Source organism: Bradyrhizobium sp. LTSP849 (assembly GCF_000938255.1).
Lineage (GTDB): Bacteria > Pseudomonadota > Alphaproteobacteria > Rhizobiales > Xanthobacteraceae > Bradyrhizobium.
Map to the genome: position 1 here is coordinate 57,672 of NZ_JYMR01000016.1, position 57,671 is coordinate 115,342.

The 57,671-nt window shown below is 58.5% G+C and carries 52 protein-coding genes and 2 pseudogenes (1 of these 54 only partly in view); 20 read left to right on the plus strand and 34 right to left on the minus strand.

Annotation, left to right across the window (positions count from 1 at the left end):
* Positions 1-127: 127 nt before the first annotated feature.
* Complete coding sequence (locus UB31_RS12100) at positions 128-1,072, plus strand: MBL fold metallo-hydrolase (protein WP_050031519.1); 945 nt, start codon at positions 128-130, stop codon at positions 1,070-1,072.
* 572 nt (positions 1,073-1,644) lie between these two features.
* Here the strand turns inward: UB31_RS12100 and UB31_RS40410 are convergent.
* The 5 genes from UB31_RS40410 to UB31_RS12120 all read right to left on the minus strand — a co-directional run bounded on the left by UB31_RS40410 (position 1,645) and on the right by UB31_RS12120 (position 6,639).
* Complete coding sequence (locus UB31_RS40410; protein ID WP_082078500.1) at positions 1,645-2,118, minus strand: nuclear transport factor 2 family protein; 474 nt, start codon at positions 2,116-2,118, stop codon at positions 1,645-1,647.
* 214 nt (positions 2,119-2,332) lie between these two features.
* Positions 2,333-3,112, minus strand: coding sequence for an MOSC domain-containing protein (locus UB31_RS12105; protein WP_044999842.1), 780 nt, complete (start codon positions 3,110-3,112; stop codon positions 2,333-2,335).
* Between the two features lie 24 nt (positions 3,113-3,136).
* Positions 3,137-3,925, minus strand: a complete 789-nt coding sequence (locus UB31_RS12110; RefSeq protein WP_050031521.1) for a haloacid dehalogenase type II — start codon at positions 3,923-3,925, stop codon at positions 3,137-3,139.
* 380 nt (positions 3,926-4,305) lie between these two features.
* Positions 4,306-5,505, minus strand: a complete 1,200-nt coding sequence (locus tag UB31_RS12115) for an adenylate/guanylate cyclase domain-containing protein (protein ID WP_044999844.1) — start codon at positions 5,503-5,505, stop codon at positions 4,306-4,308.
* Between the two features lie 132 nt (positions 5,506-5,637).
* The gene (locus UB31_RS12120) at positions 5,638-6,639 is read right to left on the minus strand and encodes an alpha/beta fold hydrolase (protein WP_502691254.1); all 1,002 of its coding nucleotides are present in this window, start codon (positions 6,637-6,639) and stop codon (positions 5,638-5,640) included.
* Between the two features lie 179 nt (positions 6,640-6,818).
* Between UB31_RS12120 and UB31_RS12125 the strand changes: the two genes are divergently transcribed.
* A complete protein-coding gene (locus tag UB31_RS12125) occupies positions 6,819-7,439 on the plus strand; it encodes a TetR/AcrR family transcriptional regulator (protein WP_245305368.1) in 621 nt (206 codons plus the stop codon).
* Here UB31_RS12125 and UB31_RS12130 read toward each other — a convergent pair.
* From UB31_RS12130 to UB31_RS12140, 3 genes are all read right to left on the minus strand, one after another.
* On the minus strand, positions 7,425-7,901 hold the full coding sequence (locus UB31_RS12130) for a metallophosphoesterase family protein (protein ID WP_156162695.1): 477 nt from the start codon (positions 7,899-7,901) through the stop codon (positions 7,425-7,427). The two genes, UB31_RS12125 and UB31_RS12130, sit on opposite strands and share 15 nt — an antisense overlap.
* A 493-nt stretch (positions 7,902-8,394) precedes the next feature.
* On the minus strand, positions 8,395-8,577 hold the full coding sequence (locus UB31_RS12135) for a tautomerase family protein (protein ID WP_044999845.1): 183 nt from the start codon (positions 8,575-8,577) through the stop codon (positions 8,395-8,397).
* Between the two features lie 200 nt (positions 8,578-8,777).
* Positions 8,778-9,962 (minus strand): ABC transporter substrate-binding protein, encoded by a 1,185-nt coding sequence (locus tag UB31_RS12140; protein ID WP_044999846.1) that lies wholly within the window; start codon positions 9,960-9,962, stop codon positions 8,778-8,780.
* A gap of 392 nt (positions 9,963-10,354) precedes the next feature.
* Between UB31_RS12140 and UB31_RS12145 the strand changes: the two genes are divergently transcribed.
* On the plus strand, positions 10,355-11,248 hold the full coding sequence (locus UB31_RS12145) for an IclR family transcriptional regulator (RefSeq protein WP_082078501.1): 894 nt from the start codon (positions 10,355-10,357) through the stop codon (positions 11,246-11,248).
* Between the two features lie 44 nt (positions 11,249-11,292).
* Here UB31_RS12145 and UB31_RS12150 read toward each other — a convergent pair whose 3' ends face one another.
* Both UB31_RS12150 and UB31_RS12155 read right to left on the minus strand, forming a co-directional pair.
* Complete coding sequence (locus tag UB31_RS12150) at positions 11,293-12,051, minus strand: SDR family NAD(P)-dependent oxidoreductase (RefSeq protein WP_044999847.1); 759 nt, start codon at positions 12,049-12,051, stop codon at positions 11,293-11,295.
* Positions 12,052-12,112: 61 nt separating this feature from the next.
* On the minus strand, positions 12,113-13,318 hold the full coding sequence (locus UB31_RS12155) for a CaiB/BaiF CoA transferase family protein (RefSeq protein WP_044999920.1): 1,206 nt from the start codon (positions 13,316-13,318) through the stop codon (positions 12,113-12,115).
* 206 nt (positions 13,319-13,524) lie between these two features.
* On the opposite strand from UB31_RS12155, the gene UB31_RS12160 reads away from it, so the two are divergent.
* The 4 genes from UB31_RS12160 to UB31_RS12175 all read left to right on the plus strand — a co-directional run bounded on the left by UB31_RS12160 (position 13,525) and on the right by UB31_RS12175 (position 17,079).
* Positions 13,525-14,286, plus strand: coding sequence for an SDR family NAD(P)-dependent oxidoreductase (locus tag UB31_RS12160; protein ID WP_044999849.1), 762 nt, complete (start codon positions 13,525-13,527; stop codon positions 14,284-14,286).
* Between the two features lie 31 nt (positions 14,287-14,317).
* Positions 14,318-14,740, plus strand: a complete 423-nt coding sequence (locus UB31_RS12165; RefSeq protein ID WP_044999850.1) for a VOC family protein — start codon at positions 14,318-14,320, stop codon at positions 14,738-14,740.
* Between the two features lie 68 nt (positions 14,741-14,808).
* Positions 14,809-16,149 (plus strand): MFS transporter, encoded by a 1,341-nt coding sequence (locus tag UB31_RS12170; RefSeq protein ID WP_044999851.1) that lies wholly within the window; start codon positions 14,809-14,811, stop codon positions 16,147-16,149.
* Between the two features lie 78 nt (positions 16,150-16,227).
* Positions 16,228-17,079, plus strand: coding sequence for an HTD2 family dehydratase (locus tag UB31_RS12175; RefSeq protein ID WP_044999852.1), 852 nt, complete (start codon positions 16,228-16,230; stop codon positions 17,077-17,079).
* Between the two features lie 98 nt (positions 17,080-17,177).
* Here UB31_RS12175 and UB31_RS12180 read toward each other — a convergent pair whose 3' ends face one another.
* Positions 17,178-18,053: a helix-turn-helix domain-containing protein gene (locus tag UB31_RS12180; RefSeq protein ID WP_044999853.1), complete on the minus strand. Its 876-nt coding sequence runs from the start codon at positions 18,051-18,053 to the stop codon at positions 17,178-17,180.
* Positions 18,054-18,211: 158 nt separating this feature from the next.
* Here UB31_RS12180 and UB31_RS39880 point away from each other — a divergent pair, with 158 nt between their 5' ends.
* Both UB31_RS39880 and UB31_RS12190 read left to right on the plus strand, forming a co-directional pair.
* Positions 18,212-19,189: a helix-turn-helix transcriptional regulator gene (locus UB31_RS39880; protein WP_197090804.1), complete on the plus strand. Its 978-nt coding sequence runs from the start codon at positions 18,212-18,214 to the stop codon at positions 19,187-19,189.
* A 208-nt stretch (positions 19,190-19,397) separates the two neighbouring features.
* A complete protein-coding gene (locus tag UB31_RS12190) occupies positions 19,398-21,188 on the plus strand; it encodes a tannase/feruloyl esterase family alpha/beta hydrolase (RefSeq protein ID WP_044999854.1) in 1,791 nt (596 codons plus the stop codon).
* Between the two features lie 592 nt (positions 21,189-21,780).
* Here UB31_RS12190 and UB31_RS12195 read toward each other — a convergent pair.
* The 10 genes and pseudogenes from UB31_RS12195 to UB31_RS12245 all read right to left on the minus strand — a co-directional run bounded on the left by UB31_RS12195 (position 21,781) and on the right by UB31_RS12245 (position 34,996).
* The gene (locus UB31_RS12195) at positions 21,781-22,842 is read right to left on the minus strand and encodes a quinone oxidoreductase family protein (RefSeq protein WP_349509921.1); all 1,062 of its coding nucleotides are present in this window, start codon (positions 22,840-22,842) and stop codon (positions 21,781-21,783) included.
* Between the two features lie 219 nt (positions 22,843-23,061).
* Positions 23,062-23,429 (minus strand): annotated as a pseudogene (gene crcB / locus UB31_RS12200) (fluoride efflux transporter CrcB); the annotation flags it as partial.
* On the minus strand, positions 23,426-23,842 hold the full coding sequence (locus tag UB31_RS12205; RefSeq protein ID WP_044999856.1) for an amidase family protein: 417 nt from the start codon (positions 23,840-23,842) through the stop codon (positions 23,426-23,428). The gene UB31_RS12205 and the pseudogene crcB, both read right to left, overlap by 4 nt.
* Positions 23,843-23,955: 113 nt before the next feature.
* Complete coding sequence (locus UB31_RS12210; RefSeq protein ID WP_044999857.1) at positions 23,956-25,362, minus strand: amidase; 1,407 nt, start codon at positions 25,360-25,362, stop codon at positions 23,956-23,958.
* A gap of 97 nt (positions 25,363-25,459) precedes the next feature.
* Positions 25,460-27,076, minus strand: a complete 1,617-nt coding sequence (locus tag UB31_RS12215; RefSeq protein ID WP_197090805.1) for an aldehyde dehydrogenase family protein — start codon at positions 27,074-27,076, stop codon at positions 25,460-25,462.
* An 83-nt stretch (positions 27,077-27,159) separates the two neighbouring features.
* Positions 27,160-27,810, minus strand: coding sequence for an NAD(P)H-binding protein (locus UB31_RS12220; RefSeq protein WP_044999862.1), 651 nt, complete (start codon positions 27,808-27,810; stop codon positions 27,160-27,162).
* 304 nt (positions 27,811-28,114) lie between these two features.
* A complete protein-coding gene (locus UB31_RS12225) occupies positions 28,115-28,492 on the minus strand; it encodes a tautomerase family protein (RefSeq protein WP_044999863.1) in 378 nt (125 codons plus the stop codon).
* Positions 28,493-29,089: 597 nt separating this feature from the next.
* Positions 29,090-31,942, minus strand: coding sequence for an ATP-binding protein (locus UB31_RS12235; RefSeq protein ID WP_044999865.1), 2,853 nt, complete (start codon positions 31,940-31,942; stop codon positions 29,090-29,092).
* A 334-nt stretch (positions 31,943-32,276) separates the two neighbouring features.
* Positions 32,277-33,569, minus strand: coding sequence for an MFS transporter (locus UB31_RS12240; RefSeq protein ID WP_044999866.1), 1,293 nt, complete (start codon positions 33,567-33,569; stop codon positions 32,277-32,279).
* A 623-nt stretch (positions 33,570-34,192) separates the two neighbouring features.
* Positions 34,193-34,996, minus strand: a complete 804-nt coding sequence (locus UB31_RS12245) for a DJ-1/PfpI family protein (RefSeq protein WP_197087097.1) — start codon at positions 34,994-34,996, stop codon at positions 34,193-34,195.
* A gap of 65 nt (positions 34,997-35,061) precedes the next feature.
* On the opposite strand from UB31_RS12245, the gene UB31_RS12250 reads away from it, so the two are divergent.
* A complete protein-coding gene (locus UB31_RS12250; protein ID WP_197090806.1) occupies positions 35,062-36,051 on the plus strand; it encodes a GlxA family transcriptional regulator in 990 nt (329 codons plus the stop codon).
* A 504-nt stretch (positions 36,052-36,555) separates the two neighbouring features.
* Here the strand turns inward: UB31_RS12250 and phnF are convergent.
* A complete protein-coding gene (gene phnF, locus UB31_RS12255) occupies positions 36,556-37,335 on the minus strand; it encodes a phosphonate metabolism transcriptional regulator PhnF (protein ID WP_045011025.1) in 780 nt (259 codons plus the stop codon).
* Positions 37,336-37,385: 50 nt separating this feature from the next.
* Between phnF and UB31_RS12260 the strand changes: the two genes are divergently transcribed.
* Complete coding sequence (locus tag UB31_RS12260; protein WP_044999868.1) at positions 37,386-37,838, plus strand: GNAT family acetyltransferase; 453 nt, start codon at positions 37,386-37,388, stop codon at positions 37,836-37,838.
* Here UB31_RS12260 and argF read toward each other — a convergent pair.
* The 6 genes from argF to phnC form a co-directional block, all read right to left on the minus strand.
* On the minus strand, positions 37,835-38,713 hold the full coding sequence (argF, locus tag UB31_RS12265; protein ID WP_044999869.1) for an ornithine carbamoyltransferase: 879 nt from the start codon (positions 38,711-38,713) through the stop codon (positions 37,835-37,837). The genes UB31_RS12260 and argF overlap by 4 nt on opposite strands.
* A 92-nt stretch (positions 38,714-38,805) precedes the next feature.
* Positions 38,806-40,269, minus strand: a complete 1,464-nt coding sequence (locus tag UB31_RS12270; RefSeq protein WP_044999870.1) for an amidase — start codon at positions 40,267-40,269, stop codon at positions 38,806-38,808.
* Between the two features lie 50 nt (positions 40,270-40,319).
* Positions 40,320-41,219 carry a phosphonate ABC transporter, permease protein PhnE gene (gene phnE, locus UB31_RS12275; RefSeq protein ID WP_050031526.1) on the minus strand — a complete coding sequence of 300 codons (900 nt, stop codon included), beginning with the start codon at positions 41,217-41,219 and terminating at the stop codon, positions 40,320-40,322.
* A complete protein-coding gene (phnE, locus tag UB31_RS12280) occupies positions 41,216-42,058 on the minus strand; it encodes a phosphonate ABC transporter, permease protein PhnE (protein WP_044999871.1) in 843 nt (280 codons plus the stop codon). The genes phnE (UB31_RS12275) and phnE (UB31_RS12280) overlap by 4 nt, the downstream gene beginning before the upstream one ends.
* 16 nt (positions 42,059-42,074) lie before the next feature.
* Positions 42,075-42,989, minus strand: coding sequence for a phosphate/phosphite/phosphonate ABC transporter substrate-binding protein (gene phnD / locus UB31_RS12285; RefSeq protein ID WP_044999872.1), 915 nt, complete (start codon positions 42,987-42,989; stop codon positions 42,075-42,077).
* A 38-nt stretch (positions 42,990-43,027) separates the two neighbouring features.
* Positions 43,028-43,801 carry a phosphonate ABC transporter ATP-binding protein gene (gene phnC / locus UB31_RS12290; RefSeq protein ID WP_044999873.1) on the minus strand — a complete coding sequence of 258 codons (774 nt, stop codon included), beginning with the start codon at positions 43,799-43,801 and terminating at the stop codon, positions 43,028-43,030.
* 248 nt (positions 43,802-44,049) lie between these two features.
* Between phnC and argE the strand changes: the two genes are divergently transcribed.
* The 3 genes from argE to lhpI all read left to right on the plus strand — a co-directional run bounded on the left by argE (position 44,050) and on the right by lhpI (position 47,368).
* Positions 44,050-45,225 (plus strand): acetylornithine deacetylase, encoded by a 1,176-nt coding sequence (gene argE / locus UB31_RS12295; RefSeq protein WP_082078503.1) that lies wholly within the window; start codon positions 44,050-44,052, stop codon positions 45,223-45,225.
* Positions 45,226-45,262: 37 nt separating this feature from the next.
* Entirely contained in the window at positions 45,263-46,339 is a 1,077-nt protein-coding gene (gene ocd, locus UB31_RS12300; RefSeq protein ID WP_044999874.1) for an ornithine cyclodeaminase, read from the plus strand.
* 99 nt (positions 46,340-46,438) lie between these two features.
* Positions 46,439-47,368: a bifunctional Delta(1)-pyrroline-2-carboxylate/Delta(1)-piperideine-2-carboxylate reductase gene (gene lhpI / locus UB31_RS12305; protein WP_044999875.1), complete on the plus strand. Its 930-nt coding sequence runs from the start codon at positions 46,439-46,441 to the stop codon at positions 47,366-47,368.
* A gap of 20 nt (positions 47,369-47,388) precedes the next feature.
* On the opposite strand, the gene UB31_RS12310 is transcribed toward lhpI, so the two are convergent.
* The 4 genes from UB31_RS12310 to UB31_RS12325 form a co-directional block, all read right to left on the minus strand.
* The gene (locus UB31_RS12310) at positions 47,389-47,997 is read right to left on the minus strand and encodes a LysR substrate-binding domain-containing protein (RefSeq protein ID WP_197087098.1); all 609 of its coding nucleotides are present in this window, start codon (positions 47,995-47,997) and stop codon (positions 47,389-47,391) included.
* A 281-nt stretch (positions 47,998-48,278) separates the two neighbouring features.
* The gene (gene phnA / locus UB31_RS12315) at positions 48,279-49,550 is read right to left on the minus strand and encodes a phosphonoacetate hydrolase (RefSeq protein WP_044999877.1); all 1,272 of its coding nucleotides are present in this window, start codon (positions 49,548-49,550) and stop codon (positions 48,279-48,281) included.
* Positions 49,547-50,296: a phosphoglycolate phosphatase gene (gph, locus tag UB31_RS12320; protein ID WP_063775627.1), complete on the minus strand. Its 750-nt coding sequence runs from the start codon at positions 50,294-50,296 to the stop codon at positions 49,547-49,549. The genes phnA and gph overlap by 4 nt, the downstream gene beginning before the upstream one ends.
* 256 nt (positions 50,297-50,552) lie before the next feature.
* Positions 50,553-51,443: a LysR substrate-binding domain-containing protein gene (locus UB31_RS12325; protein WP_044999928.1), complete on the minus strand. Its 891-nt coding sequence runs from the start codon at positions 51,441-51,443 to the stop codon at positions 50,553-50,555.
* A 168-nt stretch (positions 51,444-51,611) separates the two neighbouring features.
* Between UB31_RS12325 and UB31_RS41390 the strand changes: the two genes are divergently transcribed.
* The 5 genes from UB31_RS41390 (at position 51,612) to UB31_RS12350 (ending at position 55,831) form a co-directional block, all read left to right on the plus strand.
* Entirely contained in the window at positions 51,612-52,190 is a 579-nt protein-coding gene (locus UB31_RS41390) for a hypothetical protein (protein WP_044999878.1), read from the plus strand.
* 601 nt (positions 52,191-52,791) lie between these two features.
* The gene (locus tag UB31_RS12335) at positions 52,792-53,067 is read left to right on the plus strand and encodes a hypothetical protein (RefSeq protein WP_044999879.1); all 276 of its coding nucleotides are present in this window, start codon (positions 52,792-52,794) and stop codon (positions 53,065-53,067) included.
* Between the two features lie 278 nt (positions 53,068-53,345).
* On the plus strand, positions 53,346-54,074 hold the full coding sequence (locus tag UB31_RS12340) for a helix-turn-helix transcriptional regulator (protein ID WP_044999929.1): 729 nt from the start codon (positions 53,346-53,348) through the stop codon (positions 54,072-54,074).
* Between the two features lie 84 nt (positions 54,075-54,158).
* On the plus strand, positions 54,159-54,791 hold the full coding sequence (locus UB31_RS12345; protein WP_044999880.1) for an acyl-homoserine-lactone synthase: 633 nt from the start codon (positions 54,159-54,161) through the stop codon (positions 54,789-54,791).
* Between the two features lie 80 nt (positions 54,792-54,871).
* Positions 54,872-55,831: a LysR family transcriptional regulator gene (locus UB31_RS12350; RefSeq protein WP_044999881.1), complete on the plus strand. Its 960-nt coding sequence runs from the start codon at positions 54,872-54,874 to the stop codon at positions 55,829-55,831.
* Between the two features lie 40 nt (positions 55,832-55,871).
* Here the strand turns inward: UB31_RS12350 and UB31_RS42540 are convergent.
* Together UB31_RS42540 and UB31_RS42820 are read right to left on the minus strand one after the other, a co-directional pair.
* Positions 55,872-55,985: pseudogene (locus UB31_RS42540) on the minus strand (IS630 family transposase); the annotation flags it as partial.
* A 302-nt stretch (positions 55,986-56,287) separates the two neighbouring features.
* The gene (locus UB31_RS42820) at positions 56,288-56,992 is read right to left on the minus strand and encodes an FAD-dependent monooxygenase (RefSeq protein WP_283806080.1); all 705 of its coding nucleotides are present in this window, start codon (positions 56,990-56,992) and stop codon (positions 56,288-56,290) included.
* Positions 56,993-57,170: 178 nt separating this feature from the next.
* Here UB31_RS42820 and UB31_RS12360 point away from each other — a divergent pair, with 178 nt between their 5' ends.
* A protein-coding gene (locus tag UB31_RS12360) for a TetR/AcrR family transcriptional regulator (protein WP_045011027.1) crosses the window boundary here: on the plus strand, positions 57,171-57,671 show its 5' portion. The gene runs 87 nt beyond the window's last position; the window shows 501 of its 588 coding nt (coding positions 1-501); its start codon is at positions 57,171-57,173; the stop codon falls past the right edge of the window.

The window sequence follows — 57,671 nt, forward strand, 5'->3', positions numbered from 1 at the left end:
TCCCCAATAGGAAGTTTGCGATCGCTTGACACGAGATGCCGGCTTCCGCCGGCGGACCGCGAATGGCCGTCTTCGCAGAAAACGTAAGGAGACAGCGATGCTAAATCTAACCCGCCGGAGCGCTCTGTTGACGGCAGCAGTTGCAGGAGCAGCGTTCGGCCTGCCCAAACCGGTCTCGTTCATCGAGGCTGCGCTCGCCCAGAAGGGACCGGAAGCCGGCAAGGGCTTTCGCCCGTTCAATTTCGGTAAGGTCCAGGGGTTCATCTTGAACGATGGCGTTTGGGAAAAACCTCACGATCCCTCGTTTATCAAGGATGTGTCCGTTGACGAAACCAAAGCCGCGCTGGCAGCCGCTGGGATCGCGAATGAAGTCGTGCCTATTCCATTCAATGTCACCTTGGTCAAGTTCAGCAACGAAACGGTTCTGTTCGATGCCGGCACGGGCGGTCAGTTTCAGCCCACAGCCGGAGCGATGATCGCCAATATGGCGGCAGCCGGTATCAAGCCGGAACAGATCACGAAGGTGATCGTTTCGCATTTCCATCCAGACCACGTTTTCGGGCTTATGAGCAAAGCTCCAGATAACACGCCGACTTTCCCGAACGCCGCGGTTTACGTGCCAAGCAACGAGTATAAGTTCTGGATGGATGAAAGCATCTTCACCAAGCTTCCTGAGAAGCAGCATGGCCTGCCCAAAAGACTTCAGGCGATGTTCCCACTCCTGAAGGACAAGTTGAAGCAATACGAGTGGGATACGGAGGTTATTCCGGGCATCCGCTCGATCGCGGCACCAGGCCACACGCCGGGCCACACCGCATTCCATGTCGCATCAGGTAGCGAGCAGCTGATGGTGCTGAGTGACACGACGAACATGCCCGCCCTGTTCGCGAAGCACCCGAACTGGCACGGCGCAATCGATGCTAACCCGGTGCTTGCGGAAACGACGCGGCGCAAGCTGTTCGATCGTGTCGTGGCCGACAATGCGCTCGTTACCGGCTACCATTTCCCGTTCCCGGCCGTTGGTAAGATTGTGACGGACGGCGCGGGTTATACTTTCGTGCCTGTTGCATAGCCAAGCACGACGTGGAGGGAGGCGGCCATCGATTCCCAATCGGTGGCCGTTTCGGCGCAGCATCTCTTGGATTCCCGAGACGAACTTGCTCGGACACCCGAAATCGTATGTCGCCCGACCTGCAGTTCTGCAAAGGAGGAGGAAGCTCGCAGCAAGGTCAGCGTCGTCGATGGCATTTCGCCGCAATACCCATTCCCGGATTCCGCTTGGCACGGTGCACAGGCTCCGATGCCTCCCATGGACGCGCCTTTCGGGTCAGTTCGATCGCGGCGCCTGGCGGGACGGATCGTCGACCAGTGGACGGTTGACGTCAAGTTTTCGACCAATGTCCGCTTTGCTTTCGTATGAGCCGTTCAGTCAAAAGACAACCGCATTTGCGCTAGGCGCGGTATCCTGAGCATTATCGAGCGCGAGCTGCATCGCGGCATATCGACCTTCGGAGCTTCTTGCCACAAGAAGCGACATTCGCCGGCGTTGCTCCGCAGGCCATCTCAAACGGGGCAAACTAGCTCCTCGGAGCGACCTATCAGCAGCAACAATGAGAGCACACATGCACGCCCTGTGCGTGAGCTTCAAAGCCCGAGTTCTGAGAGCCCTGGATGGTCCACGGGACGCGGTCGTGAACGATCCCAATGGAATTTGCGCTCAGATTCCCCGATCGGAAGATCGTTGATGCAGGCAAAGCGCTTCTCCATCAATCCATTGGCGGCAAACTCCCAATTTTCATTCCCGTACGAACGAAACCAGTTTTCGCTATCGTCATGCCATTCGTAGGCAAACCGCACAGCGATCCGATTCTCCGTGAATGCCCAGAGTTCCTTAATCAGGCGGTAATCCAGCTCCTTCGTCCATTTGCGCCTAAGGAACGCGACTATCTCGGAGCGACCTCGGATAAACTCCGATCGATTTCGCCAGGAACTGTCCGGAGTATAGACGAGCGTGACCCGTTCAGGATCGCAGGAATTCCAACCGTCTTCGGCGCCTCGCACCTTTTGCGTAGCAGTCTCACGAGTGAAAGGTGGAAATGGGGGGCGGGTCTCAGTCACGACGAAATCCTCGTTTTAGGGTTAGATTGAACAAAGCGACCCAAGCTCGCTCGAGAGACTTGCGAGGGGCCCTACTCGCTGCGCGGCTATGATCGCTTTGCCTGTACGGCTTATTTCACCAATGGCTCGTGGACGACTGGCCTACTGTTCAGCCCCACGACGATAACTAACCCGCGACGCGCACGAGACCGGATCACCGTGTCGTGCTGGTCGCTTAGCCGGCCGCAGTGACCGTGTCGCCGATGCGCAACGCTCCTCCCTTGGTCACGGTGAGATAAATGCCGAGATGAATGTGACCGAAAATACGCATCAGTTCACGAGGAACGTTGATATCCCGGATTGCGCTATCGGGATTGACCTCGGTGGCCGGACAACGGCGGGTCAGCCGCATGCCCCTACACCGAACAGAACCCAGCATTAGCTCCTGGTTGAGCCACTCGTTCTCTACCCACGGATCGAGTCCCTCGACGAGAATATTTGCCCGGAACCTGCGCGGATCGAGCCGCTCGCCGATACGCGCTTCGAGGTCCCTCACCGAGGCCAGGTTAAGCACCGATATAGCGTGCATGAGCTCGGACGAGTGCACCCCGACGTCGGTGAAGCAATGATTGGCCGCAGTGACGAGTCGCGGCTTCGATGATTTCTGACCTTCGGGAAGAAAGCGTGCGAAGAACGCTGCGATAGCGGCGCAACCCTCGGCACATTGGACGTTCGCCGACAATCTTTCAGTACCGTCGATCACTGACAACAATCCGGTGCTGCCGTCGTAAGACGTTGTCAACCGCGCCAAAGCTTCCTGGCGTGCCAGCACCATGAACTCGAATTTGCTCAGCGGCCGAGGATTTGTTTCGTCAAACACGGTCGACGGCAGCGCCAACGCAAATGCCCTGTCGCCCGACACGCCTCGACCAGCTTGCAATGTCACCGAGTTGAGGGGCTCAGATGAGAGCCCCTTGATCGGGTATCTAGACAATCCGGAAACCTGAGCCGGCATGCGTTCGCCTTCAGCAAGGGGAAATTATGCAGTGACGTATCTTGCCAATTCGGTGAGTGTCGTCCCAATGGCGTCGGGCCTTACACCCAACTCCTCAACGGGCGCGTTCACATGATTCACCCAGAAGGTCTTGAGGCCGAACGATTTGGCACCTGCTGCGTCCCACCCCCCGAACGCCGCAAACACGATATTTTCGCGCGGCAAATTGAACACAACCTCGGCCATCTGATAGGCGCGCGGATCCGGCTTGTAGGCCTTCACGCGATCAGTGCTCAAAATGTGCTCGAATAGATCGAGGATGCCGGCGCTCTGGCTCATTTCCGTCAGCATCTTCGGGGTCAGATTCGAGACGTAAGCCAGTCGGATCCCTGCTTGTCGCATCGATTTAAGCGCCTCGACCGCCTCCGGCCAAGGTTTCACGCGAAGGAAGGCATCCATGAATTTATCGCGCGCGTCCGGCTTGAGCTCGATCTTCGCAGCCTTGAACGCGAACACCAACGCATCGTCCAGGATGTGCCAAAAATCTACATAAGTCTGGTTGAGTGTCCTGAGCCAGCAATACTCGAAGATGCGCGTGCGCCAAGCACTGGCCAACTGAGTACCTTTGCCGGGAAAGATTTCATCAATTACCCCGTCAACCGAGAGCGGGTTGAATATCGTGAACGCATCGAATCCGATCGCCTTGATCTTACCCACCACCGTCTGCGCCAGTGCGTCCGTGCCAAACACCTGCGCGGCTCCCCCTGCTGCAGCGGCCGCGCCGGTCATCCGCAACAAGTCACGGCGGGTCGTTGTCTCAATCTGACGGATCATCCGAGTTTCCATAGTTGCTTCGTCGTTGGTGGTCAGTGCGGGGCACAACGATTGTAGGTCGGTGCACCTGAGCCTCGCTTGTTGTTCATGGCGTTGAACGCGAATACGCGCGCAGTCAGCTCCAGATAAAAAGAGATCACTTCGGCATCTTCCAAACCTGATGAAAACATACATACTAGTTGGTACAGTGCAAGTAAGAACTTTGTGTGGCGCGCTCGACGGCGAGCGCTATTTGGAAGCTATATCCGGCAGACGCTTGTGAGTGGCGGAGGATCTTGCGCGGCCCGAAGCGGCCTCTCGCCCGCCGATCAGCATCCGCGGGCTCCCTAGGCCGATTAACCCCGCTCGGGGCGCTCGGGCGTTGACCAATGGACCGGCATTCAGCCGTGATACGCAAACAGCTCGATTGGATCACTGAAGCCGCGCACCGGATATTCGCCGACGCGTTCGAGGTCGAAATCGCTGTTGACGAAGTCCGTGAACGCGCGGGACAGCAGCACCGTTCGCCCCAGTTGTTTGGTGAGGGTTTCGAGACGCGAAGCCATGTTGACCGCCGGACCGATCACCGTGAAGTCGAGCCGGGTCTGTGACCCGATATTGCCGTACATGACGTCGCCGACATGGATGCCGATGCCGTACTTGAGCGGCTCACGGCCGGTTTCGCCGTTCTTTTCGTTCAAGGCAATCATGGCCTGGCGGGCCTCAGTCACGGCATACAGCAGATTTGCACAGGCCGACGGGTTGCTGAGCGGAAAGATGGCAAGCAGACCGTCTCCTATGAATTTCAGTATTTCCCCGCCATGTCGCGCAATCGGCTCCGACATCGCGTCGAAATAGCCGTTCAGAAGATCAATCACGTCATCACGCGGCCAATTGTCGGAGATCCGGGTGAAATCACGAAGATCACAGATCATGATGGCGGCGCGTACCGTCGTTCCGCTTCCGCGCCTCGTGGCGCCAGCCAGAACGAGTTCGCTGGCATGCGACCCGACATAGGTTTCAAGCAGCGTTCGTGCCAGCCGGTTCTTCATCCGGATTTCGCTGACCAACGCCAGAACCGGCAACAGCCTTAACAGGCCGGCGATATGCGCGTCGTCGAAACCTCCGAGCTGGTCGGTTGCAAAGGTCACAATATGCCGCTTGCCGAGTGTATGGTACAGCGGCCACGCCACATAGTCAGTGAGGCCTTTCGCCCGCATCCTGTCATAGAAGGCATGCTTGCGGCTCAACGCGGTGTCGCGCTCCAGATTCTCGCGCACCTCGCTGGCCCCATCATGGAGTTCGTTGGCGGGACTGTCGATGTAGTCAGGACGCTCCCTGACGTCGTAATCTACTCTCCTAAGCTCGGCTTCGCGCGTCCCGTCGGCCCACATGATCCGGGAGCCGAGCCATTGCGGATGGAGGATCATGACATGAAGCGTCGCTCGCTTGACCGGAATGCCCGCTCGCTGGAGCCGGAGACATAGCTCAGCGAAAATAGTGTCAAGGAAGCGCTCGTCGCGCGTGTCGTTTGTCAGCCAGTGCAGAACATCGCTGTCAGAATGTGCGGTGACGTGACCGATGTTTGGCAGCGCGTTCATATCCTGCTCCTGACCGGTGACCTGGATCCGTCTCGAGCGGCCAGAAGTCACGACAAATCCCCTTGCTTGTGGAGGGGCTGCGGCGCCGGTTGGACCCAGCCGAGCGGCGCCGCACCGCGTAACGCAGCTAACTTACGAACGGCGGCGTAGGAAGTCGACGACAAGGTTTGTCGTCGCGGCCGGCTGCTCTTCCGTGATCCAGTGTCCGCAATCCGGGATGATCACGTCTTCGACGTTATCGGCGACACACCGCACCACCGCGCCGATCATCGGCCCGAACGTAGCTTCGCCACCCAGGGCCAAGACCGGCATCTTGAGTTTGCCTTTCGCGAGAAACGCCTTGTTGTCGGTCGCATCCTGGCTGAACGACAGGAACTGGGCAAAGCCCGCTCGCATTGCGCCGGGTTGCGCGTAGAGCGCCGCATAATGCTGGCGCTTCGCTTCATCAAATCGCTCCGGATGCCGGGAAAGTTCGTTCCAGAAGCGGTCGAGATAGATGCGCTCGCGGCCGGCGACCAGGCGCTCCATGTCATGACCACCGAAGCCAAAGTGCCACATGGCCGGCTCCTGCAGGATCTTTTCCCAGGGTCCGATGCCGGGCAGCGGCGCATCGATCGCCACCCATCGGCTCACGCGCTCAGGGTGGGTGGCCGCGACTGCGTAGCCCACCATAATGCCGATGTCGTGCGTTACCAATTCGAACGTACGCACGCCCAGAGCGTCCACGACGCCCACCACGTCCGCCGCCAGATTCTTCTTGTCATAGCCCCCGTCAGGCTTCGACGAGAGGCCCGACCCACGCAGGTCGGGCACGATAATCGTGCGGTCTTCGATCAGTGCACTCGCCAGATGACCCCACATGTCGCCCGATGTTCCGAAGCCGTGCAGCAGGACCACTGCCGGGCCATGACCGCCGACCCGCACGTGGATAGATGTACCGTTGGTTTCGATCGTCCGCGTCTGCATCACAGCCGGGAAGGGATAAATCCCATCTACTTGGACATGCTCGCTCATCTGTTCGCTCCTGGTTTGGGCGCGTGCCGCACCCGTTAGTGTGAACTGGGCCACCGCGCCCAGGCCGATAGCGGTCGTGCTCAGAAAGTCGCGGCGAGAGGGGTTGAGGTGCTTGATCATGCGAATTCCTCCTGTGCGGATCACGGTCGGCATGTACGGGCAAAGTTCCGTGCCGAGGCCGGGATCGTCCGACTATCGGTGGTCGAGGTCGGGCGCGGGCATCGGCTCAATTTGTTTTATATCGATCGTCATAAAACATGCAATAGATTTTTTGACGATCGTAATAAAACAGGGTTAGGTTGTTCGCTCTGCTCATAGACCGACGGATCTACATGGCCAGGCCCAGGGAATTCGATGAAGACACGGTGCTTGAAGCCGCAACGCAGCGCTTCTGGACGAACGGCTATGAGGCGACATCGATGCGTGACCTCGCCGACCACACCGGAATGACGACGCCGAGCCTTTACAATGCGTTCGGTGATAAGAGGGCCATCTACCGTCTCGTGCTCGATCGGTATGTTCGTCGGGCGCTCGAATCCTGCTCGGCGATTTTCGGGGACGATGACCCGCCCTTACGCGCACTGGAGCGATACTTCGACGCTCTCATAGAGGAGACGCGGGCCGACGCCCTGCAGAAAGGATGCTTCGTCGTCAACACCGCGCTTGAGGTCGCCCCGCATGACGCTGACTTCCGTGATCTGGTTACGAACGTCTTCGACCGAATCGAGAAGTACCTGCGCGATTGCATCGCCAACGGCCAGTCCGACGGGACAATTCGAACCAAACTGCCGGCTGCCGACCTAGCCCGCCTCTTCCTCAGCGCAACGCTAGGCATCCGGGTGTTGGCACGGACGAGTTCGGAACGTGAGCTCCTTACCGGTGTCGTCCGCCCACTGTTCGCGCTGCTAAGAACAAAGTGAAAGGTTGAACGACGCGCGGCCGGGGTGGTGCGTCGCAAGGACGCCCTTGAGAAATGCCAGAGACGTCAGGTGCAATGCGCGTGCCTCCTGTGGGCGAAAACGCGCCCAAGGATTCGAGCTCCACTTGATGCGCTTGTGGTCGCGCATGCTTTCGAGGGCCGCGCGCATCGCCGCCGCGCGTGAGGCCTCGCCGAATAACCCGTAGTCGGACCACAGCTTGCAGCCGGCGAAGCGGACGCCCGTCGCGCCGCCAATGACCGCGACCTCGTTCTCCAGGTAGTGCAGCCCGAGGTCGGCAGCGACGCGACGGCCTTCGTCGATCGCCGCGGGCAATGCCGGGCGCGCCCAGAACTCGTGGTTGCCGGCCACGACCACGACTTCGAGCGGCGGCGGACAGGCCGCGCGCAATTCCCGCAGGGCGGCGGCGAGACCCTGCCGCGTGTCGCCGGCGACGACGATCACGGAAGCTCCGGGCGCCGGCGCCGGATCACCCTTGAAGCCGGCGAAATCGGATTGCAGATCTCCTTGTTGCGCCAAACCAGGAACTGGTAGGAAAAGCGGCTAAGCCCATACGCGGCAAGTGAGCCGATGACACAGGCGACGAACGCCCACCAATCGACATGATGATGCTGTTCTCGAAGCGCAGTGTCTCCGCTTTCTGGAGACCCCTGCTCATCCTGGGTCTCCGCAATTGAGCTTGCAAGAGAGCTAATCTAGCAGAGGCTAACCGCGAACGTCGGTACGAACGCTACAATTGGATGCCTATCACGGGCTGAAGCAGACGAATGATGAAGTCTGCAAAAACTCGAACGCATTGCCAACGATCGCAGCAGCTACCTGCGTGGCTTTCGATCTTCGGATCTTGCCTTTTCGTCCCCTCATCGCGCTGTAGAACGCGCGCACCCCGTACGCAGCATCGCCGATCCCGGACGGCGACGGCATCAGCTTCTTAAACTTATTCGCCGAACAACTTTCCTGCACCGGCCCAGTTTGCGGGCTCAACGTCCTCGAAAATGACGTAGATGTATTTTGCGTCCGTCCCGGTGTTCTTCACGATGCTCTCGGTAATTTCGGCGGCCACAGCTGCTTTTGCCTTGATATCCTTGCCGCTGAACCAGCTAACGCGTACGACGGGCATATCTTTATCCTTCCGATCTTCGGCGGATCCCCGCCAGGTCAAGGCCAGTGTCCCGGCACCGAACTCGCGTCGCGAGTTCGGTGCTCGCGGAACTAGTTGGGGGCCACCTCAGTGGGCTCTTGAGGCGAGGAGTGCCGCCTGCCTTTTCAAAGTGAATGGGAAGATATTCGTTGGCCCCACCTCTTCGGTTGCCCAGCCAGTCACTTGCAATCCGGAAGCCGTGGTGGCGCCGCCTGTTCGGCGTCAATCTTTCCGAGTAGTTGGTAATAGTCCCAAGGCGCTTTCGACTGGCTGGGAGTCTTGACCCGAAACAGATAGAGGTCGCGCATAACCCAACCGTCGTCGCGTATGCGAGCGCCGTGCGTCATCATGTCGTCGACCGGAAGCGAACGCATTGCGGCGGCTACCGCGGGACCATCGGTCGTGCCTGCTTTGGCGACCCCCTTCAGGTAGTGGAGAACGCCACTATAGACGCCGGCCTGCGCCATGGTCGGCATCTTTCCACCACTCAAGCTGGCGAAGCGGTTCGACCAGACCCGCGTCTGGTCGTCGAGATCATGATAGAAGGCCGCTGTGAGCGTGAGATTCTGTGCAATCGACAGGCCGATCGCATGGATGTCGGAAATGAAGGTCTGCATCGAGACGATCTTTTGTCCGCCGGATGCGACGCCGAACTCGTTCGCTTGCTTCAGCGCATTGACGAAATCGGAACCGCCACTGACGAACGCAATAACGTTCGCACCCGAGCTTTGTGCCTGGAGGATGTACGAGGCGAAATCGCTGGTCCCGAGTGGGTGCCAGACGGCACCTAATACTTTCCCGCCCTTCTGATTGATCACGTCGGTCGCGTCGCGCACCATTGCGCGTCCGAACGCGTAGTCGGCCGCGACGAAATACCAGGAGCCGGCGCCCTGCTCGATAACGGCAGATGCGGTGCTGCGCGCAGCCGATAATGTGTTGAAGGTCCATTGGAAGGTCGTGGGATAACACGACTTGCCGAGGATGTCGGACGCGCTGGCGCTCGAGAAGATTGCGATCTGGTTCTTCTGGCGTGCGATTTCCTGAACGGCGAGAGCGATAGACGATACAGGCACGTCAAAGATGGCCGAGACACCCTCGACGTCGTACCAGCGGCGGGCGAGCGCAGCACCGATGTCCGGTTTCCCCTGATGGTCGCCGATGACGACCTCGACGGGCCTGCCGAGGACGTTGCCGCCCGCGTCTTCCACAGCCAAGCGCGCTGCGATGACGGACCCGGGTCCAGCAAGATCCGAGTAAATGCCGCTCTGGTCGTTCAAAATGCCGATTTTGATTGGTCCGGTCGTCTGCGCGGACGCGCCGCTGATAAGGGCCAACAACGCAAGAGCGCTGATAATCGAGCGCATCACTCAAATCTCCTCCATAATTTGACGTCGGCGCTCCTTGGTGGGCGCTTCTTTTAAGTTCGCGACGCATCTGCTTCGCGAGTCCGGGCATCCCTTTGGACGTTATTTTTTTTGGCCTTCGACGAGAAATCGCTCGATCTCGCTCAAGGCTCGCGTCAAAAATCATATTTCATATATCAAGTCAATAGTTCATATATGAAACCATTAACTTTCCGAAGCATGGTCCTGCGTCGGAGCGATGCAAGTAGGCCAGCTCGCCACTGGATGAGGGATTACTCTCCATGGACAGGCAGGGATTTTCGGCTATGCATTGGCTAATGCCGACGGGCGGCTCTTGCGTGTCGCGCCGGTAGCTTCGGCAGGCAGGCAAACAAGTTGGATCAGGTTTTTGGATGAAGCGGCCCGCAAGAACACCCAGCTCGGCGAGTAAGGCGAAGAAGGTACCGTCAGGTCCGACGTATTCGGCTCCGGCTCTTGAGAAAGGGCTCGATATTCTGGAGATGCTGTGTCGCAGCAACATCCCGCTGTCGCAGTCCGAGATCGCCGAAAGCCTCGGTCGAAGCGTAAGCGAAATTTATCGGATGCTGACGTGCTTGGTGGATCGCAACTACATCGTCAATATTGCCGATACCTACGCGATCACGACAAAGGTCTTTGAATTGGCCCACAGCAATCCACCCACAAACCGGCTGTTGGCCGAGGCCGGACCGCTCATGCAGGAGCTATCATCCAGCCTTCAGCAAGCTTGTCACCTGACGGTCTATAATCAGGGCCGCCAGATCGTGATCGCGAAAGTGGACAACCCCGCTGGCATGGGGTTCAGTCTGCGCGTCGGAGCCGAACTCGACGTGTTGGTCTCCGCCTCAGGGCGCGCGCTCCTCGCATTCCAAGATCCGGAAACCATCGCGTTGCGCGTCAAGGAATCTGTTCAGCGTCGCCCGGAACATGCCAGCCTGGACATCACGCCAATTCTCGACAAAATCCGGAAACGCGGTTTCGAATCGATTGTCAGCCTGCAGATAAAGGGCCTGCACGCGGTTGGTTATCCGATCCTGGACACTCAAAATCGGGCGATTGCGGCCTTGACGGTGCCTTATGCTGAGCGGCTCGACCAGAGCAACAAGAAGACGGTGTCCGATGTCGAAGCCGTACTCGGAAAAGCGGCTCGGGCCCTTTCCGAGCGAATGGGCTGGCGCCATGGAGAAACGCCGGGAATGCGAAATGAGGTGGGCGAAGCCGCCACGGTCAGTGGACAAACGCCGGCTCGACGAGTGAACCGTCGATAGGCAACGGTCATCCAGCTCTGCCGGATGACCGCTCACCCGGCACTTCAGGCGGGCAGGCCACCGTCCACCATGAACGTCGCCGCCGTGACGTACGACGCCTCGTCGGACGCCAACCACAGCATGGGGTAGGCCAGTTCGGATGGGTCGGCCCACCGACGCATCACACACGGCGGAACCAGTTCATCAACTGCTTTGGCCCCGAGCCGTTTGACATGGAACGGTGTTCGGGTGAAGCCGGGACAGATCGCGTTCACACGGACGCGATATTCGGCCTCCTCGAAAGCCAGCGTCCGCGTCAGCGACAGAACAGCGGACTTCGTGGCATCATAGGCACCCATGCCCTTGCGGCCGTAAAGAGCATAGGTGGACGACACGTTGATGATGCTGCCCTTTCCACTGAGACGTAAAGCCGGTAGCGATGCTCGGGCCATTGATACGAAACTTAGCAGATTGACCCGCACGATTGCATCCCAGGTGTCCCAAGTTGCATCCGCGAGCGGCTCGTAGCGTCTAATTCCTACGTTGTTCACGAGCACATCGAGTTTGCCGAACGTAGCGACGACGTGATCGACTACACTCTTTGCGGCGCTCTCATCCTCGAGATCCGCAACGATTGCTTCCACGTGCGCGTCCTTTACGCTGCTGCGGATCTCGTTCGCGGCTTCATTTACGATGGATGAGTCGCGATCGACCAGAGCAACCTTTGCTCCCTCCCCGCAGAAAATCCGGCCAGCCGCGGTTCCAATTCCACCTCCACCACCGGTAATGATCGTGGCTTTTCCCTTCAGTCGGTGACCTGACATACGCTTATCCCTGTTGATTGGAATTCTTTACGATTTAGGTGTCTCTCAAGAGCGCCACCGATCAACTATGACTCGCTATCGCGGCACCCGCCGCGAACAACCTGTCGATATCGGCAGCGTCCAATCCCAATTCCTCAAGGACCGTTCTTGTCTCCCACCCTCGCGGTTGCGCACATTCCCGGAGCGACGGATATGCTCCGTCGCAGCGGATCGTCGACCGAATGGCCGCGATGCGGCCTTCGGACGGGTGATCCTCATGCTTCATCAATCCAACGGCTTGCAGGTGCGGATCGTCCGACAAGGACTCAAGTGTGTGACATGGCATCGCGGCAATATCGGCTGCCTGAAACACCGATAGCCACTCCGCCGTGGTCTTGCCCGACAGAGCAGCTCCCCTGATCTCGAACCATTCCTTCACATGAATCGCCCGCGCATTCACGGTCGCGAAGCGCGGATCACCCAGCAATTGGTCCCGGCCTACGGCCTTCAGAAAGGCCCGAACTTGCGGATCGGTGTTGATAGTCACCGAAATCCATCCGTCGGCGGTGCGTAGCGGCTTGTTTTGTGGATTGAGCAGCCGCTGATCGCCCACCGGTCCGACCGCGGGATCGAAGCTCTGTTGGGCCAGGTGCTCCTGCAAGACAAAGGCGGCCATGGTTTCGAACATGGGAATTTCGAGGCTGCTGCCACCACGGCCCGCGTTCCGCTTGACCACCGCTGCCAGGATCGCACCGGCCGCAATCTCTCCAACGACATGGTCGCAGATTACAAGAGGCACATACGCCGGCGCGCCGTCCCGGGCGAGGAAGAGGCCGGCGATTCCCGAAGCTCCCTGCACCACGCTGTCATAGGTCGGCCGGCCGGAGTAGGGCCCGTCCGTTCCATAGCCCGTGATCAAGCAATAGATCTTCTGCGGATGTTTGGCGCGGATCGTCGCCGCGTCGAGACCGAGGCGCTCAAGCGCACGCGGGCGCATGTTTGCGATGATGATGTCCGACGACTCTATGAGACGGTCAACGACAATCTTTGCGCCGGGCTTCTTGAGGTCGAGGCAGACGTTGCGCTTTCCTCGGTTGAGATGAAGGTAAGTGCCCGAGTGCTGACTGGTCGGTGACAGCCCTCCCAAGCCGCGCATGAGATCGCCTTCGGGAGCTTCGACCTTGATGATCTCAGCGCCGTACTGCCCGAGACGCCATGTACAGGTCGGTCCCACCACGACGCTTGTCAGGTCCAAAACGCGAATACCCGTAAGTGGCTGATGTGTCACCGGCTCTGCCTCCCTGGTTGCGCTTATTTGGAATCGACGAGAAATCGGTCCGTTGCGCCGCATGCCCGATCATTCGGCACATGATTTATCAAATTCACATATGAAATATCCGACTCTGGGTCCATCTCTATTTTCATCAATGAATATTTGACTTCATATATGAAACATCGTAAAGGCAACCTCAATTAACGAAGGAGGAGGCTCTCATGTTGATGAAGGGCAAGGTCTGCGTGGTCACAGGTGCAGCGTCCCCACACGGGATTGGCTGGGCCACCGCCAACATGCTCGCCGCAAACGGAGCTCAAGTCGCGATGCTCGATATCAGCGAGCGGGTGAACGATGCCGCTCGCGAACTTGCAGGTATCTACTCGCAGTCGTCGGCCCTGGGACTGCATTGCAATATCGCGTCCCCCGCGGACTGCGATGCGGCCGCGGCAAAGGTCATGCAGGCCTTCAATAGGATCGATGCTCTGGTTCACTGCGCGGGCATCATTCGCTCCGGCAGACATGACGAAATCAGCAGCAAGGACTTTGATGAAGTCATCGCCGTCAATCTGACGGGCGCCTTCAACGTGATCCGCTCCTTCTCCGCTCCGATGGCCGCGCAGCGCAGCGGCTCTATTGTCAGCGTCGCCTCGGTGGCAGCACAGCGAGGTGGCGGACTTGTAGGCGGCGCGCACTATGCGGCGTCGAAGGGCGGCGTGCTCAGCCTCACTAAATCTCTCGCCCGCGAGCTTGGACCGGCAGGCGTTCGCATCAATGCGGTTTGTCCTTCGCTGATCGAGACCGATTTCGTGAGCAATGCTGTCTCCAAGGATCGCATACACGAACTCACGGCTGGGATACCGCTTGGCCGCCCCGGTCGGCCCGACGAGGTCGCCGCAGCCTGCATGTTTCTGACTTCCGACCTTTCATCCTACATCACCGGCGCAACGTTGGACGTGAACGGCGGCAGCCACATTCACTAACCCTCGAAGTCCCCATCAACGGAGAACCCCCATGGCGACGCACTTTCACCACATCAACTTCTGCGCCAAAGACCCAACCGATCTCGAGAATTTCTACAAGGATGTGCTCGAGCTGTCAGAAAGCAACGCCTACACCGGCAATCAGAAGCAGATCAAAAATCAAGGATACGGCGGACGGGTCGCCTTCCTGACCGATGGCACGAGCGAAATGCATCTGTCCACGCTCGACTTGAACGTGGCGTTCCGGACCAAGCAGGCAATCAACCCGCTCGAGCGAGGTCACATCGCATTTCGGACGGATGACATCGAGGGCATCAAGCGCCGTCTGACCGAGCACGGCGTGCCTTATGCGGACTTTGGGGCATGGGCTATCGAAGGATGGAACCAGATTTTCTTCCACGACCCCGAAGGCAACATCGTCGAAGTACATCAGGTCGGAACGGCCAAGTCGTAACCGGCCACGACCGCGCGCTCGATCGTCGGTTGCGCGTCCCCCGAAAAAAATCAGAGAGGAATCAAGCAATGTCGGCGCTCGAGCATGGTTTTGCGGACGTGAAAACCGCGAAATCATCAGGGTTCTCAGCGGTGGCCAGGAGAGCGGCAATCAGCAGTGCGCTGGGTTCTGCTCTCGAATGGCTGGACTTCACCGCATATGGTGCGGTCGCGGCGACCGTGCTTCCCGCGCAGTTCTTTCCAACGATGGATCCGGGCACCGCCATCTTGGCCTCCTTCGCCACTTTCGGCGTCGGCTTCTTCGCCCGTCCGGCGGGCGGCCTAGTGCTCGGCGTCCTTGGGGATCGGCTGGGACGCAAGAGCGTCCTCCTGTTCACCTTGATCCTGATGGGCCTCGCTTCATTTCTGATAGGTTGCCTTCCGACCTATGCCAGTATCGGCTTGTGGGCACCCGCATTGCTGGTCGCGCTACGGTTTATGCAGGGTTTCGCATTGGGTGGAGAGGCGACCGGCGCCCAGCTCTTGACCATGGAGCACGCCCCTGCCAATCAACGCGGTCTGTTCGGCTCCTTCATCAACATGGGCGCGCCGGTGAGCCAGGTCTTGGCCAACTTGCTGCTGTTCCTGATCGCGGCAACGATAACGCCCGAGCAATTCATGAGTTTCGGCTGGCGCATTCCATTTCTGATGAGCCTGCTGCTCGTCATGCTGGGAGTCTATATCCGCCTTAAGGTCGAGGAGACACCGGCATTCGAACACATGAAGGCACATGAGAACGACGGCCCGCGACAGACTTCACCGCTCGCCGTACTCCGGACTCACGGAGGCACGGTCCTTCGCTTGACGCTCTTTTGGGCAGCGCCATCTGCCTGCTTCTACGTCGTCACAGTCTTTTCGCTCGGCTACGTGACGAAGACGGTCGGCGTGTCAAACCAAACGGCGTTCCTGTGCCTCATGGGGGCCAATCTCGTTGCTGTCATCACCACCGCTATCGGAGGCGCGGCGAGCGATCACTTCGGTCGTAAACCACCGTCCATCGTTGCCTCGATCATTATGCTCGTGATCGCACTGATTTATTTCCCGCTACTCGGGACCGGCAACGTGTTTCTGATCTTCCTCGCGATGTCTATCTTCATCGGAAGCATCCAGGCGCAGAGCGGCATATTGCCAGCCTTCTTTGCCGAGCCATTTCCCACGTCCGTGCGCTATACCGGCTCTGCCTTGGCTTACACAACTGCCAACTTAGCATTTTCCGGTCCGGCTCCGTTCGTCGCCGCTTGGTTGATGCAATCATCTGGAGGACAGGTCTGGGTTCTTACCGTGATGTGCCTCGCACTCATCGTAATGTCCCTGATTGCCTTGCTGGCCAGCCCCGAAACCCGCAACTTCGAGCTCGACCGCAGCGAATAGCAGTTGACCGACGCCACCGGGTGAACCGGCGTAGTCATTGCGTACAAACCATAACGCTGTTCGGCAGGGGATGAAGAGATGGACCGAGCCGATGGAAACGAGCATCGAGTCGTGCGGCAGGAGGCATGCAGCCTCGCCACCGTTCGGCGCGTTGCCGCCATGCTTGATCTCGACCCGGACAAATGGACCGAGCGCGACGTATTGCCTCGCGGTTGGCAATTCATCCTGCTTGGTGCCGATACGAGGCGCTCGGCGCTTCGCGACGACGGTTTTCCGGGCCTTGGCGTCCCCCTGCCGGATCTGGGCCTGCCCAGGCTCATGCTAGGTGGCCGAAGCGTGCGCTACAACGGAGACATCCGGATAGGCAGCACCTTTCGTCGGGAGAGCTTTGTCCACAAATTGTCGCATAGGGAAACGGCGAATGGTCCGATAGCCATCGTGACGCTCGCCCACTCACTTTACGACGCGGCTGCGCCGCACCCAGTGCTGACGGAGGCGCAAACCTACATCCTTATGAGCGCCGGACGCGCGACCAAGAACGAAGTAGTATCTGCCCCAGCGGAGCTGCCCGCAACGCTCAAGCGCGTGATTCCCGACGAGACATTGCTATTTCACTACTCGGCGCTAGGCTTCAATTCCCACCGCATACATCTTGATCGGGAGTTTGCTCGCGAACGAGAGGGCTTTCCCGACCTCGTCGTCAATGGCGGACTCGTCACGCTTCTCATGACGGAATTGCTCAGAACCGAGCTAGGCGGGCGCCTCCGTGAGATGACATCGAAGCATGTGGCGCCCCTGTATTGTGGCCGGCCGATCCTGCTCGGAGCCGATCGGCAAGGCGGGAAATGGACGTTACGAGCCTTCGATGGCGAGGGGCGCCTGGCTGTGGATATCCAGGCCGAGGTTGATGAGAACGAGGCTTCGTCATGAAAAGCGTCGAAGCACGACAGTAACGATCGAACCCACGCCGATCTCAAACGAGCGAGGCCGAACGCATCGTGGGCCTCGCCCCACTTGCCTCTGCGAGACTAGATCATCCGATCGGCTTTCTCGCGAAAAGCTCGCGGAGTCACTCCCGTATCCCTGCGGAAACAGCGTACGAAATGGGACGGATCGGCATATGCGAGATCATATGCGATCTCGCCGATCGGTTGATCTGAGAATGCAAGCCTTCGCTTGGCTTCGGTCAACACCCGCTGCCTGATCAACTGGCCGGCCGTCACGCCCCTCAATCGCTTGACGTGCTTGTTGAGACGATCGGATGACATCGCAAGCTTCCCGGCGTAGAAGGTTAGCAGCCGGTGGCTACGAAAGTTGGTCTCGATCAGTTTGAACAGCTCGTCGATTACCGCATCGTCGTGGCACGCCGTCGTTAGGTCGCGATTCACGATCAGGCGCCTGACCTCGACTGCGATCAGAGCAAGATAGCTAATCATCGCAAGTCGGAAGCCCTCACGAGATAGAAAGCGCTCTTCGCTCAGGTAACCGCACAATTCGGATAGACGTACAATTTCCCTGGCGTCCCCGACCGAAACCACGGGCCCGGTCGTCAAACGCTTGAGAGGAGCAATCGTCTCGCCCAACGGGTCGCCGAACGCTCTGGCGATATCCTCGGTGAAAGTCACCACCCACCCGGTCGTCGACTCCTGAAACCGAAATCCGTGAGCCGCAGTTGGCGGAACCACGATGATGGCGGGAGCAGAAAAGATCGCGCTCGACGTTTCGTATTGTATCTCGCCGCTGCCCCCCTCGATCACCAGGATCTGCAGCAAGTTGGCGTGGCGATGCACGCCGATCCTCCAATCGTGAAGCGAACAACGCGATGCGATCGTCTCGGCGTGGACGAAGTTGAACGCGCGTGGATCAGGCGGGTCGCCGTAGAGGTGAAATAGCGGCAGGTCCATCGAACGGCTCCCCTGGCACGAGCGACTGACCGACGATCCTAGACCCACGCGATTGGGGCCGGAATATATACTGTCGAATGTTTGCGCCGACTGGACAGGATTGCGCGTTTGGGATTGATTTAAACTGGCATGACTCCTTCCTGAACCGACGTGACCTCATGTTTACCGACCTCAGCAGCCGTAACGAGAGCTTCGAGAAGTTTCTGAGCACGTTCAACCAGCTCGCACCGCACGCGCGGATCGACCTCGACAGCGGCCAGAGCGCATTTCGCTGGAGCGGCACCTTTGCTGCAACAAGCGGCTTCTCTTGGTGGGAGGTCGGGTCAGAGATCGACTGGACGTGCCGATTCCCGCAGCAAAAGGAGAGACTCGGCCTCGTCCTACCGAGCGCTGGCACCGTGCATGCCAAAATTCGAAACCGGACGATCGTGATCGACCGCGACTCCGCGCTCGCGCTGAGCGTGCCGGACGTGAGCTCGATCTCCTATGCCGGCCGGGGTGGCCATGGACACGTCACGCTCGAATTCGACATGGCTCTCGTGCAGAAGACACTGTCCGCCAGCTTCGAAGGCGTGGCACTGCGAAACATCGAGCTGAGTCCGCAACTCGGACTCGCCGGTCCGGCAGGGCGGATGCTGAGGATGCTCAGCGAAGCGGTCGGATCTGGGATGCGCGACACCTTGTTACGATCCGACAAATCCATGGCATTGCTCGGCGAATCCATTTTGCGATTGGTTCTGCTGGGCTTTCCCCATTGCCTCGGCGATCGCCTGCTTCGCGACACGACGAACGCCGCACCGCACCAGATCATGGACGCGATCGATTTCATGCACGCCAACATGCACCAGCCGCTGACTTTGAGCGAGATAGCGGGCGCTGTCGGTATAAGCATCCGATCGCTGCAATATGGATTCCGCCGATATCGAAGTGTAACGCCGCTCGCCTATTTGCGAGAAATACGGATCGAGGCGGTGCAGGCGGAATTGTCGTCGCCGCTGAATGCGCTATCGATCAAGGACGTGGCGCTGAAGTGGGGGTTCACCCACATGGGGCATTTTGCTGCCAGATATCGTGCAGCTTACGGCACGGCCCCTTCAGAAACGGCCCGCCTGGCACGAGCCGGGTCCGCAAGGTAGCTCTCCGCGTCGATCGGCCGCCGCAAGGCCTAGCGGTCCCCACGCGCGGGCGCCCTGATCGCACCCAAGGGTCCGCAGCACGCTTCCAACGAAAAAATTGCGGTCGTCGAATGGTTTTGTTCCATCCGGCGACGCTCTTGTTCTAAGGCCCTCCGCGCCGTGATGCTACCAGTTGTAGAAAATCACGAGCAAATCGGGGAGGACCTTCATGAAGCGTCTAGCAGCTACGCTGTGTCTATGCATACCGATCATCACGCCCGCCGCAGGAGCCAGCTCACTGCCGGATCATGCAGAGGCCAACGCTGCGCCGTCATGCGCAAGTCTTTCCACCGACCCGCGGTTTGAACTGAAGGGCAATCCCGCGATCAAGTCGGTGACCAGCACCATCAAGACCACCGCGGCGCCAGCCAACAAGCAGTACTGCAACGTGACGCTGGTCTATGGCACCAATCCGAACCAGAACATCACGATCGCCGTCGGCTTGCCACTAAGCACGGCTGACGGCGGGGCGGGCGGCATCGAAGGCGCATGGAACGGCCGAACCGAGGGGCTCGGTGGCGGAGGCTGCTCGGGAAATCTCAATGTTGATGCAGCTGTGAACGCGGGCTACGTCGGATCGGGCACAGATGGTGGCCACAGCGGCGGCGATTGCACGCCAGGCGTGAACACAAATCACACCTTCAATCTCGAATTCATTCAGGACTTCTTCCGCGTCGGCATCAAGCAGCAGATCCTCTGGTCGAAACGCATCGCGACATCCTACTACAGCAAGCCGCCGAGCTATAGTTACTGGAACGGCTGCTCCACGGGTGGCCGCCAAGGATATCTCCTGGCCCAGGAACTCGGTAGTCAGCTCGACGGCGTTCTCGCAAGCGCGCCCGCGATGTACTGGACCCGTTTCCAGACCGCGCAGATGTGGGGACAGCTCGCCATGTTCAATCTTGCCGGCGAATCCCCGAGTGGCCCGATTCCTCCGGCCAAGCTCGTTGCAGTGCAGAAATCGGCGATCGCCGCCTGCGATGCGAATGATGGCGCGACCGACGGCATCATAGACGATCCCCGAACCTGCCATTTCAGCGCCAAAGCCAATGTGTGCGGACAGCCCGGCGCGCCGGCGGCTCCGGCCTGTCTGACGCCGGAGGAGGCAACCGCGGTCGACGATATCTGGGACGGACCGCGCAATAAGCACCACGACCGCATCTGGTTTGGGTTGGATCGCGGCAGCGACTTCAGCATCCTGGATGGGCCGACCCCGTTCGCGCTCGGCGTCACCCAGTTCGAATGGAATCTGATCGATCCGAGCTTTGCTCCGCCGTCGACCAAGTGGACAACGGTTAACCTCGGCGGCAAGGATCTTTCCTATCCTGACGTGGCGCAAGCCGGCTCGCGCAATATCGCGGACGTCACCGACACCTTCGGTCCACTCGACGCCTTCAGGGCGCGCGGTGGAAAGATGCTTACTTTCGTCGGGGCGAACGATCAGTTCATCTACCCACGTGGCGTGATCAACTACTACCGGCAGATGGCGGAGCGCTATCAGCGGCGGGGCGATCGCACCGGTTTCGAGGGCGTGCAGAGCTTCTACCGCCTGTTCCACGCGCCCGGCGTCGGTCACTGCGGCGCGCCTATCTTCAGTCTGGGCACCACCGGACCCTGGCCGCAGAACGGCGCCGACTTCGCGGCCCTCGTAAATTGGGTCGAAAAAGGCGCCGCGCCGAACCAGGTGATTGGTCAAAGCCTGTCACCGGCTCTCTCACGGCCGCTGTGTCCCTATCCGCAGACTGCGAAGTACAAGGGGACCGGCAACGTCAACGACGCCGCCAGCTGGAGTTGCGGTGGCAATCTCGAGACCAGAGAAGCCGTCTGCCCTGACGTCCTCGTGAAGTACAAGGATGAGGTCGATGGACCGCTCGACTATCAGGCAAGTGCTGTCGATCCGAGCTTCTGCAAGAGCAGACGCATGGCCGGGGACGACGACGGCCGCCATGGATCCGACTGACGGCCGGTTCTCCACCGAGGCGTGCGCAATGCGCGCACAACGATGCGTGAGGCCAAACATCTTCGAAACACTCCGCCTCGACACGAAGGAATGCGCGATCGTCGCCGTTCGCCCGATGCGCGCACGCATTCCGCAACTGGTTGCGGGTGATTTGAACCTACGACACCAAGTCATTGATTTTGCTGGAGCGGGCGTTCGATCTCAAAAACAAAACCCAGCAATCCATTGAGATTGCTGGGTTTTCATATCTCAAATTGCTTTTTCAGGCGTTCGCTTAGCGTTGCCCTCCGAAGGCAAAGGTCACACGTTCGAATCGTGTCGGGTGCGCCAGTTTTCTTTAGTTTACAGTGCGGTATGCGCGCCTTAACCGAAACTCTTAGCTCTGTCTCATTTGAGCGAGTAAGCAATCTGGAAGAAAATCGCCGCCGAGTGCAGATTGCTTGATGGCGAGCCAAGGCCCTATTACGCGCGCCAACGCGCGGGTTCTTGCTTTTTTCTGGTTGCGGAGACATGCACCCATCTCAAATTGCTATTCGGAGCAGCGGCTTGAGCTGCGGCCGGCGTGGAGCAAAACATCGATTGCAAGGTTCATTTACGGCTTCAGCACGATCGCACCGGCCGATTTTCCGGATTCAAGTGCCTCATGCGCCTGGGCGACATCAGACAGGGCGTAGGTCTTCCAGATCGCAGGATGGATCACGCCGCGTTCGACCGCGTCGAATACATCGAGGACACGCTTTCGATATTCCTCTACATCGGTCGCGTGTGCCGGAAGGCCCGGACGCGTCAGAAACAGCGAACCTTTCGCATTGAGCGTGCCGACTTCCACCGGCGGAGGGGATCCCGACGATGCCCCGATGGAGACCAGCGTGCCACGCTGATGCAGGCTATCGAGAGACGCCGCGAATGTCTTGCGCCCGATGCCGTCATAGATCACGTCGGCCTTGTGACCATTGGTTACCCGGGCCACATCCGCCGGCAGGTTGTCGCTCCAGATCAGAACGTGTTCACATCCCGCCTCCTTCGCACGCGCGACGCTCGCTTCCTTCGACACCACGCCGACAACTGATGCGCCGAGATGCTTCGCCCAGGGGACGAGCAACTGTCCCAGCGCTCCTGCGGCTCCGTACAGCAACACGACCGTCCCCGGCCCGACCGGAAAGGTGCTCTTGATGAGGTATTGAGCGGTGATGCCCTTGAACACCACGGCAGCCGCAGCCTCGAAACTGATGGTGTCGGGAAGCTTCACCAGGCGATTTGCGGGATACAGCCGCCCCGTCGCGTAGCTGCCCAAGGGACCAAGGGCATATGCGACCCGATCACCGGCCACGACATTCTCGACGTCGGGGCCAACCGCGGCGACGATCCCCGCCGCCTCCAGTCCAAGTCCGTTCGGCAGAGGAATCGGGATGGCCCCGTTGCGTTGCGTCACATCGAGATAGTTGACGCCGATGGCGTGCTGTTCGATCCAGGCCTGGCCGGGACCGGGGGCGGACTGTTCAATTTGTTCTAGCTCGAGGACCTGAGGTCCTCCGGATTGCTTCAATCGAATTGCGTGTGTCATGTTGTCCTCCAGATCGTTGGGTTGCTGGTTAGGGAAGCCGGCGGACCGGGCCGGCGTTCGCAACGGGTGGTCGCCTGCCTCCGTCTCCATCGCTGTCGTCAGCGTGGATCGGGACGACGGTCGAGATGAGCTTGCCTTTCCGAAGTGGGCCGCGCGGCTCCGCGTGGGGGGCGCCGGCGGGTGAAGCGCGCCGACAGCCCCGAGCGCGACTTCGGCGAATGGTGGAAACGCGCGCCCGAGTTCGAGGTCGTGCGCGACTATTTGCGGGTCGAGGACGAGGCCGGTGCGCGCTTCTGGGCCGATGCGCGTGGCGAGCACATGGCCCAGCGCCACCGCGACGATGCACAGCACGACGGTGATCAGCACGTTGCCCATGGCACCCACCCAGTCCCCGGCGCGCATCAACGCCAGCGTCTGCAGGCTGAACGAAGAAATGTGGTGAAGCCCCCGCACAAGCCGACCATGATGAAGGTACGTAGGTCGGCGCTCCCCGGCAGCGGGCCACTGGGTAACGTGAGTGTCGAGAAGAATCCGATGATGAAGCTGCCGACGATGTTGATTAGGATCGTGCCCCAGGGGAACGGCTCGCCCAACGCGCGGTCGGTGACCAGCCCGACCCAATAGCGGCCGACACTGCCGATGGCTCCGCCGGCGGCGACGCAGAGATAGGGAATCATAAACGTACGCTCCTGTTGGAACCCCCAGCAGCGTGACGATCGGGCCTGGACAGGTCCGGATAGGGATTTCGGCCCGGGCTCATCCCTTCCAGTAACGAAGCCAGGTGCAAGATTGTCGACTCCGCCAACCGCGGCGAGCCGCGCTGGGTCGGCACGCACGCGGTGTCGATTGAGTCCTTCACCGTAAAAGAGACAACGTGTCGCGGCCCTAGACCATTACTCCGCAGCACCGCCGCCTCGGGCGCCTTTGCGTCGTCGAGCGCGTCGGCTGCCAGCGACACAATCGCATTGATCTTCGAATCCACGGCGCTGATGCGGGCCAGATGCGCTTGCACGACCTGGACGGAGACCTCGTTGCTCCGGATCGGTTCGGCCAGCTTGGTGGCGTCTGGATAGATGATTTTAGAACCCATCTCGGAACTCCGAATTTCGCCCGGTTGATGATTGATCGGTGTCGCTGGCGCGCTTAGGCGGAGCGGAGCGCCGGCATCGCCACGCGTCGCACGATGTCGGGGCCTCATTTTCGTCAGAGGTTCGGATGCAGGTTCCGCACGGTGCTGACGCTTTCGAGCAGCGAAGCCAGGTGCAGGATCGTGGACTCGGCCTGCCACTTGGCGATGACCTGCACATTAATCGGCAGCCCTTCCTTGCTCGTACCGAACCGCATCGCCAGGCCGGGCAAGCCGGTGACGTTGAGCGGCACAGTCGCACCCTGCAGGTAGGTGGCATCCACGGTCTGGCCGTCGATGGTGAACTTCTCGACGCCATGCTTGTGGGCCGGGATCGGCAGCACGTGGGTAATCAGCGCGTCGTAGCGCGAGAAGTAGTCGGCATAGCCGTCGCGCAGCCGCTCGGCCGCCTGCTCGGCGTCGATATAGTCCTTCATCGACGTGTCGGGCAGCGAGAGCATGGTCTTGGCCATCTTGTACATTTCGTCCTCATGGCCGGCCGTTGCCTCGGCAAACGCGGGCTTCATCTCCATCACATGGAGGCGGTTGAACACGTCGAGGGGAAAATCGCGCTCCAGCGCCGGGATGCTCACCTGCTCGACAAATACGCCGATGTCCTTCAGCGCCTCGGCCGCGACCTTGACGATCGCCGCCACCTCGGGATCGACTGGCCCCAAGCCGGGTCCGACCATCCAGCCCACCCGGAGCTGGCGGTAGGGTGAGCGGCCGATGCCGGCATCGAACTCGACGGTGCTCGTGGCAAATCCGTCCTGGCCGTCAGGCCCGACCAGTTGCGAGAAAGCGAGCGCGATGTCGCGAACCGAGCGCGCCATCGGCCCGACATGCCAGAAGCGGCGCGGCACGCGCGGCCAGATGCCGGTCATGGGCACGCGGCCATGGGTCGCCTTCATTGAGGTAATGCCGGTTTGCGCGGCCGGTCCGCGCACGGAGATTGCGAGATCGGTGCCGATACCGATTGGCGACATGCCCGCCGCGATCGCCGCCGATTCACCGCCGCTCGAACCGCCCGGAGTGCGGGTCACGTCCCAAGGGTTGTTCGACCGGCCCGTGAGCAGGTTATCGCTCTCGATCCAGTAGGAAAATTCGGGAAGGTTGGTCTTCGCCAGCAGGATGCCGCCTGCCTTCTTCATTCGCGCGACGCTCGTCGCGTCGACATCGGGAACGCGCCCCTTGAAGATCGGCGAGCCGCGCTGGGTCGCCACATCAGCGGTGTCGATCGAGTCCTTTACCGTAAAGGGGACACCGTGCAGCGGGCCGAGTGCGTCGCCCGCCAATACCGCTGCCTCCGCCGCCTTTGCGGCTTTGAGGGCCCCGTCCGCGAGCGTGACGATTGCGTTGATCTTTGGGTTCACCGCCGCGATGCGATCCAGGTGCGCCTGCATGACCTCGACCGGCGAGACCTCCTTGGTGCGGATCAGCTCGGCCAGCTTGGTCGCGTCGGAAAAAAGGATCTCTTTGGTCATAGCTGTTCTCCTACCTGTTGGTTATTGCGGAAACTCTACCTGTCACTTGGTAGGTCGGAACCTAGGCCTTTATTTCGTCCGGAGCCGCCCACCGAGCCTACTTGCGGTTCGGCACGGTCTTCTGCTGCACCTTCTCGAGCAGCCTCTCTGCGGCCGCATAAGATGACGCGGGGTTTTGACCGGTGGTGAGCAAGCCATCGGTCACAATGAAAACGCCCCAGTCCTCGCTACTTTCGAACTTGCCACCTTTGGCCTTGAGTTCGTCCTCGACGAGGAACGGCACGATATTGGTGAGGCCCACTCCTTCCTCCTCGCTGTTCGTGAAGCCGGTGACGCGCTTACCGTCGACGAGCGGACGTTGCGGATTGACAAAAGCATGGGCTCCGAAACGAGAGAGCTCCCGGCCATACCCGCTATTCTTGACCCCGCCGACCGGGACACGGGGATTGGACGCCGTGAAGCCATTGATGAACACGCCACCGGTGTAGAGCTCACGCGCGATCTTGCGAGCCGCATCCACGTCCCTGGTCCATATATTGCCGCTGAGACCGAACTCGCTTGCATTCGCCGCGTCGACGGCAGCGTTGATGTCCGGGACGCGGGTGATCGCGGCAACGGGACCGAAAGTCTCTTCGTCGAAGGCGGGCATACCTTGCGTCACTCCGCTGAGTACCGTGGGCGTGTAGAAGGCTCCTTTGCCTTCCGCAGGTTTGCCCCCGCACAACGCCCGTGCGCCCTTTGCAATGCTGCCTTCCACCTGTTTATGCAGAGAGTCCCGGAGATCAATCCGTGCCATTGGTCCCATCTGGGTTGCTGGATCTGTCGGGTCGCCAACCCGGATCGCCTTTGCTGCTTCCACAAACAACTTTTCAAAGTCATCTGCTATTTCTTCGACCAAGATGAACCGTTTTGCCGCAAGGCAGACCTGACCCGCATTGCTGAAGCGGCTCGTGATGCCCGCCGCAACGGCCTTGGGTATGTCGGCATCTTTACAGACGATAAAAGCATCAGAGCCACCCAACTCCATGATGGTCTTCTTGATCACTTTTCCGGCCTGTGATGCGACTGCAGAACCGGCTCGCACGCTCCCGGTAACGGAAGCTCCCTGAACACGCGGATCATTGATGACGTTGACGATATCCTCCGTCTTCAGAATTAGGTTCTGAAACACCCCTTCGGGAAAGCCGGCTTCACGCATCACGCGCTCAAATTCGAGCGAACTTCTCTGCGTGTTGGTGGAGTGCTTTATCAAGACGACGTTTCCTGCCAGGAGCGTCGGCAGGGCCATGCGGGTCAACTGCCAAATCGGAAGATTCCATGGCATGATCGCAAGTATCGGGCCGAGCGGCAGATACGAAACGTATGCTTCAACCTTTCCCGTTGGAGCGGGTGCATCCGCAAACATTTGCGGTCCGTGCTCGGCATACCAATCCGCTTCCATGGCGCACTTCTCAATCTCTGCTCCGGCTTCGGCCGAAACTTTCCCCATCTCGGCTGTAATCACTTTCGCGAGTTGGGCCTTCTGCTTCCTCAATGTCGCTGCGAGGTCGGAGAGGAACTGTGCACGCTGATGAACGGACACCCGTCGAAAGGATTGGAAACTTTTATCGGCGCGCGCGAGCACGGCTTCTGTTTCCAGGGGAGAAAAAACGGAGAATGTCTCAATCTGCTCTCCTGTGGCGGGATTCACGGTCGAAAAGCTGGACGAATTCATGTGCTCTCCCTGAAACTTGACGCTTGTGCGATTGCAAACTCGGTCACGCGAGTTTGGATCTCGCGATGTTCGGCGAGCCCGTCCTAGTTCAGTAACGCCGTGACCGCGCTACCAATCGGGGTGCTGCCTGCGGTCACTTCAAGAATTCGCCTCCGCACAACCGAGTGGAGGAGGGCTGCAATCGTCGCAGCCACGTCGTCTCGGGAAATATCCACATGAATCTCAGCGAGTCCCAGACTAACGCTTCCGGTCCCGGGATCGTTCGTGAGTGCAGAAGGCCTTAGAATTACCCAGTCGAGTTCGCTACGGACAAGATCCACGTCTGCCCTCTTTTTAGCTGCCATGTAGTGTTCGAAGCTTTTCGGCATATCTCTTTCTCGCCATGCTTCGGGAAATACTGAAACAAGGAGGAGCCGGGATATACCCGCCGAGCGAGCAGCGGCGGTCGCTTTGCGAACTCCATCACCGTCAACTGCATCGATCATCTTGTCTTGGTCATGTGCTCCGGCACCTGCGGCAAACACCATGACGTCTGATCCAGAAGCCGCAGACGCCAGCTCCTGCTCAGAGATAGTCGACACATCCCCGAGCGTTCCGTCAGCTCCAACCGCGTGTAAGGCGGCAATCTGTTCCGGTCGGCGGTACAGTCCGGAAACCAAGTCTCCTTGTTTCGCAAGGAGCCCGGCAACGCGAGACCCTGTCCCTCCAGTGATGCCTATTATGAAAACGTTCATCGATATCACCTCTGTGCGTCTATGACCGGCTCGAAGAGAGAGTTCCCGGAGAATCCAGCCGTATGTTGAGAAATCATTGAGTGACCGTGGAGCTTAGCTCGTCGTTGTAATCACCCTTACTCACCTCCGGGACAGTTCAGTCGATCGCCTCGGCATCACAAGGCGACCGTCCGCACCGGCGCGCTCTGCATCTCGACGCGTCTACGCCGACCGAGTTTATTCGGCCAACACAGCCGACCTAGGCAAAACCATGAGACCGCCGATGATAGTCCGCCTAACTGACTTTTCTCGAACCGATGGCCAATCAAGTCCAAGGATCGCCTTTGCCAAATGACCAGTCCGAACGCTCGACGAATACGAGGTTGATCATGACGTCATCAGGGCGAATAGAGAGCCTGCTCTTAAGTTCGTCAGCGATGTACCGGAAGAAGGCAAGCTTGGATTCCTTGTCATTCCCGACCGTGCTGGTCACCTGGATCAGGACGAAGTCAGATGATCGCTCACTGCCGAGGAAGTGGCGGTCGTAGATCAAATTATCGGGCTCATGCTCGCTGACGACGATGAAACGGTCGCCTTTCGGCGCCTTCAAAACTCCGACGATCCCGTCCGCTACGACATTGGCCACAGCGGCGCGATATTCGGCGCTTTTTCCTTTAACTAGATCGACACGTGCAAACGGCATAGTGATCTCCTCATTTGAAGGGAACGACCGTGCCTGTGCAAAAGGGCTCAGTCACCGACGGGGGATTGTGCCAGCGGTCTTAGTGAAATGGCGCCTTCCCATCTCACCAACTCCGATCCTTGCATTTAGATCAGACTAATGTGGGCGGCCTCGGTAAATTGAGGTAAAGGCAGTGTTCCTTTTTGCTCACCATCCGTGCCTGATCGTGTTCCACTGGTTCGTCTTCGCAACAGCTGAACGACAGCAATCGGCAGGAATCTCGGCACGCTCCTGCGCCCTGTCAGAAATGTTTAGCCAATGCCGTCCGAACTCGGCTTCCTGCTCGAAACTTTTAGGTATCTCCATTTCTTCGTGAGCGAGAAATTGCAGCGCGGGGACGCTTCGTCTGTTCAGCTTAATTTGGGAGTAGCGGGGGTGCCGCGGTGCTTACGTCTGGGCGGGAGCGACCGTTCTGACGTGCGCAATCACGCGGTATTTCCGGAGGTCAAAGACGGCGGCATTACGTGGAAGGGTTGCCTCTGGTGTTGAGCTATGCACCAGCCTTCGTGGACTCCTATCGGCCGCCTTCGGACGGTAAACTGTGCATTCGCAGCAGCATCAGAAACGGTTCGCGCCCGCGGCGGTGAGCAGGCGAGCGGATCGCTTCAGGTCCTCGGTCGCAGCTCTTTCTTCGAAGCTCTCATACACAGACACGAGGATCTCGACCGCCTCCTTATTCCCTTCGTCGATTGCCATCTCCGCCATGTCATTCACGATCCGCAACTCGAGGGATCGCGCGCCGATGGCCAGGGCGGTTTCTCGCGCTCTACCAAACATGCCGCGGGCATGGTCACGCTCACCAAGCGCCGCCATCGTCTGTGCCTTCACCCGAAGTAGTTCCGGCAGGCACCAGTTCTCCTTTGACTCGCGCTGTAGCGTGAACGCGAGCTCTACCGCTTCGTCGGCGTCGGCGGATCTGCCCATTCCTAGCAGGGCCTCGGCCAACACGCCGAGATACATCGGAGTGCGCACCAGGAATCCGTCGCGAACAAGATCATCAACCGCCGCCCGCATGTCGTCGACTGCGTTCAAGCCACCCCGCGCGTGTCGACCGACGGAGGCGTAGAACCGGTGCACCGGCTCCCAGAGCGCAATATTCTCGCGGTCGAGGTTGCCCCGAAGGATGGTAGAATACCTCTCCAAGGCGTCGATCTGGCCGCTCCAGAGCGCGAGCGGCATGGCGACGAGCGCGAGGATGTTCGACTGGCCCATCAACTGGCCGATCTGCCCCGTCTTCAGCACCATCTCCTCGGCCATTGTAAGGGCACGCGCGGGTCGACCGGTCAGCCATGTCGAAAATGCGAGCGTGCTGTGGATACTGACATACCTCTCCTCCTGATAGCGCGTGATCCTCGATGGGGGCATGCCGTGGGCAAGGTCCTCGGCGAGCCGCGCTAGTTTGGCGCACACGTCCGCCAATTTACCGAGATGCATTTCTGCCAGAGCACCCAACCTCTCCGCGTCGAGCAGCGATGCCTGGTCACCGACTTTCGCGGCGATCAGGACAAAATCTTCCAAGAGGCTGACCGCCCGCTCGTTCCGGCCCGTGTAGATGAAGAAGACCGCCTGGCCGAACATTGCGGACAGGTATCGACCGACGTCGCCGCTGAGTCCGGCGAAGTTGAGTGCGGAGTTCCAAGCTTCGTCCGTTTCGGCGTGGAGCTGCCGGGCAAGAGTCATGCTCCATGCCCGAGACATCGCGAGCGTCGCTTTTTGCCAAGGCGCAACCGCCGTTGACGCGCAGCGGTTCAACGCCCTGTCGACCTGACATAGTTGCTCGTAGATGGACGATTGCTCGTTCCAAAGCCGGATCGCAGAGATCGCAAGGTTGACACCAAGGGATACATCGCCTTCGTCGCTGAAGCACCAGTCAAGAGCCTTGCGTAGGTCACCGGTCCGCGCCCAGTATCGCGCGCGCCAGATGCGATTGTCGACCCAGGCCCATTCGGCCTCGGAGTTTTCGAACGCGGCCAGCACGAGTTGCCCGTGTTGGCGCTGCGCGTCTTGAGCAAAGGGATCCTGGAGCAAGCGCTCCGCCGCGTAGCAACGGGCGCTTTCCAGTAACCGGTAACGTAGCTGCTCCCCATCGATCTCCGCCGACAGCATGGACTTGGCGACGAGGCCGCCTAGTGCCACGGTGGTCTGATAAGGGTCATACTGCACCAATCGAGCCATCCCGGCGACGTCGGTCCACTCGAAAGAACCAGCGAAGACTGACAGCAGTCGAAATATCGTCGACTCCTGGGCGGAGAGTAGCTGGTAGCTCCAGTCCAACATCGCCCAAAGCGTCCGATGTCGTGAATGCGTGGCTTGGTCGTCGTTCCGGAGTTCGCTGAGATGACGGCCAACGGAATCGAGGAGGGCTGCAGGAGAGAATCGATCGAGCTTCGCAGCCGCGATCTCGATCGCGAGCGGAAGGCCGTCCAGCGCTTCGCAGAGGCTTGCAACGGTGTGGGCGTCGCGGTCCACCAACTTGTAGTCAGCCGTTTCAAACGCGCGCAACGCGAAGAGTTTGACCGAGGGATAGGCCAGTGCTTCCGTTGCGCTTTGCACATTTGCCCGGTCGGGGAACGCAAGAGGCTCGACGTGCTGTAGATTCTCGCTAGAGACTCCAAGCGGCTCGCGGCTGGTAGCGAGTAAGCGGCTGCTGATCTTCGCCTCGACGAGCCGTGCCGCAATCGTCGCGGCAGCGTGCAGTACGTGTTCGCAATTGTCCAAGACAATCAATATGCGCCTGTGTTGCAGGTGTTGCACTACGGCCGAGACCAAGTCTGCCGGATGGCCGCGAACGCCTAGAGCCGTAGCCAAGAGATTTGGAACGAGCGCGGAGTCGTTGGTCGCGGACAGATCCACGAAGTGAACGCCGTCAGGAAATTCGTCATGTCTTGTGTGGGCGACCGCGATGGCGAGGCTGGTCTTCCCCACGCCGCCGGGTCCGACAAGAGTCACAAGGCTTGTAAAGTCTAGTGCTCTGGCCACACCCTCTACATCGCGCTGCCGGCCAACGAGTGTGGAAGGCGCGGGCAGACTGGAGACAATCGGCGGATCGTCAACTGAGAAACCCTCAATTTCGATGGGTTCCGTCTGGAGGCGCCCCACAAACTGGTATCCGTGTCCTGCGACTGTCGCGATGTAGGTTGCTTGAGGAAGAGTATCTTCGAGCGCCCGGCGCAAGCTACTGATGTGGACCTTCAGATTAGATTCGTCGACGAAGACGTTAGGCCAGGCGAACTCAATCAGCTCGTTCTTGCTGACCTCCTCTCCGGCCCGCATCAGCAGCAGGTGCAAAATGTCCAGCGCCCTGCCACCGAGCTTCAGAGGACGGTTTTCCCGCACCAAGACCTGTTGGCTTGGAATGAGCCTGAACGGCCCGAACGCAAATGCAACATCGACACTCGGATTAACTCGCATCGCTTTCGTTCATCCCTGAGTATTGCGCGACCACCATCGCTCGCATCCCGTGGCAACGGTGCCGGAGGTCGGTTACCGCGGGTTTCCGCGTCTGTACCAGCCGCCGGCGGTCTCATGATGGGTCGGCGCGACCCAGGAACCGCATCCCGCAATTCCGATACCGTGCGACTTCCCGGCTGCGATGCACGTCGCGACCGTACGGATGGTTGACGACCGGCTGCTGCCCCGACTCGACGCGTTGGCGAACCTGATCGAGACCAAGCCGGCTGGCTGGATGGAAGTGGTTAAGAGAAGCACTCCACCTCACCGTAAACAAGGAGTTTGAGTACAGAACCTAGCTGGATTCGCTAACTTCCGCGCGGTCAGTCTGCAGACACGGCCTGACCGTCATGAACGGTCGGTGCGGCTGCACCGCCCATAGGCACGCAGCCGCCCCGATGCCCGATGCCAACAGGAGGAACCGAACCATCCCCCAGTCTCCGGATGTTGCGACCATGATGGCGGCGATTAGGGGAGCAAGTCCGAGGCCGACTCCGCCGAGGACCTGCACCCACGCAGTCGGGAATCCGCCTGCGCCAGATGTTGCATCCTGAACTGCCGACCACAACACGACTTGTCCGATCCCAACGAATGCCATACCGGCACATGTGAACAACATCATTGTGATGAGACCGTTCATGGACATGCCGATCGCGAAGCAGGTCCCGCTGCCGATCATGGCGATGCCTCCCACGGGAACGCGCGCAACAAAGAGTGACTTGGTCCTCTTCAAAATCGCATCCGAGAGGATGCCGCCCGTCAGAACCGCGAGATAAAGCGCGACGAAGGGTGCGGACGAGAGCCAGCCGGTCTCGATAAGCGAGATGTGGCGGTCATGTGCGAGGTAGATCGGCAGCATGACGTAGACAAAGCTCTGGACGCCCGAGAATAGCAGGTAGGCGGTGGCGAGCGCATGGATGCGCGGTTGCTTCATCGTCTCGATCAGTCGCAGTCCGCTCCAATCGCGACTCGTCAGTGTGGCCTGAGGCCGCCGGAGGTTGGTGACCGCAAATACAAGCAGGCTAATGCCGAAGAAAACTCCGCATATTCCGAAGACCCGGAAGCATGCACGCCAGCCCCATTCGCTGGCTATCACAGCAGTCAAAGGCCCGCTTACGATGGCCCCGAAATAGGCGGCACCCAGCAGCGCCGCGCTACCGCGCGAGCGCAGCCGGAGCGGCACTTCCCGTTCGAGGATCATCACGCTGGACAACCAGTCCGGTGCCTGCAGCACGCCCATCGATGCCCTCAAAAACATGAGACTCATTGGACCGATCGCGAACGGCGTTATTAGGACGGCGAACGACCAGCCGGAGACGCATAGCCCTATTGTGAGCAATGGTCCGAGGCGGGCGGCAAGCCAGGCTCCCGGGATTTGGAACATCGCGTAAGACCAGGCACCCACGGCTAGTATCTGGGTGATCGTGACGAGATCGAGTTCGAACTCCTTCTGGATCATCGGGGCTAGAATGACGATGACCTGTTTGTCGATATTCATCAGAAATGCCGCCGGCATCACGGTCAGGGTTAGCTTGAGCCATGGGGCTCGAGCACCAATATCACCCGTAATTTCTCCGGAAGGCGGCATCAAGCTCCTACTTTCTTATTGCGATTCCATCGACGTCTATGATTTGAAAATTGGCAGGTAGGCGGGCATCTTAAGGTCTCATCGCCTGCGTTAATATGGGGATCTACCTCAATTTGCCGGAGCGCCTTCGCGCCCTGTGTGATCACAAGGCCTAGTTGAGGCTTCGTCGGGAAGATAAGCCAAGGTGCAAACGTGCGGCCATTTTGAGATCGCGCTGCCGCCGGCGGCGGCTCTCTCGTCGTCAATCCCTTGAAGTCAAAGGTCGGGCATGGGAGTGCCACCACAACAACGACAGACCTCACGCCCCCCTCGGCAACTTGACGCCGAACGAGTTCGCACGACAAACTCGAACAACCCGAGAAATTGCCTAGCATCTGGACCACAAAACGGGGCAGCTCCAACCATGGCCCAAACATGCTTCAGGGGGACGACTTCAAGGGGGCAGATCACCAAAAGCAGACGTCGCGTTTTCAGCCGAGTGGCATTCCAAACATTGGGCCGGATGGTGCGGAGGTCGCGGTCGGCATAGCCTCGATAGAGTTGAAAGAGCCGCCTACTCGTCGCGATGTACAGTGAGCGTTCGGTAAGCGATCTAGCGCTGGTCAGCGTATACGGCGCAGGCGTTAGTTTGAATGTCGCATGTTCGCAGCTGCTTCCGCGACTTGAGTCTCGCGCAGTGCGCGCCGTTTGGTTGAGTCGGCCAACACGGCGGCCACGATCTCCGGTGGCGAAGTATAAGGCGTGCCTCCCGTGAACGGAGGCGCTGGATCGTACTCCATGGCAAGCTGGATCTTGCGAGCAATCTTTTCGCCAGCGAGGTCGGCCACTACGCGGAGCGCCATATCGATGCCTGACGTTACCCCACCCGACGTGTAGATATTGCCATCTACGGTCATTCGATCGTTGGAGACCGTCGCGCTAAAATTTGTAAGGAGGTCGCGGGCCTGCCAATGCCCGCCAGATCGCCGGCCAACCAGAAGACCAGCCGCCCCAAGCAGCAAGGAGCCGGTGCAAACGCCAAAGATGTATTGGGAGTGGGCCGCTTCCCGTTTGACGTATGCGACCCACCCGGGATCAAGCATCGCCGTATCGATTCCCGTGCCTCCAGGGATAACAATAATATCGCTCTTTTTGGCGGTCTCGCGTGTGACATTCGGGACTAAACGAAGTCCACGGTCTGTTCGCACGGGATCCATTGTTGCCGCAACAAGATCGACGGTCCATCCCGGCGTGCGAGAAAGCACTTCGAATGGACCGGTAATGTCGAGCTGCACCATGTCGGGTACGGTCACGATATTGCAATGCGTCGGCTGTTTCATTGATGGTTCATCCGGATTGTCTTCCGCCGCCTGGACAACATTGCTACTGTGAATGATCGCCGAAGCGGAAATTGCGAAAGCCAAGGCATCACGCCGCGTCAGTTTCATCTGTATCTCCGCTCAGGAACTTGACAGAACCGTTTGCCTCGCAAACATGTATGTCTGTGTCGTTCATGATCAGCGGCGTGTATATGTCAAACAAGCGACAGAAACTGCCATCAAGACTGGTTTTGATATTGGCGTTTGACGGTGTCCAGATTATTGACATCGCCGAGCCAGCCCAAGTTTTAAGCACAGCTAACGAAGAAGGTGCGGACCCACACTACGATGTCCGAATCGTTGCGCTTAAAGCCGGTTTGATCGAGAGCGAATCCGGCTTCGCTATATTGGCTGGGGAGATTCCAAAAGAGGGCGCGGTGGACACGCTCGTGGTACCCGGAGGGCCTGGCGTTCATATCCTCCGAAAGAATCCGTTAGTGAACATTGCACTGAATGACTTGAGCCAACGCGCCGCTCGGGTTTGCTCTGTTTGTACGGGCTCCTTCCTTCTGGCCGAGGCAGGCATTTTGGACGGTCGCCGGGCGGTTACGCACTGGCGCTCCACCGATCGCTTAGCCAGAGAGTTTCCAAATGTGAAAGTTGATCCCGATCCAATATTCCTGAACGACGGACCCGTGTGGACGACGGCTGGCGTCACCGCTGGTATCGACCTCACCCTAAGCTTGGTGCAACAGGACCACGGTGCGGCACTTTCCGCGCGCGTCGCCCGCCGCCTCGTCGACTATATGCGGCGAGCCGGCGGTCAGAAGCAGTATAGTGAGCCTTTGGCGTTACAGGCGGCGAGCGGGGCACCCTTCGATGCCTTGAGTTGCCAGATTGCAGGCGATCCTCGTCTGCAGTGGACCGTGGAGAAAATGGCCGAGACGGCCGGCCAGTCGCTGCGAACGTTTCATCGCCGGTTTGAAGCGGCTACGGGCCAGTCTCCTGCCAAGGCGGTCGAGAAGATCCGGTGCGATCTCGCACGGTCGCTTCTTCACACAACAGATATGAGTCTTGGGCAGATTGCCGATCGCACGGGGCTAGGCTCCGAGACTCCGCTCAGACGTGCGATGACCCGACAGTTCTGCGTAAATCCGGGCGAGATGCTCGACCGGTTTGCATGACTTCGCACATAAGGCACTCGCTGCGTCTATCCGGATGGTATCACAAATGCCATGCCACTTTGGTGAGGAAGCTCGGTCCCACAATCTAAAATACACGTGCGTTTTCAACTTGAGTCACGAGCCAGATTCGGAGGCACTATCTCGAGTTCAATGGGAAACATGCAGACTGCCTTGAGCCAAATGTCTGCATTGGTTGATTCGCTACATGGCCGGCCCAGCGGCAACTCTGGCCATGTCCTCTATGCCGCCAAAAGCGGAAGTGAATTCAGACCATTAACAGCTTCGCGGTCAGCTAGTGCGGCTTGTGGTGTTCTCGTAAGCATTCCCATTCGTCATAGGCATGCGTGTCCTGGAGTCGTGCCTCCAGAAATCTGTCACCGATGGCGACAGTCGGGGACGGATCCAGCGCGTTCCATTGCGGTTCGTTCCACGAATTGAGCTCTGGGCAGGCCGCGATCGGCGACGTAGTCATCATCCATCACACGCCTATAGAAAGCATCGCCATCATCGCTTCGGATTAACGACTTCCGCGCCGATATTGCGCACGCTTTCATCGAGTTCGATATCAAGTTGAACTCGGCCCGAGGCATAACGCGATGCACCGAAGTCGACAGGAGCACCTGCCTGATCCACATAAGTACTTTCAACGACGAGTATTGGATGCGGCAATCCGAACACTTCCGTTTCCTCCTGATCTGGCATCCGCGCCATTACTCGGACCCTCTGGCGCTTCGAGTGCACTCCGTAGGACAAAAGAGCAGCGCGAATTGATCCTTCGGTTTGGTAACGCTCGATGAGATCCGGAAAACGGTCCATCGGGAAGCTATGACGCGCAATGAGAACCGGTTCCCCATTTGCGCGGCCGATGGAATCGAGAAATACGGTTGGTATTCCGTCGTCAATTTGCAACACATGCGCAACTGCGCCTGACGCTGGAGCTACACCGGACGAGATGAGCTCCACACTGGATGATTGGCCACCAAGAGCCACGGCCTCCCAAAAGCGCGTCGACGAGGCTAGTTGGTAGTTGAGCACATCCTGACGAACGAACGCACCTCGTCCATTCTCCACGCGGACAATCTTGTTGCTGACGAGTTCCGCAAGGGTGCGGCGGATCGTGTGACGGTTCACGCCAAACCGCTCAGCAAGGGCCGCTTCGCTTGGAAGCTTGTCACCGGGGACGAACTGCCCACTCCATATTTCGCCGATGAGTACCTGCTCGACCTGCTTCCAAACGGCAGTGCCCTTTCGGCGTTCGTGGACGGGAAGCGATTGTGTTGACATGCGAATCCGGATACCTATCTATGTTCCTCTACAGGTAGCAAGGCAGCGCGATGGATTCAACACCTGATGGAACGACTGGCCTCCCGCCCATCGAGGGAGCGTCCCATGCCGATCGAGAGGCGATCGTTCGCCTTTGGGAGCGAGCTGGCCTCGTCGCAAGCTACAATGATCCCGGCGATGACTTCGACTTCGCCGTTGCAAAGTCCAATTCGGACGTCCTTGTTGTACGCGAGCACGGAGCGATCATCGCATCTGTGCTCGTGGGACACGATGGTCACCGTGGTTGGCTTTGGTACGTATCCGTCGATCCCGATCATCAAAAGCGGGGGCTCGGCGTTGCCGTGGTTACGGCGGCCGAAAGCTGGCTCGCCCGGCGAGGCGTTCGCAAGGTCATGTTGCTCGTCCGCGAAACCAATACAGCGGTCGTCAAATTCTACGACAGGCTGGCGTATGAAACTGTTCCTCGAACGGTCATGCAGAAATGGCTGGTTCCCCCGAACTAACCGACGAGCGAGCGTAACAATGCCATCTGCATGTATTTTCGGTTCTCCGCCTGGTCGAGAACGATCGACCGCGCGCCGCGCAGAACGTCACTGCTGATCTCCTCACCCGGATGCGCCGGGAGGCAATGCATGACAAGCGCGTGGCTAGGGGCGCGTGCAACAAGCTCTTTATTGACTTGATAACCGGAGAAGGCGTTGAGCCTTCGATCGCGCTCTGCTTCCATACCCATCGATACCCAAGTATCGGTGTATATGACGTCGGCATCGGTAACGGCGTGTACCGAGCTAGCTGATAGTTTTGCGAACTTGCCGGCCTTGGCGAGAGAGTCCGGAGATGGCTCGTATCCTGGTGGCGTGGCGATCGTCAAATAGACGCCATAGGCGGATGCTACCTCAAGCAACGATGCACACACGTTATTGCCATCCCCAACGTACGCAACCTTCAACCCGCGCAGATCTCCGAAGACTTCCGCCATAGTCATGTAGTCGGAGAGCGCTTGGCAGGGATGATGGAGATCGCTCAGTCCGTTTATGATCGGAACATCGACGGCGTCGCGCATCGTCACCAAGTCTGAATGGTTGCGCACGCGGGCAACGATCGCATCATAATATCTCGCAATCACTCGAATTTCGTCTTCAAGATCGGACAAGATAAAGTTGCTCGTGTTCCAGTCGATGACGGATGCGCAGCCCCCCATGTCCCATATGCCGACTTCGAAGGAACAGCGTGTCCGGGTCGACGTCTTTTGAAAGAGCAGTGCAATGCGCTGATTGGCCAACGCGCGTGAAACATCGACCGTACCGCGCTTGATTGCGAGGCCGTCGCGCAACAATTCTGCCAAGACAGGCGGCGGCAGGTCGGAAGGCGCAAGCAATGCTTGCGCCTTCCGCGGAGGCGAGACCAATCGATGTTGTTGCCGCGTTATGACCGAGTTTGCGGCATCAGCCCGGTCTTGAGGTCGTGTGCTCATGCCGCGACAGAGGCTCCGAGCTTTGGACCGGCCGCCAATTTCCGCACATCAGGCAACGGCCGCCGCAGTTCGGTGCTTTGTGCAAAATGGCTCTCGAGCGCGAGGCAGATCTCCAGTACCCGTCGATCGCCATTGCGCGGCCCAACGACCTGAAGGCCGAAGGGCGTCCCTTGTGAGTCGAGACCGGCCGGAATCGAAGCAGCCGGATGCCCGACAAGCGTGATGCCGTACGTGATGCTGTACCATTCTGCATAGTGTTGCGCCGGACGGCCTTGCAGAACCTTTGGAAAGCCAATCGCGTGCTTGTAGGGAGAGACATTCACGGAGGGCACGATCAACACATCATAGCTGGTGAAAATCTTTTGAAATTCGCGGTAAATTCGGGTCTGCTCGGCCATCGACCAGGCGATGTCGGCTCCCGACATTGCCAACGCCTCATTCATGTTGGAGACAATGTTGGGGTCCAGCTCATCGCCGTACTTCTCAAAACGGTCCTTCATACCGGCAAGGAGATAGAGCCCTCGAACGCCCCAGTAGGCGCGTTCTGCATTCTCCATCGATACGGCGTACGGCTCCAGGCGCGCAAACGTGCCGTCAAGGTGTCGCATCTTTTTCCGAAACGTTTCCCGAACGTCTTCGTCAACAGGTGCGAAGCCTAGATCCTCCGAAATTGCGACTCTCAAGCCGGAAATATCTACGGGCTGAAGATTCATGAAGGAGACAGGATCTACCGGCGTCGAAAGCATGTCTCTGGGATCGTACGCCGCCATGGCTCCGAGCAGGAGAGCCGTATCACGTACGTCCCGCCCCATCGGGCCTTGGACACCGTTCGTGGTTAGCCCCACTGTTCGCCGCTCGGAGGGTACAAGTCCTGGCGAAGGCCGCAATCCGAAGACGCCGCAAAACGCCGCGGGGTTGCGAATGCTTGCGCCGGAGTCTGAGCCGTTCGCGATCGGAACCATATTGGTGGCAAGGGCGACGCCGGCTCCCCCCGATGAGCCTCCGCAGGTCCTTGTCGTGTCGAAGGGGTTTCCCGTCTGTCCGAAAACGCGGTTTACCGTGTTCGATCCGATTCCGAATTCCGGCGAGTTTGTCTTGCCAAGGATAATGGCACCTTGCGCTCGCATCCGAGCGACGACGGCTTCGTCTTCCTTCGGCACGTGATCCTTGAAAAGTGGCGACGCAAAAGTCGTTCGAATGTCCGCCGTTTCGTTGAGATCCTTGATGGCGGCGGGTAGACCGTGAAGGAGTCCAAGCTTTTCCCCCTTCATCACGGCGACTTCCGCGCGCTTCGCCTCCTGCCGCGCACGCTCGTAGGATTTCGTAACGATAGCATTGACTGCAGGATTCACCCACTCAATCTGCTCGATGCATGACTCCAGAAGCTCCACCGGAGAGAGTTTGCGGGATCCGATGAGTCGCCGCGCCTCAACAGCGCTGAGGTCGCATGGCTTTGTCATTATAGTCTCCTTTTAGTACCCGACATTAGAGGTGTTGAGTTCGACGCAGATCACGCGATCTGGCGACGAACAACTCGTGACGCGAAGTCAATCAAGGTGACAACCGCCAGAATCATCAGCACGACCATAAAGACTTGATCCCAAAGCAGCAGTTGCATCCGCTCCGAGAGCTCATAGCCCAATCCACCGGCGCCGACGACGCCAAGGATCGTCGCCGAGCGTGCGTTGCTTTCGAAATAGTAGAGTATGTTGGATAGAAAGAGCGGGAGGATCTGAGGAACATACGCCCAGCGCAGCAAAGTCAGGCGATCTGCACCACAGGACTGCACGCCCTCGATTTGCTTGTTGTCGATCTGCTCGATGATCTCAGAGAAGACTTTCGCGAGGACTGCACCGTCGGCAATGGCGATTGCCATAATGCCGGCGAAAGGCGTTAGGCCAACAGCGCTGACGAAAATCAACGCCCAGATGAGCACATCAACGCCCCGAACGAAGTCGAAAAGGCGTCGAACGACGAAACGAAGAGGCCAGACCCCCACAACGTTACTAGCGCCCAAGAAGCTGAGCGGAATCGCAATCACAGCGGCAAGCACCGTCCCGACGAAGGCCATCGCGACGGTCTGCCCCAAGGCGTACAGGAGTTCGGAAAAGTGCCCTCCCGCCGTGGGCGGTACCATCGACCTCAAAAAGCCACCAAGCTTCTCGAGCCCACGCGCCATCGACAGGGGATTCAAGCCAACTTTATATGCGGCACCGATGAAGACAGCGAGCCCGAGAAGCAGCAGTGCAACGCGCCTTTGTCGGGTACGCCGGTGAGCGATAAGAATCTCAGAGAGTGCGAGGTTGCTGGGCTGAGTCTGCCCAGCAGATGCGTTATCGCCGGGTTCGACGGCAATTATGGCCACTGCACTATTTGGCATGCGATCGTCCCGCTTTGATTCAGCGTTCATGTGAATAGCCGACGCGCGCGGTCACAGGTCATATCCACAACCATGACGGTGCAGATGATCATGAGCACGATTGCGCTGACGTCTTGATACTGAAAAGAGCGAATTGCGACGAATAATTCCTGCCCTATTCCACCAGCGCCGACCAAGCCAATGATGGTTGCCGATCGGATGTTCTTCTCAAATCGGAGCAGTGTATAACTGACGTAAGCTGGCGCAACTTGCGGCAACAGAGCAAAGCGAACGACAGAAAACCATCCACCTCCGGCGCTCTGAACGGCCTCGAATGTTTTGCCATCCGCAGTCTCGTTGACTTCCGAAAACAACTTGCCGAGCGAGCTAGCGGAGTGCAGAGCCACCGCTAAAATACCCGCCGTCGCCCCGAGTCCGAAGGCGAGCACAAAGGCCATTGCGTACACCAGACTGGGAACCGTTCTAATCAGCTCAAGCAAGCGACGAACGACGAAGTAGGCCCAGCCGCTCGTCAAGTTTCGTGAGGCGACGAAGCTAAGCGGGGCTCCGATGACGAATCCAATGACTGTGCTCAAGAATGCGATGAGAATCGTGTCCGATAACGCATTGAGCCAAGTGCCGGCAGACCAATACCAACTCTTCAGATCCGGTCCGACGGTATTGAAGTGGAGCGACGGCACCATCCTTCCGATGTAGTCTGCCGCCGCGGAAGCGCCGTCCAAGAGTGCCTGCGGGCTCACTTCGCCGATGCGGGCCGACAATGCCAACAGAACGATAAATACAGCGACTGCGCCAGTCGCCGAGATCAGCTCGCGGGCACGCTTTGATCTCGTAACTTCTTCGAATTCTATCAGGGATGACCAGGACATAAGGATACTCAGTTGGTCACTGCTTCCGCTTCGCAGCGAGGTTTTCTCTGATCATCGTGACGATCGGAACGTAGTCATCGTGGGTGATGGTAACGATTCCTTCGTATGTGCCGTCCCCAAGGCGCTTCAGAAGCGCGGGGTCAGCTTTCGGAAGATCAAGCAACGCTTTCTGAATGTCTAAGCGCATCGAGCTTGGCAGGTCGGAGCGTGCGGTGAACACATCCCCCTCAATCTTGGGAGACTTCCAGACGAGGCGGACGGCGTTGGGCGGAATAAGCCCTTTGCTTTCCATCCGTGTGACGTTGGTTCTCGTCTCCGCCGTGTACCAGGTTGCGGCGGCATCGTAGGTACCGTTATAGACCGCCATCACAGCGTTCTCGTGTGTTCCAGCAAAACCCGTCTTCGCGAAGAATTTTGAAGGATCCTTCCCCTCCTTGCGTAGGAAGAACGATGGCACTTCAAATCCGCTGGTCGAGTTCGGATCCGTATAGGCCAGCGTCTTGCCTTGCAGGTCATCAACGGTGCGATAGTTGCTATCGCTCTTGACGATGATCATCGAATAATAGCCGGTGTCACCGCCAGCGGCGACCACGGCCGCAATTGGCTCCACATTTGCCTGTGTCACCAACCACGCCTGGGCATAGCCGGCGGCGCCGAGATAGGCCAATTCAAGCCGTTTGGACCGCAACGCCTCGATCGTGCCTGCATAGTCCGTTGTTTGTCGAACCACGACTTTCGTACGAAGGGCGGAAGCCAAATATTCGGCCATTTCGCCCCACCGGCTCATCCCCTCTGCATTCTCGTTGGGGCGAACGGAAAATCGTATCTCTGGAAATTGAGTGCGCCAATCATCCGCGGCCTTTGCATTGGGTAGTTGCAGGCCTAGCGCAGCAGCAGCAGACAGCCGGAGAACATCTCGCCGAGTTTGCATCGATCCCTACTCCTGAAACTTTCGGGGGTGTCCGGCGGCTAATCGACGTTAGCCAATGAAGCGTCGAGCTCGCTCTCGGAGGCGACGCCATAGACTTGGCTCACCCTGGCCGGGCTAAGTTCGGTCGGGGAGCACTCAAACGCGATCCGTCCATCGACCATGCCAATGATGCGATCGCAGTAGTTACGAGCGGTATGCAAATTATGCAGGTTGCAGATAACCGTCAGCCCGCGCTCCCTGTTGATTTTTCGCAAAGCGTCCATCACCACCTTGGCGTTCCTTGGGTCCAGTGAAGCGACAGGTTCATCTGCCAGAATGATTTGGGGGTTCTGCATGAGTGCGCGCGCGATGGCTACGCGCTGCGCCTGACCACCCGAGATCCCGTCGGCCCGGTGAAGCGCTCGAGCTGACATGTCGAGCTCATCCAAGAGGCGGTACGCCTGTCGGCGCTCATCGTCGGAGAACACACCGAGCAGATTTCGCCAAGACGACCGACGAGAGACGCCGCCGATCATCACATTAGTGATGACGTCCACACGTTGAATCAGATTGAACTGCTGAAAGATCATCGCGCATTGCGCGCGCCAGGCCCGCAGATGCGCTCCTGAAAGACGAGCAATGTTGCGGCCGTCCCAGGTTAGCGATCCCGAACTTGGATCGATGAGGCGATTGATGAGGCGCAGGAGCGTGGATTTTCCCGCTCCAGACCTGCCAATGATCCCGACCATCTGGCCTTTGCCCACCGACAACGAGACACCATCAACCGCGCTGAGAGCACCGTAGGTTTTGGTAAGACCTTGGATCTGCAGCATTGCCGGAGCCCTTTTCCCAAGAGGCCTATCCTAGTTTCTAGGTAGCTAGACCTGTTGACGTATCTATACAGCTCAAATACAAAGCCACCCATCCTCACGTCAAGGTGAAATTTTGTGCTGCACTGCACGATATTCGGACAACTTTCTTTCGCGGCTGCGTCGCCAGTCTTGGATGTTGTTGAAGTCGGGCGCGCTGGCGGAAGCAAACAGCCCAGCCGCAAGCGAAACCGGCGCGGAAAGGCGAACCCATGAAACAACCGGGAGACCGCGCACTGAGCGAGAGCTTGTCGCGAATGGGAGACATTCTTGAGCGCTTGATCGCCTTCAACACGATCAGCGAGAGGTCAAACAAGGACCTTTCGGCGTATGTCCGCGACTATCTGACCGCGTACGATATACCCTTCGAAATATCGGAAGATCCGACCGGAGAAAAAGTCGCGATACTCGCGACTGTCGGGCCGATGATCAATGACGGCGTCGTGCTCTCGGGCCACACTGATGTGGTGCCGGTTACGGGCCAGTCTTGGACTTCGGACCCGTTCTTGCTGCGTCGTGACGGCGATCGTTTCGTAGGCCGCGGCGCCGTCGACATGAAGGGCTTTTGTGCCGCTGCCCTGGCCGCACTTCCCAGACTTCGAGAGCGTCCCCTCAAGAGGCCTCTTCATCTTCTTCTATCCTACGACGAAGAAACCAGCGGTATCGGCTCACTCTCATTCATCGAGAGTTTTGGCCGTGACCTACCTCGCCCCTCTCACGCAATCATCGGCGAACCGACCGAAATGCAGGTCGCTATCGCTCACAAAGGCCTCGTGAGCTACCAAACAAAGGTGAGTGGGATCGCTGCCCATGCTTCGCGGCCCGCCGACGGCGTCAATGCCATCGATATCGCCAACGAGGCAATGACCTTCCTCAGATGTGCCGCAACCGAGCTGCAGGCAGATCGCCTCAAAGATGCGCGTTTCGACCCTAGCTTCACAACTGTGCATGTCGGTTGGATCAACGGTGGGACGGCCGCCAATGTCGTTCCCAGCGATTGCACGTTCGAATGGGAGGTCCGAAGCGTCCCGGGGGTCGACGACGGACTGGTAAATGAAAAGCTCGATGCCTGGGCTGCGGCCACCTTGACCGCATTGCAGCCGACCGTGGATATATCGACGACAACTACCTGCATGCTCCCCGCTCTTTCGACGGACGCAAAGCACGCCGCCGTCTCCACTACCCTAAGACTGGCCAAACGAGATCAACCCTGCACCGTACCGTACGCAACCGAGGCTGGGCATTTCCAGCGTGCAGGTATTGCCGCAGTCGTCTGCGGGCCAGGCTCCGTCGAGCAGGCCCATCGCCCCGACGAATACATTCGGCTCAGCGAATTGCAGCGGTGTGGAGACTTTATCACGCAGCTTGGTGATTCCTTGTGCGTCTAAATCGTCCTAGCAAATCGCGCGAATTTGAGGCTCCGTAATGCCTGCCATTCAACTTGCCGTCCCGCTGCCCACGCCGCCGCTCAACGTCGTACCTTTCGTCAGCGTCGAGCGGATGATGCGACTCGTTTTGCAGACCGGCATCGAGCGATTTCTGGCCGAGCTCGCGGAGACTATTGAAAACGACTTTCGCCGCTGGAACTCCTTTGAGAAGCATTCTCGTCTTGCGGCTCACAGCCGAGACGGCGTTATTGAGCTGATGCCGACGAGCGACGGAGAGCTATACGCCGTCAAGTACGTGAACGGTCACCCCTATAACGGGCGAAGCGGACGCCAGACGGTCGCGGCATTCGGTGTCCTATCCGAAGTTTGGACTGGCTATCCAGTGATGATTTCAGAGATGACCCTTTTGACCGCGTTACGGACCGCGGCGACGTCAGCCATGGCGGCCAAATATCTTGCGCCGCAGGGCGCCAGGACGATGGCGATCATCGGAAACGGTGCGCAAGCCGAATTTCAGGCACTCGCGTTCAAGACCCTTCTTGGTGTCGACCAGTTCAGATTGTTCGATATCGATGCTTCCGCCAGCGAAAAGTGCGCTCGCAACTTGGCGAAGGCGGGCCTCTCGCCGAAGATCTTGCGCAGTCCGGAAGAGGCTATCGAGCATGCCCAGATCATTACCACGGTCACGGCAGACAAGCAGATGGCCACTATCTTGATCGACAACATGGTCGGGCCCGGTACACACATCAATGCCGTGGGTGGCGACTGTCCCGGCAAGACGGAGCTGCATCCCGATATCCTGCGCCGATCCGGTATTTTCGTGGAGTTCGAGCCGCAAACCAGGATTGAGGGAGAGATCCAGCAACTTCCCTCAGACCACGCGGTCGTTGAGCTCCATCGCGTCATCTCTGGAGAATACCTTGGCCGCACTTCAGGCAACGAGATCACATTGTTCGATTCGGTCGGCTTTGCGATCGAGGATTTCTCGGCCTTGCGCTACGTCCGTCATCTCTTGCGCGACACAACAGATTACGAGCCGTTGGATCTTTTGGCAGATCCCGACGACCCCCGCGACCTCTTCGGAATGCTCATGCGCGCCGAAGCGAGGCTTTGACCGGCCGATAGCTCGCCGATGCCGAACCTAAGCGGCGCTAAAAAGGTGATCGATGTCCGGGACGCGACTTGATCTTGTATCAAAATTATTGGAGCCCGCGTGCTACCCTATTTAACTGCTCCGGAGATCAACGCGGGGCTGGATTATCCCCGGCTCATCGATGCTCTTGATGAGGCCTTTCGTTCCCTGAGCGAACGCATGCCCGTCCGTCAACGCTATGATGTCGGGACGACGAGAAGTCCCGGTCATCTTTTGACGATGCCGGCTTGGGAAAGAGGCCACTCCTTAGGAGTGAAGCTTGTAACCGTATTCCCCGAAAACGCCGCATTCGGTCTCGGGGCAGTTTCGTCCGTGTATGTTTTGTTGAACGCCGTCACGGGCCAGCCACGCGCAATCATAGATGGCGAGGCGCTGACGAACCGGAGAACGGCCGCAACTTCCGCGCTGGCCTCACGCTACTTGTCGCGTTCGGACAGCTCGACCTTGCTGCTCGTCGGGACAGGTCGCCTGGCTTCATGCTTGCCCGAGGCTCATCGAGCCGTGAGGTCAATCAGCAAGATCATCGTATGGGGCAGGAGCAGGCAGCGCGCGATCACGCTTGCAAATGAGTTGATCAAGATGGGTTTTGACGCCCGAGCGACAGACGATCTCATAACTTCTCTGAATGAGGCGGATATCGTTAGTTGCGCAACGACCTCCCGCGAACCGATTGTGACAGGACGACATCTGCGGCCAGGGACGCATCTCGATCTGGTAGGCGCTTTTACACCAGATATGAGAGAGAGCGACGATGACGCAGTATGCCGCAGCCGGGTGTTCGTCGATACTATCGCAGGAGCGTTGACCGAAGCCGGCGATCTTCTTCAACCAATCGCCGCTGGCCGCTGGAGCGCCGACGACGTTTGCGCCGATCTTCATCAACTCGCCGCCGGGACCTCCGCGGGACGTCTTAGCCTTGACGAGATTACGCTCTTCAAATCCGTAGGTAGCGCGATCGAGGATCTGGTCGCAGCTTCGCTTCTGATCTAAAAGATACCTGATGGCTGCCCTCAGTGTTCCGTCATGGTATCGACAAGGAATTCGACAAACGCCTCAGCCTCCGGGGAGAGGGCTTCTTGGACAAGCACGTGGGCCTCTATCACCCCAATGTCCCAGCTTGCCAGCACCGAAATGAGACGCCCTTCTTTAATGTCATGACGAAGGATCGGTTGAGCGGAAATTACCAGACCCATGCCACCGATGCCGGCAGCCAGCGCTGATTCAGTATCCGTGACCGTGAGCGGTCCAGCAAGCCGAACCGAGAGATTTCTTCCGCGTTTCGTTAGAGTGAGGCGCACATCTTTCGGAATGTCCCCCCCGACGAAATGATGTGAAGACAAATCCGTCGGCACTCTCGGTACACCATATGTCTGCAAATAGTTGGGGGCCCCAGCCATCGTCAGGGGCCAGCTGCCCATCGATCTTGCCGACATTTCGCTGTTTGAGGGGCTGCCCAGGCAAACCGCGACGTCTGCTTCACCCAGACCTCGGCACCGTTCCTCTGTGCTCACTTGGATCGATAGAAAAGGGAATTTGCTCCTGAAAGTCTGCAGCCTGGGGATGATGATCCGGCTCACAAGGATCGAATCGGCCGCCACGCGCAAGACTTGGCTCGTCATTTGGGACCGCATGATTTGTCTTCTGGAAAGAGAATAATGGTATCGCGCCGCCTTACCTGTCGGACCATGTCTCACAGTCGGAAATACTCCAAAGTACGACCTAGCACCGATTGGGACGGTACTTAGAAAAGTGGCCGCTGCCCTCTGGGGCGGCGGCCAAGTCTATCGGGAGGAGGCAGACGACCGGTCTGCCAGCGGTTTCATGCACGACCACCGCGAACGGTGAGCGAATGGACGGTCCGCGGATCGCGGACCGTCGCTTTCGATAGGAACTCACGCGCTTAGTCCGCGACCCCGTTCAACGCAAAATCAAAAATGTCGTAGTTGTGCAGCGGTCCGGCATCCGCCTTCTTTTTGTACTCTTCGCTGATTGGACGAGAGATCAGGAATGGCACCTTCTGCTCGCCGAGGCCACCGTGAGAACGCAGCCGATGGCCGGCCAATTGGCTGAGATTATGATCTTCGCGCCGCGCACCGACCACGGTATGCCGATCGCTGAAGACCGCGAAATCTCCCTCACGGTCGATGGGTAACTCGAACTGCTTGCACACCTGCTGCTTGTCCAAGACCAGCTCGATCCCCGGCAATGTCTTGGTGAAAGCGATCATCGCCTGAACATCGCCGGCCTTTTGCAGGTGCACCCGAACAAAGGATCCGAGAGCTCCGTGATGACGAACGAAGGGGTCGGCAATCGGACAAATGACGCGCACCGAGCCATTGCCAAACCGAGAATTGAGTTCATCCTCTAGGTACACCACGTTCGGTGTGCCATCCTTGGCGGACTTGTCGTTCATGCCGTGGTCGGCGGTGATCGCAACCGTTGCCCCGAGCGCGATGAGGGATGCGACCGCTTTGTCGACGGCCTGATGGTACGCATCAGCCTCGGGCTCACCCGGCGCGTGCTTGTGTTGGACGTAATCAGAAGTCGACAGATACATCAGTTGCGGCTGCTCGGTGGACAAGATCTTCACGCCGGCGTCGAAGACGAAGTGTGAGAGATCTGCCGAGTATTGGTCCGGCGTAGCGCGGCCAACCAGCTTTTCGACGTTCTCGATGCCATTTTCCGCCAGATTGGCTTTGCCGGCGTACTCCGAGGAGAAGTTGATCCCCTTCATCTCGTAGGCGAGCACCTTCAACAATTTATCCTTGGCGGTCACAACGGCCGTCTTGGTGCCGGCACGGCTCAGCGCGCCTAGGATCGTGCCGCACCTGAGGCGCTTGGCATCGGTCACCATGATCTCCTCGCCGGTTTCGGCGTCGAGATAATAGTTTCCGTTGATCCCGTGCACGACCGGCGGAACACCGGTGACGATAGAGGTGTTATTCGTGTTGGTTGTGCTCGGCATCGAGCAATCTGCGACCGCAGCGAATCCATGTTTCTTGAAGGATTTCATCGTCGGCAACGTGCCGTTCGCAATGCCATGCTCAAGATAAGCTGGATCGAAGCCGTCGACGCAGATCACGACGGTCGGACGCTTGGGCGCCGCGTAATATCGTCCGTTCACTTCAACTCCCGTTCCGGGAATTTGTGAAGGGGAAAGGCGTTGGTTCATGGGTAGGACTCCTGCTTGGATGAGGTGGATGAAGCTGCGCCTGTTGGCACAGCATTGTTGATCGTTTCATTGTGAGGGAGGATCGTCTGGACGAGCCCCAGCAGCTGATCGAAGCGATCTACCAGGTGTTCCGCGCCAAACTCGGTCGGAGACCGGTGATGATAGCCATAGGTCACGGCCGTACACCGCATGCCGGCAGCATGGGCTGCTTCGACATCATGAAAATTGTCCCCCACCATCATGCATCGGTCGACCTGGACGCCCAATCGTTTGACCGCTTCGAGAATCGGAGCCGGATGGGGCTTGCGGAACGGGACGCTATCGCCGCCCACCACCACCGGAAAGAAGCCCGACATCGACAAAGCGCCGAGAATCTTCTTGGTGGCGATCACCGGCTTGTTCGTCACAAGCGCGAGCTGGACGCCACGACGTTTCAGCTCGGTCAGGGTCTCGACAACCCCAGGATAGGGGCGCGTAAATCTGGCGGGATTGGGCTGATAGATCTCGAGGAACCGGCGGACGAGATCCAGATTGTCCATGGGCATCGCATGTGCCGCCGCCAATGCTCGCTCGATTAGTTTGGGCACGCCATCGCCAATCATGACCCTGATTTCGACCGCCGTGATTGGTCTCAGGCCGATTTCGGCAAAGAGCGAGTTGACCGCGGCGCGAATATCTTCCGCGCTGTCGACGAGCGTGCCGTCCAGATCAAAGATGATCGCCCGTAGGGCGTGAGTCTTGAGCATGGCGGCACATTCTCGATTGAGGCGGTGAGTTTCAATCGAATAAAATGCACCGATATGTGAATTCTAGTCTCAACTGCACAATAGGGGACCAACCGCGTGCTCGCTCGGCGGGAGAGGCTCCGAGTATAATTCGGGGAACACGGACCAGGGATCGACTGGCGCCAGGAAAGTTATCCGCGCCTTCATCGCACGAGCGTACACACAGGCCGACCGGGACAGCATGCATATCGCGTCCGGCAGATGCAGCTCTCGTTCCCTACTTGCCGATCTCTTCTTTCATCCAATCAACGAAGCGGTTGACATGTCGGGGATCAGCTCTCGAAGTAGAATGCGCGAAATACTGCTCTCCTTTTACCACAATGTCAGGAAACGGGCAGCGCAGCTTCCATCTGCTCGGGCCAACGAAGAACTCTTTGGGTGCAACAATTGACCCCAACCCTTCGCGCACCGCGTGAATCGCCACGAACATGTGGTCAAACCGATGGCCGCCTTCGAGCAGATAGTCTCGCACCCCGGCTTCTTGCAGCCATGCTTCCCAGTGTCCCGGCCGCGTTGCCGACGTTATCAGAGAATGCCTCAGTATGTCGGCCGGCTTCTTAAGGGGGCGGCGTTGCAGAAGGACTTCTGCGCTGATGGGCGTCAGGTTCTCGGCAAAAAGCGTCGTGGTATTCTTGAGGTACGATCCAATTCGTTCAGCTATACCCCTCGTTATCACAAGGTCATTAGCCGATATGTCGGGGGTCTCTCCGGTCATACGTGTTGAGATCCAGACGGAGACGTTGTCGTAGCGCGCCTCGAAACGCTTCAGTCGGGGCATTAGAAAGTACATTGCGAATGTGGACGGGGCTTCTATGGCAAGGACAGTCTTACTACGCTGGCGTCTCACATACTCGCAAGCGGACCCGATATCCTTGAAGGATTGCCCCAATTGTTCCGCGAGGATTTTGCCATAGGGAGTAAGGGTAAGACCCCTCCCCTCACGAGTGAACACGTGTTGGCCAAGCCAACTCTCCAGCGCTCGAATTTGCTTGCTAACCGCTCCGTGAGTCACACCCAGTTCTTTCGCGGCAGAACTTAGACTGTGAGCTCGTGCGGCGACGGCGAACGCTCGAAGCGCGATGAGAGGCAACTCTCGTTCTTTGGTCACTGCGGCCTTCCTGATACCAGAGCTCACGTATTTTCGCTATATTAACGACTTTACGTCGGTCAGCAAACGGCTTGCAGCTTCGAAATGCTCGGCCCCTCGCGGAGGCAAATTGGCCCCAAATATAGCGTCTCGACATTTTCTCACAGCTCGCGCCCTTTTGTTCGCTTGATGCCCGACCGGCCCGCATTGGTAATGACGCGCCTCGGCGCTCACAGCATCACCGCAACCAGCCACATCGTGGAGCAGTTGCCGCCTCCTGCGGTGCTCACTCGCGATCAAAACGATTTAAATCGATGTCATTTACAATGCCTGATCTCGACCAATCGGTCCTTCAACGGCACCAGGAAATTGTCGGCGCATTACATCCTGAATTCATTCCAAGTCCTGCTCTTGCTCATACACGCAGATCTGAAGGGTTTGAAACCGGCGCTTCAATTCCACGGCCGCGCGTTCGGCACCGGCCTTGGTACGAAATTCGATCTTGACTTCCCCGTCGATCTCAAGAGCAAACAGTTTCGCCGGAGGCTCATCAAATTGCGAAGTCATTCCGATCCTTTTGAGTATGGGACGACTTGTTGCCAAAGCGTCCTTGTCGCCGACCAAGATCGCGATACTCCACAACGGGAGACCGCCTTAACGTTCTCTGAACAGATGTTGGTGGCCGACAATTTCTGCCCCGCCGATGATCGGTCCCGATTTCATCTTGTCATCAATTTCGAAAAATTCCGGTCGCTTACAATCGAATAGAACGCAACGACATGTGAATTTTTTTGCCGGGATAGGTGGCTCCGCGGGCCGAAATACTGCTGCCCGTCCCTTCAAATATTCTGAAAGGCTCGGCCGCACTTCGCCCTTAGTATCCGGCATTTTTCCGTGTAACCGCCGATCAACGCGGTCGCGGCCATCGGGGCCGACCAAGGGGCTCGCTCGAGAGCATGTTGATGCGAGACGATGTTCGAGTTCCGAGCGAGGGCATGCACTTGGCGCCGACTCAAACTCACATACCGTTTCGATTTATTCGATTGAACCTCCTTTCGCGAGCGATAGAAGAGCTTGCTCGCTGTTACGGCGCAATGGGGATGTCAGACATCCTCTCTTCCTCTAAGAACTATCGTGAATTATCGGCGAAGTGCCGACGCGCACCATCAACCTCCTTAGCCTGGCATCTACTTTTTTCGTCAATGCACAATGAAGTTTGGGCCGGTCGAATCGAACTTCAAGTTGAACTCGTTAAGCAGAGGCGATGGCTCGAGCGTAGCCAGCACGAACAACCCACAGGGCGCGCTTTCAGGCGTTGACCGTCTAGCGAATCGAAGATCGACGCTCTGAATGCAGATCAAGTTGCCACATGAAACGCCTTGAGCTTCATCTTTATGCCGATCCAGAGGCAGCAGCTCGCAAGCTCGTCGAGCTCGCTGCGAGCATCGTACCGGTCCAAGACGGTCGCATTCACATAGAGAAGTTGAACGCGCCGTTCCTTTACTCCCTGAAGGCCAGCGGGCCTGAGTTCGGCGCCGGTATCAGATATGCCGTCGAGAAAGGATGGCTTCAGCTTCACATGAGTGGAACATTCGTGCGACTGCTGAAAGACGGAAGTGATATGCTTGCGTCTACTGTTAAATGAACTCTAAAGGGTTCATTGGTTGACCACCGCGCGAGTCACCAGACCAACCATTTGGCCGTTATCAGATTGCCGGGTGATCGAGTCCTAGCAGATCGCTCCGATTCGAGCAGTGTATCCTCCGAAACGTTTTCGCAACGCGTGGTTTTTTATTCGATTGAAGAACGCTACGCGAGCTCTTTAAATGAATCGATCTGGCGAGATCGATGACAACCGGCTCCATGTTGCCAGCGTTGGCGATGATCGACGTTTCCGGCAGGAGCGGCGTAAAGCGCGACCCAATGCATCGCATCTTTCAACAATTCATTGATTCGTTGGCGGAAGCGCGCGACGCCGCTGAGTTTTCACAGACTATGGCGGCAGTCGCCAGTGCTCTCGAACTGTCATGCTTCGCCTATCTTGCACTCCCAGACACCAGAGATCGAAAACCTCGTCTGATCTCAACATATCCAAAGGAGTGGACGTTTCGGTATATTCAAAGCCGGTATGAGCTCATAGACCCTGTCATCATCCGAGCCCTTCGGACGGCCGAGCCGTTTCAATGGGGACGGGGAGTTGCCTCCAGCCAAAGCTCGCCGGCCCAGAAGCAGTTGCTCGACGAAGCGGCTCAGTTTGGAATTGGCATGGGATTTACAGTGCCAATCCACGATGGTCGCGGCCCGGTGGCTGCTCTGACATTCGCGGCCCGCGGACGCAGTTCAGTCTTCGAGGATCGCGTCCAGTCGCAAGCACGCGTTCTTCAGCTAATGGCACTGTTTTTTCATACTCACGTTCGTCGCACTCTCGCGAACGATCAGGCCGTAGGCGGAATTAGATTATCTCGCCGCGAGTTCGAATGCCTGGAGTGGGCGGCTCAAGGTAAGAGCGCCTGGGAGATCGGACGCATCCTCGGCATCTCGCGCAACACCGTAGCATACTACCTAGAAAGCGCGAAGAAAAAGCTAGGGGTCCGGACCATTGTTCAAGCGGCGACGCACCTAGCCGCTGCAAAAAAAGATAAGCGAAAATAGGACGCACATCCCCTACAACTGCAGGTAATGAATCTGACCAATGGTCCGCTCTAAAGGAGGTGATGTCGACCTTTGGAGAGATCTATGATTCAGCTCATCACGCAATCTTCTTACGGGGAATTTTCCAACACTCTCGTTGAGATGTATCGGCTGCGACATCGTGTTTTCAAGCTCCGCATGGAATGGGACGTTCAAACCAGCGGCGATATGGAGATCGACGATTTCGATGCGCTGCATCCCGCCTACCTAACGCAGCTATCCGACAACGGCCAAGTGCAAGGTTCGGTACGCCTACTCCCCACACTTGGTTCGACCATGCTTCGCGACACCTTTCCCGCGCTTCTTAATGGCCAACCCGCGCCGTCAACTCCTCACGTCTGGGAAAGTAGTAGATTCGCAATCGATGTTGCTACCAACGCCCCGAAAGGAGATCACGGCATCACTCGTGCCGCTTACGAGCTGTTTGCGGGAATGGTCGAGTTCGGGCTTTCGCGGCAGCTCACTGATATCGTAACCGTCACAGATGTCCGAATGGAAAGAATCCTTCGGCGCGCCGGTTGGCCCCTGCGGCGCATTAGCAATCCTTCTACAATTGGCAGTACCTCTGCCGTGGCGGGTTACCTTGTCATTTCGCGTGAGATTCTCTCCAACCTTCGTAGGGCTGGCGGTCTTTCGGCGCCGGCTCTTTGGACGCCAGTAATCTTTGCTGCCGCCTAGAACGATCCATGCCAACCAACGAAACGTCCCCGCCTAGAGCGGGGACACCGTGTCTTGCGGTTTGCTCCCGAGCTACGAAAATGACGGAAACTGAGATTAGGAACAATCGACGGAACGCAACAAGAGCTATTGAGCTGCAACAGCTTCGATTAGCCGTTGTCGCTTGTGACTACGGAAGCTTTCGTCGAGCCGCAGAAATGCTTTCAATCAAGCACACCGCCCTCAGCCGTTCTATCGGTCAGCTCGAGCATGTGGTCGGGACTTCGCTGTTTGAGCGCTCAAGCGGAGGAGTCAAGCCTACTTTCGCTGGCCGAGCGGTTCTGCGAATTGCACGGTTGATTTTGGAACAAGTCGATACCCTTGTCGACGCGGGCCAATCTAGTGGTCGCGGTGAAATTGGTCGCCTGGCGATGGGTTTCTGCACATCCATTTCGGCCGGGAATCTGCGAGCTACTTTGGGGGAATTCAAGAAGCGGCTCCCGCAGATCGAATTGGCAACGGTGGAACGCTCTCGCCTTCGTCTAATGACTGCCCTTCGTAGCGGGACCGTCGATGTAGTCGTCAGCCCTGGACGCCTGCTTTCGAAGGACACCATTGCATTGCCGCTCTGGAGCGAACGCATCCTGATCTCGCTGCCTCAGGATCACAGCTTAGCACCACGTGAGATCGTCTATTGGACCGATCTGCGTAACGAAACGATCCTTTTAAGTCAGTATGATCCTGGAAGAGAGCTTGAGACTCTCTTGATCTCGAAGCTCGTACTACCTGAGGACCGCCCCAAGATCGAACGTCACGACGTTGGCCGAGGCATCATCAAGAGCCTGATAAGTATGGGCATGGGGCTCAGCCTCGTGATGGAATCGGATATTGGAGCGAGCTTTGCTGGCTTGGTATATCGAGAGCTGCAGGACGGAACGGGACCAAGCCGGTTGGACTTCTATGCGCATTGGCGTGATGACAATGAAAATCCGGCTCTGAAGCGCTTCCTCAGCCTGTTAACAGAACGCTATCCCTCGCCCCCGCCGGTTCTCGGGGAATGATTGACTGGTTGCGCCTTTGCAAATCCGCGGTCCGTGGACAACCCTGAAGGATCGAGAACCATGTCTCGATCTGATCGAGCCACGACGAGCGGGTCGCGGTGAAATGGAAATGCACCTTCGGGTGTTTCTTGAACCAACCCTCGTTCTTCTTGTGAATCCGTGTCGTGGAACAGGAAACTGCTCTCGCAATAGGAGGTGCGCCGTCATAGCGATCGCACACCATCCTGCCAGACGGGACGGCTATCGTGTTGGAGCGCCAGCCGAACGCCGACACAGGTAGCTATGCCGGACTCGGAGACGAGGTCGACAATCATTGGGCATGCTGTTTAAGGCCGCCGTGCTGTCGAGGGCTGCTCAGCGTCGGCGTCGAGGCCGGCACCAGACAGGACGAGAATAACCTGGGCTGGTGACCCGCTTCGACGATGCCGTCCGGCAATACGCCCGGCGCGTCTGGCATCAGGCATAGTCGGGCAAAGTAAGTGCGCTGTGAATCTGACGGGAGCTGTCCTTCTCAAGAACCTTGCTTCCCTCGGCCGCCATCTTCCGGAGCATCTCGTTGCGGACGTCGATTTCCTCCTGGGTGTCCGGGATCATGATCCGCTTGCCTTCATCTACCAGAGCCTGGTTCATCTCGACGAAGGGCCGCACCAGCTTTTCATAAGCCTCGAAGGCAGAGCTGTAGTCGGCATTGGTCGCGATCTCGCCGGCCAGGACATAGGCGCCGACCAGCGCCATGCTCGACCCTTGGCCCGACATGAAGGAGGTTGCGTGCGCCGCATCACCGGCAAGCACGACGCGCCCCTTCGACCAGACCGGCATGTGAATCTGGCTGACCGAGTCAAAGAACAGGTCCTCGGCCTTGCACATCGCCTCCACCATTTGGGGCACGATCCACCCGTCGACCCCTTTGAACATACGGGCGGACAGACTGCGCTTGTCCGCGTCGGTAAGGCTCTTGCGAAACGGCGAGGTCGGATATTTGAAGACCAGGAATGCGTACGCCAGACTGTTTTCGTCGGTCGCATAAACGACCGCATTCCTTCCCGGTACAGATGACGTCGAACGGCTGCAGCGCCTCGACGGCCTCATTCTCGGAGAGGTGATGGTCGAAGACGGCCACCTGCGCCCGGCTCCGCACCGGTGACCAATCGGCGAGGTCAAGCGCGACCCCGGCATAGTCATCGAGTATCGCCACCTTCGTCATTCGGCCTCCTAGTCAATCAACGAACGGGCTTGGGCTGGCACGTTGCGCGCAAACCTAATAAGATGCATTAATGTTTCTTATTGTTCCGAAAGCGGGGCGTCAATTAGAATCACTCGTGCATCTAAAGGGGGCGGTGTGGAGACGAAGAAGGGTCGACGACGCGGGGACGCGCTTGAGACAGCAATCCTTGGCGCCGCTTGGGCCGAACTGCTGGAGGTTGGATATTCCAGCTTCACGGTGGAAGCGGTGGCGAAGCGGGCGGGAACGAGCCGCCCTGTTTTGGCTCGCCGTTGGCCAAGCCGTGCCGATCTGGCCGTCGCCGCGCTGGCGCATTACAATAGGGCTAATCCCGTCGAAATGCCCGACCTCGGAAACGTGCGGGCCGAATTGATTTTTGTTCTGCAAAAGCTCTCGGAACGAGGCGCCAGCACCGTGATAAATGTCGTTCTGACCATGAACGACTATTTTGCGGAGACCAATTCCAGCATAGCCGATCTTCGGGGGCGTCTGGTCGGCGAGAACAAATTCGAACAGGTGTTACGGCGCGGTGTCGCGAGAGGCGAACTTGATCAGAGTAGATTGACGTCGCGCGTAGCGTCGCTGCCGCTCGACCTTCTCCGTCACGAAGTGATTATG

What these genes read in the sequence shown, in the direction of transcription:
- UB31_RS12105 (WP_044999842.1), bottom strand. Translation starts at nt 3,112, where the DNA reads ATGCCGGCTCAGGTTTCCGGATTGTCTAGATACCCGATCAAGGGGCTC.
- UB31_RS12120 (WP_502691254.1), bottom strand. Translation starts at nt 6,639, where the DNA reads ATGATCAAGCACCTCAACCCCTCTCGCCGCGACTTTCTGAGCACGACC.
- UB31_RS41390 (WP_044999878.1), top strand. Translation starts at nt 51,612, where the DNA reads ATGCCCGACCGGCCCGCATTGGTAATGACGCGCCTCGGCGCTCACAGC.
- UB31_RS12350 (WP_044999881.1), top strand. Translation starts at nt 54,872, where the DNA reads ATGACGGAAACTGAGATTAGGAACAATCGACGGAACGCAACAAGAGCT.
- gph (WP_063775627.1), bottom strand. Translation starts at nt 50,296, where the DNA reads ATGCTCAAGACTCACGCCCTACGGGCGATCATCTTTGATCTGGACGGC.
- UB31_RS12170 (WP_044999851.1), top strand. Translation starts at nt 14,809, where the DNA reads ATGTCGGCGCTCGAGCATGGTTTTGCGGACGTGAAAACCGCGAAATCA.
- UB31_RS12210 (WP_044999857.1), bottom strand. Translation starts at nt 25,362, where the DNA reads ATGACCAAAGAGATCCTTTTTTCCGACGCGACCAAGCTGGCCGAGCTG.
- UB31_RS12150 (WP_044999847.1), bottom strand. Translation starts at nt 12,051, where the DNA reads ATGTCAGGTCACCGACTGAAGGGAAAAGCCACGATCATTACCGGTGGT.
- phnA (WP_044999877.1), bottom strand. Translation starts at nt 49,550, where the DNA reads ATGAACCAACGCCTTTCCCCTTCACAAATTCCCGGAACGGGAGTTGAA.
- UB31_RS39880 (WP_197090804.1), top strand. Translation starts at nt 18,212, where the DNA reads ATGTTTACCGACCTCAGCAGCCGTAACGAGAGCTTCGAGAAGTTTCTG.
- UB31_RS12250 (WP_197090806.1), top strand. Translation starts at nt 35,062, where the DNA reads ATGATCAGCGGCGTGTATATGTCAAACAAGCGACAGAAACTGCCATCA.
- UB31_RS12140 (WP_044999846.1), bottom strand. Translation starts at nt 9,962, where the DNA reads ATGCGCTCGATTATCAGCGCTCTTGCGTTGTTGGCCCTTATCAGCGGC.
- UB31_RS12240 (WP_044999866.1), bottom strand. Translation starts at nt 33,569, where the DNA reads ATGCCGCCTTCCGGAGAAATTACGGGTGATATTGGTGCTCGAGCCCCA.
- phnE (WP_044999871.1), bottom strand. Translation starts at nt 42,058, where the DNA reads ATGTCCTGGTCATCCCTGATAGAATTCGAAGAAGTTACGAGATCAAAG.
- phnD (WP_044999872.1), bottom strand. Translation starts at nt 42,989, where the DNA reads ATGCAAACTCGGCGAGATGTTCTCCGGCTGTCTGCTGCTGCTGCGCTA.
- argE (WP_082078503.1), top strand. Translation starts at nt 44,050, where the DNA reads ATGAAACAACCGGGAGACCGCGCACTGAGCGAGAGCTTGTCGCGAATG.
- UB31_RS12310 (WP_197087098.1), bottom strand. Translation starts at nt 47,997, where the DNA reads ATGACGAGCCAAGTCTTGCGCGTGGCGGCCGATTCGATCCTTGTGAGC.
- UB31_RS12270 (WP_044999870.1), bottom strand. Translation starts at nt 40,269, where the DNA reads ATGACAAAGCCATGCGACCTCAGCGCTGTTGAGGCGCGGCGACTCATC.
- UB31_RS12110 (WP_050031521.1), bottom strand. Translation starts at nt 3,925, where the DNA reads ATGATCCGTCAGATTGAGACAACGACCCGCCGTGACTTGTTGCGGATG.
- UB31_RS12190 (WP_044999854.1), top strand. Translation starts at nt 19,398, where the DNA reads ATGAAGCGTCTAGCAGCTACGCTGTGTCTATGCATACCGATCATCACG.
- UB31_RS12135 (WP_044999845.1), bottom strand. Translation starts at nt 8,577, where the DNA reads ATGCCCGTCGTACGCGTTAGCTGGTTCAGCGGCAAGGATATCAAGGCA.
- UB31_RS12225 (WP_044999863.1), bottom strand. Translation starts at nt 28,492, where the DNA reads ATGCCGTTTGCACGTGTCGATCTAGTTAAAGGAAAAAGCGCCGAATAT.
- phnF (WP_045011025.1), bottom strand. Translation starts at nt 37,335, where the DNA reads ATGTCAACACAATCGCTTCCCGTCCACGAACGCCGAAAGGGCACTGCC.
- UB31_RS12235 (WP_044999865.1), bottom strand. Translation starts at nt 31,942, where the DNA reads ATGCGAGTTAATCCGAGTGTCGATGTTGCATTTGCGTTCGGGCCGTTC.
- UB31_RS12245 (WP_197087097.1), bottom strand. Translation starts at nt 34,996, where the DNA reads ATGAAACTGACGCGGCGTGATGCCTTGGCTTTCGCAATTTCCGCTTCG.
- UB31_RS12335 (WP_044999879.1), top strand. Translation starts at nt 52,792, where the DNA reads ATGAAACGCCTTGAGCTTCATCTTTATGCCGATCCAGAGGCAGCAGCT.
- UB31_RS12175 (WP_044999852.1), top strand. Translation starts at nt 16,228, where the DNA reads ATGGACCGAGCCGATGGAAACGAGCATCGAGTCGTGCGGCAGGAGGCA.
- UB31_RS12340 (WP_044999929.1), top strand. Translation starts at nt 53,346, where the DNA reads ATGCATCGCATCTTTCAACAATTCATTGATTCGTTGGCGGAAGCGCGC.
- UB31_RS12260 (WP_044999868.1), top strand. Translation starts at nt 37,386, where the DNA reads ATGGATTCAACACCTGATGGAACGACTGGCCTCCCGCCCATCGAGGGA.
- UB31_RS12195 (WP_349509921.1), bottom strand. Translation starts at nt 22,842, where the DNA reads ATGGAGACGGAGGCAGGCGACCACCCGTTGCGAACGCCGGCCCGGTCC.
- phnE (WP_050031526.1), bottom strand. Translation starts at nt 41,219, where the DNA reads ATGAACGCTGAATCAAAGCGGGACGATCGCATGCCAAATAGTGCAGTG.
- UB31_RS12180 (WP_044999853.1), bottom strand. Translation starts at nt 18,053, where the DNA reads ATGGACCTGCCGCTATTTCACCTCTACGGCGACCCGCCTGATCCACGC.
- UB31_RS12220 (WP_044999862.1), bottom strand. Translation starts at nt 27,810, where the DNA reads ATGAACGTTTTCATAATAGGCATCACTGGAGGGACAGGGTCTCGCGTT.
- UB31_RS12215 (WP_197090805.1), bottom strand. Translation starts at nt 27,076, where the DNA reads ATGAATTCGTCCAGCTTTTCGACCGTGAATCCCGCCACAGGAGAGCAG.
- UB31_RS12165 (WP_044999850.1), top strand. Translation starts at nt 14,318, where the DNA reads ATGGCGACGCACTTTCACCACATCAACTTCTGCGCCAAAGACCCAACC.
- UB31_RS12345 (WP_044999880.1), top strand. Translation starts at nt 54,159, where the DNA reads ATGATTCAGCTCATCACGCAATCTTCTTACGGGGAATTTTCCAACACT.
- UB31_RS12160 (WP_044999849.1), top strand. Translation starts at nt 13,525, where the DNA reads ATGTTGATGAAGGGCAAGGTCTGCGTGGTCACAGGTGCAGCGTCCCCA.
- UB31_RS12145 (WP_082078501.1), top strand. Translation starts at nt 10,355, where the DNA reads ATGAAGCGGCCCGCAAGAACACCCAGCTCGGCGAGTAAGGCGAAGAAG.
- UB31_RS12115 (WP_044999844.1), bottom strand. Translation starts at nt 5,505, where the DNA reads ATGAACGCGCTGCCAAACATCGGTCACGTCACCGCACATTCTGACAGC.
- UB31_RS12205 (WP_044999856.1), bottom strand. Translation starts at nt 23,842, where the DNA reads ATGGGTTCTAAAATCATCTATCCAGACGCCACCAAGCTGGCCGAACCG.
- phnC (WP_044999873.1), bottom strand. Translation starts at nt 43,801, where the DNA reads ATGCTGCAGATCCAAGGTCTTACCAAAACCTACGGTGCTCTCAGCGCG.
- ocd (WP_044999874.1), top strand. Translation starts at nt 45,263, where the DNA reads ATGCCTGCCATTCAACTTGCCGTCCCGCTGCCCACGCCGCCGCTCAAC.